The following is a 44,790-nucleotide window of genomic DNA, read 5'->3' as shown; positions in this document are numbered from 1 at the left end:
TAAAGGTGCTGACATGATTCATCCTTTCTGGGAGGATGAATCACAAGCAGACCCCTTTGGGAATCCCATGATTCCGGTTTTTGCAGAAACGCTTTAATTGCTCTTCTCTATAAGCAGCTCAAAGGAATCGCTTTCGTTGCGATGAGCAAGTGACGGGTTCTAGTAGATCATGATCATGCTGCTCGCCGAACGCGCCGATAAGGCATCACGCCATCAACGACTAGCGTTGCACGCCGTATGTTGATCTCAACGAGGAGACTCTCCGAGGTTCCGGACGCGCCTCTCCAAAGTGATCAGCGTCACCCCGCCGTCCGCAATCAAGCGGTCGTCGGACATTCATGCAGCCGAATTCAGATCGAATGAACTTCAGGAGACTCAGAAAGCGATCATCAGCGGCCCGCCTGCACTAGCAACGTCGTGCCAACTACCTTGGTGTCCCCAAAGTGTCCCCCGATTGCTATTCCGCAACGTGATCGAGCAGAGGCATAAGACTAATATATTGTTTTTACTTCATGAAAAGTGGTGCCCGGAGACGGATTTGAACCGCCGACACGCGGATTTTCAATCCGCTGCTCTACCAACTGAGCTATCCGGGCTCCGAACGGATACGATGCTCCGTGGATGCGCCGCTTTTACGAGGCGTCTTCAATGCTGTCCAGACCAAATCTTGAATTTTTGTGTCAGTTCCGCATTTTGACGGGCGCAGATGAAAGGCACGATCTGAGACGTCGCGATGCTGCCGCTTGTGCGAAAGGAACGCACAGGCAGGGCTGACTACGGAGGACTGCATGGGCTCGCCGGTCGCGATGGCGTGCGTCGATATCAGTAGGGGGCCAAGCCTCGCCTCAGGGACGGTCGGGGTCGTCGTCCGGCAGATCCTCCAACGGCGGGCCCGGGATCACGTAGGCGCCGCGCAGCCATTTCGCCAGATCGACATCCGCGCAGCGCTTGGAGCAGAACGGGCGATAGCGCGGGTCGCTGTCCTTGGAGCAGATCGGGCAGGCCATCAGGCCGCCCCGCTGGCTGCTGCCAGTCGCGCCAGCGGCACGCGGTCGCGCTTGCGCGTCAGCTCATAAAGGCCCATCGCGGTCCAGCCGACCAGCGTGGTCTCAGACCCGGCGCCGCGAAACGCGGCCTGCAGGACCTGATCCAGCGTGGCGCGATCCCGCTTGGGCATGGGGGCGAAATCGATCACGATCTGACCGCCCAGACCCCGCAGCGCCAGTTGGCGCGGCAGCTCGCGGGCCAACGCGATGTTCGCCTTGAGACCCGCAGCCAGAGAGGTGTCGTTGCCGGTGTTCACATCCACGGCCACCAGGGCGCGCGTCGCCTCGATGAAGGCATCCCCGCTGCCCGGCAGCGAAATCCGCGGCGACAGCAGCGCATCGACCGCCTCCAGCACACCGCAGCGATCGAAGCTGTCCTCGCCCTCCTCGACCGCGTCGGGGGCGGGGTCGGCCCAGTCCATCCAGGCCTGCTCCCAGGGCGTAGGCGCGTCCAGCAGCAGTTCGGGCGCGCCCGTCGTCTCGGCGCAGACGCGGTCGGTCAGCTGGATCAGCTCGGCCAGCTCATCGCGGATGTCGCCGTCCTCGGCGTCCAGCCCCGCGCTGCGCATGATCAGCCCATAGGGACGATCCTCCAGTAGGGCCCGGCCAAGGGACGCCAGTTCGTCGCGGCGATCCTCGTCGCGGATGCTGCGCGAGACGTTGACCCCCGGCGCCCCCGGCGTGACCAGCGCGTGGCGGCCGCGAAACAGCAGGCGCGTGGACAGGGGCAGCGCCTTGCCGTCCTCGGCCACGCCCGCGATCTGGACCAGCAAGGGCTTGCCCTCCGAGACGCCCTTGCGGTCGCGCAGATAGCCGGTCTGGCCCTCGGGCAGGCGCAGAAAGACGCCGCCCTGCCCCTTCATGAAACGGTCGGTCGCCGCGCGGCAGATCGCGCCCGGCGGCAGCGCGGTCAACGGATCGCTGGCGACCAGCAGATCGACCAGCTGGCCATCCTGCATCAGGGCGGCGGCTTCGAGGCCGAACAGATGCCCCAGAACGACTTGGCGACCCTTCATGGGGCGTTTCCTTTCGGGGTAGGGTGAATGCCGATCGCGGCCAGCATCGCCGCGGTCTCGGACAGCGGCAATCCGACCACGGCCGAGAACGACCCCTGCAACCAGGGGATGAAGGCGGCAGCAGACCCCTGAATGGCATAGCCGCCGGCCTTGCCCTGCCAGTCGCCCGCATCCAGAAACCGCTCCAGCGCGGCATCGTCGATCGAGCGCATGCGCACGCGCGTCTCGACCAGGCGCAGCGCGGTGCGCGGCCCGTGACGCAGCGCGATGGCGGTCAGCACGACATGGCGGCGGCCCGACATCAGCCGCATGAAGGACGCGGCCTCGGCCCGGTCGGCGGGCTTGCCCAGGATGCGGCGTCCGACGGCGACCGTCGTGTCCGCCGTCAGCAGCGCCTCATCCGGCGCCAGATCCAGCGCGGCGGCCTTTTCCGAGGCCATGCGGCGGACGTAATCGCGGGGCGGTTCGGCCTTGCGGGGGGTCTCGTCGATATCAGCGGGGCGCAGGGCGTCGGGCACGATCCCGATCTGGGCCAGCAGTTCCAGCCTCCGGGGGCTGGCCGAACCCAGGATCAGCCTGGGGCGTGTCTGGGCCATGATGCGGCCTCCGGTGGTGTCGGCCGTCCCGGGGGACGGCTTATTTGAAGCGGTAATTGATCCGCCCCTTGGTCAGGTCATAGGTGTTCATTTCCACCTGCACCTTGTCGCCAGCCAGAACACGGATGCGGTTCTTGCGCATCTTTCCTGCCATATGTGCGATGATCTCATGGCCGTTTTCAAGCTCGACCCGGAATGTCGCATTGGGCAGGAGTTCCTTCACGACGCCGGGGAATTCGAGCATTTCTTCCTTGGCCATGGTCACTCCGTCCTTAACATCCCGCAAGATTCGGGACCGCCGTTACATGCGACCAGAATGCCGGGAATTCAAGGAAAAAGCGTCCGCTCACCCGTTCAGCGCCGTCAGGTCACCGCCAAAGGCAAAGCCGCCGCCGGCATCCGTGTCCTGCGCAGTGCGAAACGGGTCGGGTTGCGACAGGTCGGCAGGCACCAGCGCCGCACCCAGGGCCATGCCCATCCCCATGACCGGCATGCCCATCGCGGGGGACGCGTCGTCGGTCGCGGCCTGCGCCGGATCGCGCAGGCGGATCGCGTGGCAGCCCTCGGCCTCTCCGAACTTGCCGGTGGCCAGGACCTGGCCGTCCTGCGTCTCCAGCGTGGCATTCGTCAGGCTGGTGCGCGGCAGGGTCAGCAGCCGCCCCTCCAGGAAACCGCGCAGTTCGGCCAGCGTCACGCGCTTGCGGCACAGCACCCCGGTGACGGCGATCGGCGCGTCCTGCATCGGCTCGGCCAGGCTGGGGCGCGGCAGGACCGGAGGCGGTGGCGGCGCCGGAACAGGCGCCGGGGCGGGTTCGGCACGCGGTTGCGACCCGGCCGCCGGTTGCGGCAGCGCCAGCAGAACGCGCCCCTCACGGGCCTCCGCACCGCCCATGGCCAGCTCAAAGGACAGGCTGCGGAAGGGCCTGTCGTCCAGCATCAGCGACAGCGGTCGCGGGTCGTCCAGATGGGTCAGGAAGCGGTATCCGCCGATGGCGTCGAACCCCTCGACGCCCGTCATCTCGACCGGCAGTTCGGTCAGCAGCGCATTGATGAAATCGGCACAAAGCAGCGCGTCGCTGCGCGTCGGGCGGCGGCGTTCCAGGCTGCGATTGGTCACCCGGCCCAGGGCCTGCCATTCCACCAGCGACGCGACCGCCTGCGGACACAGCGCGATGGCGCCCAGCAGGTCGCCCGGCCCCTGCAGCACCGCGACCAGCGGCAGCTCGGGCAGCATCTCGGGCAATTCGGCCAAGGTCAGCGCACCGGGGCGCACCGACAGGGCGCGCACCGGCAGCTGATACAGCCGGTCGGCGGCGCGCCCGATGGCGGTAGCGGCGGCCCGCGCGGGCGTGGGCGGCCCTGCCCCAACCGGACCTGCGCGCGCGCCTGCAGCATGCGGCGCAAAACGCCCGGTCCTTGGTTGTTGGGGTCTGCCTGGGTCATGTCACGTCCGAATCACGCTGTCGCTGCCCGTCCAAAATGACCCGTCTGGGTTGAGAAACCGTTAATCCGGCACAGAACCCGACGGCGGACGCGCCGGCAACTGGATGCGGAACGCGGCCCCGCCCTGGCCGGGCAGATAGCTGATCTCTCCGCCCAGGGTCAGCATGATCTCGCGGCAGATGGCCAGGCCCAGGCCCGCGCCGCCCGCCCGCGCAGGGTCGTTCAGCCGGGCAAACTTCTCGAAGATCAGTGACTGGCGGCCGCTGTCGATGCCGCTGCCATTGTCGACGATGTCGATCACCGCGCCGCCGGATTCGGGGCGGCGGACGCGGATGATCAGCACCGGATGGGCGGCATCGCAGTACTTGCGCGCATTGCTGATCACATTGATCAGCACCTGCAGCAGGCGGTCGGCATCGGTGATCACGCCCAGATGTTCCGCAGGCAGATCGCGGTCGATCAGGAACCCGCGTTCGGGCCGCGTGGCCGAGGCCGCCGTCAGCGCCCGCCCGATCAGGTCATGCAGGTTCGCCACTGTCACCGTCAGCTGCGCGCGCCCGCTTTCCAGCACCGACAGGTCCAGAAGGTCGTCCAGCAGGCGGGTCAGGCGCCCGGCCTCGTCATGGATGATGCCCGCGAAACGGCCGCGTTCCTCGGGCGTCAGGGACGGGTCCTTGAGGATCTCGGAAAACGCCCGGACCGAAGTCATGGGCGTGCGCAATTCGTGGCTGATCTGGCCCAGGAATGCGTCCTTTTGCACCGACAGCGCGGTCAGCTTGTCATTGGCCTGGCGCAGCTGGCGGGCGGTGCGGGTCAACTCGGCCTGGGCGGCCTCCAGGCGCTGCGTCTCCTCCTTGGCGCGCTGCGCCTCATCCGCGACCTGCAGAAGGTCGGCCACGGTCAGCGCGACGCCCCCCGCCACGCGGTCGATCATCGCATGCGCCGTGGCCGACCCGATGGAGCCCGCCAGCCGCCGTTCCAGCCGGGTCAGGAAACGCGGGGTCAGGTCGGGCAGATAGCCGGTCTTGCCCTGCGCCCGCGCCTCGGCCTGGAAATAGCGCAGGGCGGCGTCCGGCCCCCAGACCCGGCGCGCCATCGCCAGCAGCGGCTCGGCCCGGTCATCGGCGCGCAGCATGCGGCTGTGGCGGATGGGTTCGACCGCCGAGACGAAGGACAGGCCCTGCAACCGTTCAACGGGATCGGGAAAGCCAAAGATCGACATGCCGACAAAGGCCAGCGTGTTCAGCGACAGCGACAGCGCCACCGCCGCCGTCCAGGGGTCCACCCCCGCAGGCACCGGCAGATCGCCCCCCACGCCCACTGAGGGCAGAAAGATCAGCGCCATCCACAGGACCAGCCCCGACCCGATCCCGGCATAGGCGCCCTTGCGGTTCGCGCCCCGCCACAGCAGCCCGCCCAGCATCGCGGGCAGCACCTGCGCCATGCCGGTGAAGGCCACCAGGCCCATCGCCGCCAGCGCCGCCGCCCCGCCCGAGGCCTCGTGATAGACCCAGCCCGCGGCGACCACCGCCAGGATCGCCATGCGCCGCGCGTTGAGGACAAAGCCGCGCAGATCGTCGGTCTCATCGGGGGCGGGAATGCGGCGCAGGGCCAGCCAGGCGGGGACCAGCCAATGGTTCGACACCATCGTGGCGACCGCGATGGCGCACATCACCACCATCGACGTCGCCGCCGAGAACCCGCCCAGAAACACCAGCAGCGCCAGCATGTCCTGACCCGCCGCGGCAGGCAGGGTCAGCACGTAAAGGTCGGGGTCCGACCCTGCGGGCAGCAATTCGCGCCCCATCACCGCGATGGGCAGCACGAACAGCGACATGATGAACAGATAGGCCGGGAAGGCCCAGCCCGCGACATGCAGGCGTTCCTCGTCGGCGGCCTCGACCACCATCACCTGGAACATGCGCGGCAGGGTCAGGATGGCGGCCGCCGATACCAGGATCAGCGCCGTCCAGCGGTCAGGCCTAAGCAGCCAGCCCTCGGCCACAGTGGGGTCGGCGGCGGTGCGGGCGATGCGGTCCAGCATGTCGCCCGGCCCGTCGGCCAGCCCCCAGACCACAAAGACGCCCAGGGCGACAAAGGCCAGCAGCTTGACCACCGCCTCCAGCGCGATGGCGGTGACGACACCGTGGTGGCGCTCGTCCGCGGCCAGGTTGCGGGTGCCGAACAGGATGGTGAACAGCGCCAGCCCCGCCGCGACCCACAGCGCCGTGCCGCCCATCGCGCCCGTGTCGGGACCGTTCGGCGCGTTGGTCGCGAAGACCTCGAAGGACAGGCGCACCGATTGCAGCTGCAGCGCGATATAGGGGGTCGAGGCGATGACCGCGATCAGCGTCACGATGGCCGCCAGCCGGTTCGATTTGCCGAACCGGGCCGAGATCAGGTCCGCAACCGAGGTGACATGGTGCATCCGCGCCACCCGCACCAGCCGCCGCAGCCCCCACCAGGCGGCGGTAAAGACCAGCGTCGGCCCCAGATAAATCGTGGCGAATTCCAGCCCCGACCGCGACGCGTAGCCCACCGCGCCGTAAAACGTCCAGGCCGAGCAATAGACCGACAGCGACAGCGTATAGACCAGCGGGTGATCCAGCCAGCGCACATGCCCCCGCGCCGCCGCCCGGTCGGCGGCATAGGCCACCCCGAACATCAGCGCGACATAGGCCAGACAGGTCGCCAGCAGCGCCTCAAAGGGCATCGGGGTCCTCCGGCGGGGTGTCGGCGCGCAACGTCGCGGCCTCGGCCCGCAACAGGGCGCGGTGCAGCGCCCAGACCGCGACGATCAGCACCGCCCACAGCCCGAACAGCCAGACCGCCCCCCCCGCATAGGACAGCACGCCCGGCATCCACCAGATCGGCACCAGCAGCAGCAGCATGGTCACGACAGGCAGCACCCGCGCCGCGTCCCCCAACCGGCGACGGTGGAACGAGGCGCGCTCCAGGAACAGCGGGCGGTCGGGCATCAGGCCAGCATCCGGCGCACCATCGCGCGCAGATCGTCATTCTCGAACGGTTTGGCCAGCACGGCATCGGCCTGCGCGCCCAGATCGGGCACCTGGCCGCGCGCGGTCAGCATAAGCACCGGGGTCGCAGCCAGCGACGGGTCGCCCGCGCCGCGCAGATCCTCCAGGATCTCGGCGCCCGAGCGGTTGGGCAGCATCATGTCCAGGATCACCAGGCGCGGGCGGGCGGCCTGGATCGCCTCGATCCCACCCGCCCCGTCGGCATGCAGATCGACCTGCCATCCCTCGCGCGACAGGATAAAGCGCACCGCCTCGGCGATGTTGGGTTCGTCCTCGATCATCAGGATATCCAGTTGCATCCGCCGCCCCCCCCTTGCGGCCCGGCTAGGCGGGCCGGACAGTGGCGCGGATCATGGGCCAGATCACGGTGCCGTGTCAAAGCCCCGTTTCAGCCCACTGCCCTAGCCCGCGGGTCCGCCCTGCGGCACCAGGATCGACGGCTCGCGCCGCGCGGGACAGGCCGTGCGCGGACAGATCCGGCAGGCCGGCCCGATGGGCAGCGCATCGGCGGGCACCGGCCCGTCCGCCGGCAGGATCAGCATCAGCGCATCGGTCAAGAGCGGCCCGCCCACGCCCAGGGGCTGACGGCGCTGCGCATAGGACAGCGTGCGGAACAGCCGCCCGTCCGGCGTCACCACCAGACGCGCCAGCGCCACCTGCGGCACCGCCAGCGCATGATACAGCGGCCACAGCGCACAGCTGTCGCCCGGTCGCGGCAGCGCGAATCCCTGTGCCGCGCGGCGCATGGTCAGCGCCCCCGATCCGTCACAGACCAGCAGGCCCGCGCCCTCGAACCCGGTGGGGCGCAGATCGGCCAGACGACGCATCACCAGATCCAGCGGCAGCCCAAGCCGCGCTGACAGGCGCACGGGGTCGGGCGGGCTGCCCGCAGCGGGCAGCGCCTCGGTCAGGTGACGGTCCGGCAGGGCGGCGCGATCGGCCTGCATGTGGCGCAGCACATCCGCCGCCATCGCCCGCGCCGCATCCGAGGTCAGATCGCCCGGATCAGGCGCCTCGGCGCCCTGCGCGGCCATCCAGGCCTCGACCTCCTCCTGTGGGGTCGAGGCGTTGCCATCGGCCTCGAAGCTGTCCAGATAGGCGACCAAGGCCTGCGCGGTCAGCGACAGGCGCTGGCTGTCCTGATGCAGGTTCGCGTGAAAGCGCCGCCGCCAGTCGGGGGAAATCTCTCCGTCCTCGACCAGGATCGCCGCGGTGGAGCGCACCGAGGTCACCGCCGACAGCACCTCATGCAGGGTGGTCAGCAGATAGGGGTCCTGGGTCATGCGGTCGGACAGGTCGACCAGCTGACGTTCCAGCCCGCCGCCGCGCCGCGCATGCGCGATCAACAGCGCGGCCCAGCCCGGAAAGCGGGCCAGGAATTCGGTGATCTGATCCAGCTCTGCCACGGTGCCTGCAGCAACGGGATGGGCCGCGGCCTCCCGCAGGGCGGCGATGCGGATCTCTTCGCGGCCCTCGGCCAGCTCATCGGCGGGCACGTCCAGCTCATCGGCCAGGCGGGCGATCAGTTCCGGGCTGACAGGACGGCGGTTGTGTTCGATCAGGTTCAGATAGGCAGGCGAAATGCCCACCGCCCGCGCCACATCCGCCTGTCGCCGGGAAACCGCCAGACGGCGTTCCCTGATCCGCGTCCCCGTCAGGACATTCGCGCCCCCCGACACCGCCTCAGACCGCCAGGCCGTGCCGACCCGCAAGGTCGGTGAAGAACTGCCACGCCACCCGGCCCGAGCGCGCGCCCCGCGTCGCCTGCCATTCGATGGCCTCCGCGCGCAGCGTGTCGGGGTCGATGCGCAGCCCATGGGCCGCGCAATAGCTGTCGATCATCGCCAGGAACTGGTCCTGGTCGCAGGGGTGAAAGCCCAGCCACAGCCCGAAGCGGTCGGACAGCGACACCTTTTCCTCGACCGCCTCTCCGGGGTGGATGGCGGTGGCGCGCTCGTTGTCGATCATGTCGCGCGGCATCAGGTGGCGCCGGTTCGACGTGGCATACAGGATCACATTGGCGGGCCGCCCGCTGATGCCGCCATCCAGCACGGCCTTCAGCGACTTGTACTGCGTGTCGTCATGGCTGAAGGACAGATCGTCCGAGAACAGCAGAAAACGCCGGTCGGGGACCGCGCCCAGCATGGCCAGCAACCGCCCCACGCTGGCCAGATCGTCGCGGGCGATCTCGACCAGGGTCAGCGGCAGGCCCTGGGCCACGGCCTCGGCATGCACGGCCTTGACCAGTGACGACTTGCCCATGCCCCGCGCGCCCCACAGCAGCGCATTGTTGGCCGCATGGCCGCGCGCGAATTGCAGCGTGTTCTCCAGCAGGGTGCGGCGCGAGCGGTCGATGCCGATCAGCTGGTCCAGCGGCACGCCAGCCACCTGCGGCACTGGCACCAGACGGTCGGGATCGGGCTGCCAGACAAAGGCATCCGCCTGGTCAAAGCGCGGCGCAGGGTGTGGCGGAGGGGCCAGCCGGTCCAGCGCATCGGCGATCCTGTCGAGGGCTGCGGCACCGGTCATCGGGCCGGTTCCTCGTCGTCGTCATCCTCGACCCACAGACCCTGGGCGCGCAGCTCGGCCTCGCGGCGCCGCTCAATGCGGGCGACCAGCTGGATCGAGATCTCGTAGAGGCCATAGATCACCACGAACAGCACCACCTGAGAGATGACGTCGGGCGGGGTCGCGACCGCCGCCAGCACCAGGATCGCCAGCACCGCATAGCGCCGCACCGATCCCAGCCCCGCGGCCGAGACCAGCCCGGCCCGGCCCATCAGCGTCAGCAGCACCGGCAGCTGAAAGCTGATGCCAAAGGCCAGGATGAACTTGGTCGTCAGCTTCAGGTATTCGTCGACCGATCCCTGAAAGACGATCGCCGCCAGCGGGTTGTCCACCGGGGCCGTGGCCACGTCGTCGGGCAGTTGCAGCGGTCCCTGCTGAAAGCCCAGGAAAAAATCATAGGCCATCGGCAGGATGACGTAGAAGGCAAAGGACGCCCCGATGAAGAACATCACCGGAGAGGCGACCAGAAACGGCAGGAACGCCGCCTTTTCGTTGCGATAAAGGCCCGGCGCCACGAAACGCCACATCTGGTAGGCGATCACCGGAAAGGCCAGCACGAACCCGCCCAGGAACGAGATCCGCACCGCGACAAAGAACCCCTCCTGCAGCTTCAGCAGGATCAGGCCGCATTCCTGGCCCCGATCCTCCAATGCGGAACAGATGGGCTGGGTCAGGAAATTGTAGATCGGGTTCCAGACCGTATAGCACAGCACCATCGCCACGATGAAGGCCAGCAGCGACCAGATGATGCGCGTGCGCAGCTCGGCCAGATGCTCGATCAGCGGGGCAGAGCTGTCGTCTATGGGGTCGGGCTTGGGCGTGCTGGCCAACTCAGTCGTCTTTCATATCGCTGCGGCGCACCGCATGCAGGCGCCGGGCCGGGCCGTCGGCGGAGGCATCGGACGCCACCGCATCCGGGGCCACGACCGGGGTCGCCTGAGGTTCGGGTGCCGCAGGATCGGGGGTCGCGGCGGGCGCGGCCGCTTTGGGTTCGGGCCGCTTGGGGTCCCATTTCTCGAACTTCTGGGTGGCGCGGTCCAGCGCGTCCAGCCCAAGCGATTTCTTGGATGTCATGTTGCGCACGTCGCGCAGCGACTTGGCGGCGTCATCCAGACCGGAATCCTTGGCCGCATCCTCCATCGCGGATGAGAATTCGCGGGCCATGCCGCGGGCGCGTGCCGTGATCCGGCCTAGCGTGTGGAACAGATGCGGCAGGTCCTTGGGACCCACCACGATCAATGCCACGATGCCGATCAGCAGCAGTTCGGTCCAGCCGATGTCCAGCATGGGGACCCTGCCTTTCCGGGCTTACGTGCGGTCGCGGGTCTGGGGGCCGGGCACGGTGGAACCGGGCGCGGGCTGACTGGACACGGGCTGGCCGGGCGCCGTGTGGGGCGTGACGTCGCGCGCCGCCTCTCCGGGGACCTGGCGGGGATGGTCGCGGTTGACGTCTGCGGCGGTCTCGATGTCGTCCGAGCTGTCCTTGACGCCCCGCTTGAAGGCGGTGATGCCCTTGCCCACTTCGCCCATCAGCGACGAGATCTTGCCCCGTCCGAACAGGACCAGAACGACGACCGCGATCAGAAGAAGGCCGGGAAGGCCGATGTTGTTCAGCATGAGAAACTCCCTGGCGGGATGGTACGGCCCACCCGCACAAGATATTTAAGCCCTGACCGCCGGAATGCAAACCCCCATTCCCCTACCCGGCAGCACCCCGCCACCTCACGGACGGCTTGGCAGCGCCCGACGGGCGGGCGATAAGGGGGCATGGACATGGCCACCTACATCACCGCTTTCGTCACGCTGTTCGTGGTCATCGACCCGATCGGCCTTGCCCCCATCTTCATCGCGCTGACCCCCGATCAGACGGGCGCGCAGCGCCGCCGCATCGGTGCGCGGTCGCTGGTGATCGCCGCGATCCTGCTGACGCTGTTCGGGCTGACGGGCGACGCGATCCTGTCGGGCATCGGCATCTCGATCTCGGCCTTCCGCATCGCGGGGGGCCTGCTTTTGTTCCTGACCGCGCTGGACATGCTGTTCGAGCGCCGCACCGAACGCCGCGAGGGCCAGGCCGAGGGAGAGAACCCTGCCCACGACCCGTCGGTCTTTCCGCTGGCCATGCCGCTTCTGGCCGGGCCGGGCGCGCTGGCCACGATGATCCTGCTGGTCGGAGAGAATCAGGGCGCGGCCCATGTGGTGATGGTCCATGTGATGATGCTGGCCGTGCTGGCCATCTGCATGGTGCTGTTCGCGCTGGCCACGCCCCTGGCCCGCGCCCTGGGACGGACCGGCACGATGGTGGTCACGCGGCTTCTGGGGATGCTGCTGGCGGCGCTGTCGGTGCAGTTCGTGATCGACGGGCTGCGCGGATCGGGCCTGTTCGGATGAGCCCGGACCAGATCGCGCGACTGGCCTTTTACGTGCTGCTGCTGGTGGTGATCGGCGGCGCGATGCTGTTCGAATTGTCGGGCCGCGGTGGGCGGGCGCTCCGCGCGCTGCTTTTGTGGGCGGTGATCATCGCCGGGCTGGCCTTCGGCTATGACTGGTGGCAGCAGATCTATGCCCCGCGCCAGCAGGTGCTGGAGAACGGCGCCCGGATCGAGATCCCGGTGGGCCGCGGCGGCCATTTCCACCTGGAGGCCGTGCTGAACGGCACGCCGGTCGATTTCATCGTCGATACCGGTGCGACCAGCGTCGCCCTGTCGCGCCGCGACGCGCAGGCCATCGGGCTGGAGCTGGACGCGCTGCGCTTCAGCGGGCTGGCCGTGACGGCCAATGGTCGCGTGGCCACCGCGCCGGTGACCATCGCGGAATTCGCCATCGGCGATGCGGTCGACCGCGACGTGCGCGCGGTGGTGATCGACAGCGAATTGCAGGACAGCCTGCTGGGCATGTCCTATCTGCGCCGCTTTGCGCGCGTCAGCTTTGAGGGCGACCTGCTGATCCTGGAACGCTAGCCCGGCGTCGCGCCCGACATCTGTCGGATGGTGGCAAAGATCACGTCCGTTCCGCGCGCGATCTGGGCATAGTCGGTCCATTCCTCGGGGGCGTGCGACACTCCGCCTTTGCTGGGCACAAAGATCAGGCCCGTGGGCGCGAAATCCGCCATGATCATCGCGTCATGGCCCGCGCCGCTGACCATCACCCGATGCGACACGCCCAAGGCATCGGCCTGCGCCGACAGGGCCGCGCCGATCTGTCCCGACAGCGGCGTGGGCGCGGCATAAAGCTGACGTTCGACCGTGCAGGTCAGGCCGTTGCCCTGCGCATGGGCGACCGTGCCCTCGACCATCTGGATCAGGCGCAGCACGTCCTCCTCGGCCGGGGCGCGCAGATCGACGGTGAAGGTCACCAGATCGGGGATCACGTTGGCGCCGCCCGGCAGGACCTCGATCCGGCCCACGGTCAGCACCGCATCGCGCCCCGTCTGACGCGCCAGATCGGGCAGCTGCGACAGGATCGCCACCGCCCCGGTCAGCGCATCGCGGCGCTGATCCATGGGCGTCGTGCCCGCATGGCCCGCCCGCCCCCGCACCGTCACGCGCAGCTGCGCCAGACCCACGATGCGGTCGACGATGGCGATGTCGCGGCCCTCGGCCTCAAGGACCGGGCCCTGTTCGATATGCAGCTCCAGAAAGGCGTGGACCGATCCGGGGGCACGCGCCGCCTGCCCCGCCTGCGCGGGGTCGAGGCCATAGGCCGCCATCGCCTGCGCCGCCGACACGCCGTTATCGTCGCGCAGCTCGTCCAGCGTGGCAGGGTCCAGCTGCCCGGTCAGCAGGCGAGAGCCGAACAGACCGCCGCCGAAACGGGTGCCCTCCTCCTCGATCAGGGCTGCGACCTCGATCGGGCGGTCGGGGCGCAGGCCCAGTTCGCGGAACAGGAATGCCGTCTCGATCGCCGCCACCACGCCCGCCGGGCCGTCGAAGCGCCCGCCATGAGGCACCGAATCCAGATGCGAGCCGACCAGGATAGGGGCCAGATCGGGCTGCCGCCCTTCGATCCGACCAAAGATGTTGCCGACGGCATCCTCATGCACCGACAGGCCCGCCTCGCGCATCCGCGCGATGGTGAAATCGGCGGCGGCGCGGTATTCGGGGCTGTAGGTCAGCCGCGTGGTCCCCTGCCCCGGCGTGGCGTTGCACAGGTCCAGCCCCTCGATCATCGCCTCGATCCGGCGCGCATTCGCGTAACCCGTCATCTGCCTGTCCCCCTGTTTCGCGCGCACCATCCGGCGGGAATGCTGGGCGGTCAACGGGTTGCGGGACAGGCGGCGGTCCGGGTGTGGCCGCCGGGTGTCACCCCTTCAGGCCAGACGCACCGGAATGCCCTTGGCCGCAGGCGTGTCCGAGGCCAGATCCCCCCGCGACAGCGGCGACAGCGGGTTCAGCTCGGGGAAATACCCCGCCAGACAGCCCCGCGGCAGATCATAGGGGACAACGCGCAACCCCTCGACCCGGCGCGCGACGCCGTCATCCGCCGCACCGTCCAGCGCGATGCGCTGTTCGGGGTCCAGGCCCTCGGCGGCCATGTCCTCGGGGGACATCATGACCAGCATCCGGTCGCCCTCGATCCCTCGCAGGCGGTCGGACATGCCATAGACGGTGGTGTTGAACTGATCGTTCGACCGCAGCGTCATCAGGCGATAAACGCCCGCCCGTTCGCCCAGGCCCGTCGCGTCCAGATCGGCGGGGCAAGTGAACTGCGCCCGCCCGCTCTCGGTTTGCCAGTCGCGGTTGCGCGCCGGGTTGTCGCGATAGAACCCGCCGGGTTCGGTCATCCGCGCCTCGAAATCGCGGAAATCATCCGGATAGACGGCCTCGATCAGCGTCCGGATGCGGGCATAATCGCCCGCCCAGCTGTCCCAGGGCATCTTGGGGTTCGGGGACAGCGTCGCCTGCGCCAGCCGGGCCACGATGGCGGTCTCAGACATCAGATGCGGGCTGGCGGGCGTCCGCTTGCCGATCGAGCCGTGGATGTGGCTGAAGCTGTCCTCGACCGTCACCTGCTGGTTGGTGCCGGACTGGATGTCCTGCTCCGCGCGCACCAGACAGGGCAAGATCCAGGACGACCGCCCCGGCATCAGATGCGTGCGGTTCAAACGCGTGGCGACATGCACGGTCAGCGGCATCGCGCGCCAGGCGGCGGCAACGCGGTCGGTGTCGGGCACCGCGCGCGCCAGATTGCCGCCCAGGCCCAGGAAACCCTGCGCCCGCCCCTCCAGCAGCGCCTCGACAAAGGCGGTGGTGTTCCACCCCTCCTCCATCGGCGGCTCGATCCCGAACAGGTCGCGCAGGCGGTCGTTGGGGACCAGTTCGGGCTTTTCGGTGATGCCCACGGTGCGCTGGCCCTGGACGTTGGAATGGCCGCGCACCGGGCTGCAGCCGGCGCCCTTGCGGCCGATATTGCCGCGCAGCAGCAGCAGGTTGACCAGCGCGCCGATGGCGTCCGAGCCGTGGACATGCTGCGTCAGGCCCATGCCATAGACGCCGATCACCGCTTTGGACCGGGCATAGATCGCGCCGATCCCCTCCATCGCGTCGCGGGTCAGGCCGCTGACCCGCTCAAGGTCGGCCCAGTCCGTCGCGTCGACCCAGTCCATCCAGTCCTGCACCCCGTGGCAATGCGCCTCCAGAAAGGCGTAGTCCAGCACCCCGCCTTCCGCGCGCTCCAGCGCCAGCACGTGTTTCGCGATGCCGGTCAGGGCGGCGATGTCGCCGCCGGTGCGGACCTGCAGATAGCGGTCGGCGATCTCCGTCGGGGCGCCGACGGTCATCTGCCAGACGCTCTGGGGGCTGGCGAATTCGATCAGGCCTTTTTCGCGCAGCGGGTTGATCGCCACGATGCAGCAGCCGCGCTTGGCCGCCTCCTGCAGAGGGTGCAGCATGCGCGGGCTGTTGGTGCCGGGGTTCTGGCCGACACTGATGATCATGTCGCAATGCTCGAAATCCTCCAGCACGCAGGTGCCGACCGGAGAGCCTACGACCTCCTTGAGCCCGACCGAGGTCGTCTCATGGCACATGTTCGAGCTGTCGGGCAGGTTCACGTGACCATAGGCCCGCGCATACAGCGCATAGAGGAACGACGCCTCCAGCCCCGCCTTGCCCGATGCGTAGAACGTCACCGCCTTGGGGTCCAGCGCCTGCAATTCCTGGCCGATGGCGGCAAAGGCCTCGTCCCAGGTCGTCTCCAGATAGCGGTCGCTGGCCGCGTCATAGCGCAGCGGATGGGTCAGGCGGCCCGCCATCTCCAGATCGTATTCCGACCAAGTCGACAGCTCAGTGACCGTGCGGTCCAGGAAGAAATCCGGCCCGCAGCGTTCCGAAGTCAGGTCCCACAGCGTGGCCTTGGCCCCGTTCTCGCAGAACTCGACCACATGGGGTTTGAGCGGCTTGCCCCAGGCGCAGGACACGCACATCAGCCCGCCCGGCTTGTTCTGACGCCGCAGCGTCTCCAGCGCGCCGGGACCGGGGCGGGCGGCGCGGGCGACCTGGGCCATGCCCTTGGCCGAACCCCAGCCCCCCACCGGGCCGTCATATGTCATCGGATCGGGGGTCGTGGTCAGGTCGTCGGACATGGGGCAGGCTCCTGTCTGGGGCCGGGGGCGGTGCCGCCCCCGGCGGGGTGGGTCACGCCGCAGGGGCGAAGGGGTCCGGCAGATGCTCCAGCAGCCGGTCGGGGGTCATCGGGAAATCGCGCAGCCGGACACCGCAGGCGTTGTAGATCGCGTTGGCCACCGCCCCCGCCGCGCCGCAGATGCCCAGTTCGCCCACGCCCTTGGCCTGGATGGGAGAGGCATGGGGGTCACGCTCCTCCAGCAGGATCACCTCCATCGGAGGAATGTCGGCATGGACCGGGACGTGGTATTCGGCCAGATCGTGGTTCACCAGATGGCCATCGCGGCTGTCAAACGCCAACGCCTCGGTCAGGGCGCTGCCGATGCCCCATACCATGCCGCCCAAGCATTGCGACCGCGCCGTTTTGGCGTTCAGCACCCGGCCAAAGCCAAAGGCGCCGGTCATGCGGCGGATGCGCGTCTCTCCGGTAAAGGCGTTGACGGCGACCTCGCAAAAGAACGCGCCATAGGTGGACTGGTTGACCTTTTCCATCAGATCGCCCGGCTCGATCTTGCCGGTGCGGGTCAGGTCTTCGGTCAGAAGGTCGGTCACGGGGCGCGGGTCCACGCCCTCGGCCCAGGCCTTGCCGTCCTGCAGCAGAAGATCATCGGCGGAACAGCCGACCGCCTGCGCCAGCGTGGCCCGGATCGCCTCGCAGGCGCGGAACACCGCCGACCCGGTCGACGATGCGCCCCAGCTGCCGCCCGACCCTGCCCCGGAGGGCAGGCGACTGTCGCCCAGCTGCACGGTGGTGCGGTCGATCGGCTGGCCCAGCATCTCGGCCGCGATCTGGCCCAGCACGGCATAGCTGCCGGTGCCGATATCAGTGTGGTCGGTTTCCACGACCACATGGCCGTCGGCGGTCAGGGTCACGCGGGCCTCGGCCTTGGCCAGGATGTTCACGCGGGCGGCGGAGGCGACGCCATGGCCGATCCACCACTCCCCCTCGCGGCGCGCGCAAGGGGTGGCGCTGCGGTGGTCCCAGCCAAAGGCCGCGGCACCGGCATCCAGCGCCTCGACCAGACGGCGCGAGGAATAGGGCGTGCCCTCTCCGGGGACCTCCTCGGGCAGGTTCCGCTTGCGCAACTCGACCGGATCGATGCCCGCAGCCTCGGCCAGCTCGTCCATGGCGACCTCAAGGGCCTGCATGCCCACCGCCTCGCCGGGCGCGCGGACGGAACCGGCGGTCAGGCGGGTGATGTCGGATTTGCGCACCGCCAGCAGGCGGTTCTCTCCGGCATAAAGGAACTCGGACGCCTGCGTCACCGGTTCCGAGAAATCCTCTCCGGGCAGGTTCGACACCAGCGCCTCATGGGCAAAGGCGGTCAGACGACCATCAGGGCCACAACCCAGACGGATGCGCTGTTCGGTTTCGGAGCGGCGCATGATCGACTGGAACACCTGTTGGCGGCTCATGACGACGCGCACCGGGCGGCCCAGATCCTGCGCAGCCAGGGCGGCGGCGACCGCCTCGTGCGATATCCCCAGCTTGGAGCCGAAGCCCCCACCGACATAGGGCGACAGGATACGGACATGTTCGGGGTCGATGCCCAGGCTGTCCGCCAGTTCGGCCACGTTGAAGGACAGCATCTGCAGGCTGCCCCACAGGGTCAGGTCGCGGCCCTCCCATTCGGCGATGGCGGCATGCGGCTCCATCGCGGCGCTGGCATGGCCGGGGGTGGTGAACCACGCATCGACGACATGCGCCGCCTCGCGCAGGGCGCGGTCCAGATCGCCCGCCTCGACCGGGTCATCGGCGGGTTCGGCATTGTCGTCGGAGGGCATGAACCGCGCATCGCCTGACTGGTCCTCATAGTCGATGCGCAGCGCCTTGGCGGCCTCGGTCGCCTGCTCGAACGTCTCGGCCACGACCAGGGCCACCGGCTGCATCGGGAAATCGACGGTCGAGACGTCCTGCTCCGGCGCCTCTCCGGCGGTGCCCTGGGCCGCACGACGCAGCATGCGTTCGGACGAATAGACGCCCAGCACGCCAGGCATCGCCAGGACCGCATCGCGATGGATCGCGGTCACGCGGCCCTTGCTGATCGCGGCGCCGACCAGCACGCCCTCGGCGCAGCCGGGCCGCGCATATTCGGCCGCATAGGTGGCGGTGCCCGCGACCTTCAGCGGGCCTTCGGGCCGGTCCAGCCCCTTGCCGATCACGCCCTGGCGGGTGCGGTCCAGCATGTCGCGGGTGTCGGGGGTGTCATAGGTATCGCTCATGGTCATTCCCCCGTGGCTTCGGCCAGCGCGGCCGCAAGGGTGCGGCGGGTCAGCAGAATCTTGAAATCATTGTCGCCCTGGCCCTGTGCGTCTTCCAGCAGCAGATCCGCCGCCTTGTCGAACAGCGCGGCCGAGGGCCGTTCCCCGACCAGCAGTTTTTCCACCCGCTCATCGGTCCAGGGCTTGTGCGCGATGCTGCCAAAGGCCAACTGCGCCGCGTCAATGCGGCCCGCATCCATGCGGATGGCCGCCGCGACCGAGACCAGCGCAAAAGCATAGGACGACCGGTCGCGCACCTTGCGATACAGCTGCCGCCCTCCAAAGGGCGCGGGCAGGCGAATGGCGGTGATGACCTCTCCGGGCTTCAGCACGTTGTCGCGGGACGGATCGTCCTTGGGCAGGCGGTGGAAATCGCGCATCGCGATCTCTCGCGCGCCGTCCGGGCCTTCGGTCTCGACCGTGGCGCGCAGGGCCGAGAGGGCCACCGCCATGTCGCCGGGATAGGTGGCGATGCAGGCCTCGGACGCGCCCAGGATGGCATGGTTGCGGTTCACGCCCCCCTGCGCCGCGCAGCCGGTGCCCGGCTCGCGCTTGTTGCAGGGCGAATGGCCGTCCATGAAATAGCCGCATCGCGTGCGCTGGCACAGATTGCCGCCCATCGTCGCCTTGTTGCGCAGCTGCGGGCTGGCCCCGGCCAGAATGGCGCGCGACAGCAGGGGCCAGTCGGCCCGGATACGCGGATGCGCGGCACAGTCGGAATTGCTGACCAGCGCCCCGATGCGCAGCCCCGCCCCTTCGCGCGCGATGTCGCCCAGCCCGATGCGGTTGATGTCCAGCAGCGCGTCGGGGGTGGCGACCTCCAGCTTCATCAGGTCAAGCAGGTTCGTGCCGCCCGCGATCATCATGGCGGGGCTGCCCACGGCCTGCGACAGGTCATCGGCGCGGGTGTAATCGAACGCCTTCATTGCGCGGCCTCCGCATCCATCGCATCGCGGATCGCGGCCAGGATGTTGTCATAGGCCCCGCAGCGGCACAGGTTGCCGCTCATCCGTTCGCGGATCTCGGCATCGGCGATGGCGGGCTTGTCGGCGGGATCGGCGGTGACGGCACTAGGCCAGCCTGCGCGGATCTCCTCGATCATGGCGGTGGCGGAACAGATCTGGCCCGGCGTGCAATAGCCGCACTGAAACCCGTCATGCGCGACAAAGGCCGCCTGCAGCGCGGAAAGGGCGTCGGGCTGGCCCAGCCCCTCGATGGTGGTGACCTCGTCACCGTCATGCATGACGGCCAGGGTCAGGCAGGAATTGATGCGGCGGCCGTTGACGATGACCGTGCAGGCCCCGCACTGGCCGTGGTCGCAGCCCTTCTTGGTGCCGGTCAGGCGCAGGTCCAGACGCAGGACGTCCAGCAGGCTGCGGCGCGGATCGCCGCTGATGTCATGGGATTGGCCGTTGACGGTCAACCTGGCGGCGGGGCGTTGTGCCATTCGAGGGCTCCTTGGACCGCGTGCTTGGGTCCAAGGCAACGTGGCGCGGGCACGGCGGTTCCCTTGCCCTTTGTCAGTCCCCTTACGCGACCAGGGCGGTCGCGTTCCTGCGGGCATGGGCCTGCGCGATCATTGCGCAGATCAGCAGCTGCGCCATGTGATAGACCAGCACCGGCAGGACGGTGGCGCCGACCGTCTCGGGCGGGAACAGCGCCGCCGCGATGGGCAACCCCGAGGCCAGGCTCTTGGTCGAGCCGCAGAAGAACAGGACCGACCGATCCTCGGGCGGCAGGCGGAACAGGCGGCCCATCCCGGCCATCAGGCCAAAGACCACCGCCAGCATGACCAGCATCACCGCGATCAGCGCGATCAGCGCCACCGGCGGGATCGACGCCCACAGGCCGGACACGGTGCCCGCGCTGAAGGCCGAATAGACGATCAGCAGGATGGCGCCCCGGTCCACGACCAGGGTCAGCGTCTTGCGGGTCCGGACGAAATTGCCGACCCAGGGGCGCAGCAGCTGGCCCAGCACGAAGGGCAGCAGGATCTGGGTGCCGATGCGTATCACCGCGTCCAGGCTGATGCCCCCGTCGCCCGCCTGCATCAGCAGCGCGACCAGCACCGGCGTCAGCACGACCCCGATCAGGTTGGACAGCGACGCCGCGCAGATGGCCGCGGGCACGTTGCCCCCTGCCATCGACACGAAGGCGATCGAGCTTTGGATGGTCGAGGGCAGCACGGCCAGAAACACCAGCCCCAAGGTCACCTGCGGCCCCAGCAGCCCGCCGAACACGGCCGCGAACAGCAGCCCCACGGCCGGGATCAGCAGATAGGTCGACGCGAATGTCAGCCCCTGCAGCCGCCAGTTCAGCAGCCCCGCCTTGACCGAGGCCGGGTCCAGTTTCGCGCCATACAGAAAGAACAGCAGCGCCACCGCGCCATAGGTCACCTGCCCCATCCCGTCCGCCGCGATGCCCCGCGCAGGCAGCATCAGCCCCAGCAGCACCGTGCCCAGCAGCATCAGCATATAGGTGTCGATCCCGATGCGTCGCAGAAATCCCATGGCTTATCCTTTCACAGGCCGATGGCCATGCCGTCCTTGCGGCTGTCGGACCCGCCTTCCAGCACGCCCTTGGAAATGCGGATCGCCTGCGCGCCGCCCATCGGGCCGGTCAGGCGTTTGATGACATGGCCGCGCGCGGCCAGATCGTCGCAGATGTCCTGCGGCAGGGTCGGTTCGACCTGCAGCACGCCCTCGGTCGCAAAGCTGCGCGGCTCGTCCATGGCGGCCTGCAGGGACAGGCCCCGGTCGATCACCGCCGACAGGAAGGCCGCGTGGCCGGTGGCCTGATACTGCCCGCCCATCACGCCAAAGGGCATGACGGTGCGCCCGCCCTGCGTGACCATGCCGGGGATGATCGTGTGCATCGGACGCTTGCGCGGACCGATGGCGTTCGGATGGCCGGGGATCAGTCGGAAGGACGCGCCCCGGCTTTGGAACAGCACGCCGGTTGCCGGGTCCAGCCGCCCCGAGCCGAAGCCGTGAAAGATCGAATTGATGAAGGACACCGCGTTCCCCTGCGCGTCCACCACGCACAGATAGATGGTGTCCTTGTGTTCAGGCTCGTCCCACAGGACGGGGGCTTGGGCGCGGGTCATGTCGATGCGGGCGCGCAGGGCGGTGATGGCCGCGTCCGACAGCAGCGTCTCTGTCAGGCCCGCGCAATGGCCCGGATCGCCCAGCAGGGCGTCGCGGTGGTGATAGGCCAGCTTGGTCGCCTCGGCCTGGATATGGTGGCGGTCGGCGAGGGACAGCGCGGCCATGTCGAACCCCTCGATGATCCGCAGGATCAGCAGCGCCGCCAGCCCCTGCCCGTTCGGCGGGCATTCGTGGATGTCGAAGCCGCGATAGCGCGCGCTGATCGGATCGACCCATTCGGCGCCGTCCGTCGCCTCGGCGAAATCCTGTTCCGTATGCAGCCCGCCCAGGGACCGCAGATGCGCGACCATGCGCGCGGCGGTGTCGCCCTGATAAAAGGCCGCCGGACCGTGGGACGCGATCTCCTCCAGCCGGTCGGCCAGCAGGGGTTGCGCATGGCGCGCCCCCGCCTGCGGGACCGGCAGGAAATGCGCGGCCGCATGGGGGTCCGCCGCCACCGTCGCCTGCGATTCCGCCCAGTCCTGCGCCACGCGGGGCGTGACCGGATAGCCGTCGCGGGCATAACCAACCGCGTCGCGGAACAGCCGCGTCAGCGGCAGAGAGCCCAGATCCGCATGCAGCCGGCACCAAGCGGAAATCGCGCCCGGCACGGTCACCGCATGGGCGCTGTTCTGCGGAATCGCATCGGTCAGACCGGCGGCCTGCAGGGCCTCAACCGTCGCGGCGGCGGGCGCGCGCCCCGACCCGTTCAGCGCCCGCACCGGGCCACCGGCGGGGGCATAGAGCGCAAAGCAGTCGCCGCCGATGCCCGTCATCAGCGGATCGATCACCGCCTGCACCGCGCTGGCGGCGATGGCCGCGTCGACGGCATTGCCGCCCTCGGCCAGGACCGACAGGCCCGCGGCGCTGGCCAGCGGATGCGAGGTCGCCACCATCGCGCGGCCCGCATAGGTCGCCGGGCGACGGCCCGAGAGGAAATCGAATGCGCTCATGGGCTGGGTCTCCGGTTGCGGAATCACATGGTCAAGGCGGTCGCATATGTATACATGTCATGGTGACAGAAATACAATTGACGGAATGGCCTATGTCCGCAACCCGCTCGGCCGATCAGGTTCATGCCGCATTGTCGGCGCAGATCGTGGCGGGCACGCTGCGGCCCGGCGATCCGCTGGCCGAAACCGCGCTGGCCGCGCAGTTCGGGCTGTCGCGCACCCCGGTCCGCGAGGCTTTGCAAAGGCTGGCGGGCGAGGGTCTGGTGGAACGCGGGCCGCGCCGCGCCTTTGTCGTCCGCGATATGACCACCGACGCCCTGCGCCACCTGTTCGAGGCCCTGGCCGAGCTGGAGGCGCTGTGCGCCAGCCTGTCGGCACTGCGCATGACGCCCACCGATCACGCGCTGCTGGCGGGCATTCTGGACCGGGACGATCTGCCCGGCGCGGATTACGCGCAGGCCAACATCCGCTTTCACGGCGCGCTGCGGCAGGGGGCGGGGAACGCGGTTCTGGCCGATCTGCTGGCCGATCTGGACCGGCGCAGCCTGCCCTGGCGGAATGCGCAGTTCCAGAAACACGCGGCGCGCATCGCCACGTCGCGGGCCGAACACCGGGCGATCCTGGCCGCGATCACCGCGCGCGACGCAGACGGCGCGGCCGACCGGATGCGGGCGCATATGGGCGCGTCCCTGGGGGTGATCCTGGAGATGCTGGCCGCGCGGCCCTATTCGGCGGGCTGAGGCGCGGGTTGAGGCGGGGGGGCCGTATCGCGCCGCCCGATCCGTTCGATCAGCACATAGATCACCGGCGTCAGGAACAGCGTCAGCACGAAGGCCAGCGACAGCCCGCCCACGATGACCGCGCCGATGGCCCGGCGGCTTTCGGCGCCCGCCCCGGTCGCGGTGGCCAGCGGCACGGCGCCCAGGATCGTGGCGATGGTGGTCATCATCACCGGGCGCAGGCGGGTCACGGCCCCTTCTCGTGCGGCGGTGACCAGATCGCGGCCCTCCTCGCGCAGCTGATTGGCGAATTCCACGATCAGGATGCCGTTCTTGGCCATGATCCCGATCAGCAGGATCATCCCCACCTGGGAAAAGATGTTGACCGACGCCCCCGTCAGCAGCAGCGTCGCCACCGCCCCGGCCAGCCCCAGGGGCACGGTCAGCATGATCGTCAGGGGGGTGCGGAAACTCTCGAACTGGGCGGCAAGCACCAGGAACACGATGACCAGCGCCATGGCAAAGACGGTGGCCACGCCGCCCTGGTTCTCCTGGTAATCGGCAGCCTGTCCGCGCCAGACCAGCAGAGCGCCTGCGGGCAGTTCGCGGGCCGCAGCCTCGACCAGGGCCATGGCGCGGGCCAGATCGGTGCCCTCGACCAGGTCGGCCTCGGAATTGACCGAGATCAGGCGGTCGTTGCGCGCGATGGACGGGACCGTCGCCCCCGTCGTGACATCGGCAAAGGCGGACAGTGGGATCAGGTCGCCCCGCGTGTTGCGGATCAGCACGGACAGCATGTCCTGCACGCTGTCGCGATCCTCGGGGGCGGCCTGCAGGATCACCGGATATTGCCGCCCGCCGCTGGTATATTCGCCGACATTGCGCGAGGCGAACAGCACCTGCAGGGTCTGGGCCACGGTCTCGCTGTCCAGGCCCAGGTCCTGGGCGCGGGTGCGGTCGATCTCCAGCGAGGCGCCGGGCTGGTTGGCGGCGAAATCGACATCGACACCCGACAGGCCGGGCGCGTCCGACAGCCGGTCTGCGACCTCCTCGGCCCACAGGGCCGCGCGCTCCAGGTCGGGGCCGCCGATGGACCAGCTGATGCTGCCGCTGCCGCCGCCAAGGCCCAAGCCCCCCGACGGCCGGATCGACGTCGCCACATCGGTCATCGCGGTCAGCTGCGGGCGCAGTTCGGCCATCACGTCATCGACCGACAGGTCGCGATCGTCCCAGGGCGCCAGGTTCACGAACAGCAACGAGCGGCGCGCATTGCCGCCCAGGCCCACGATGGCGGTGACGGTATCGACCACGCCCTGTTCGCGCAGCGGCGCGATCATCGCCTCGACCCGGCGGGTGGCCGCGTCGGTGTATTCCAGGTTCGAGCCCTGCGGCGCGTTCAGGATGATGCGGAACCCGCCCCGATCCTCATCCGGGGTCAGCTGACGTGGCAGCGCCTGATAGACCGACACCGCCCCCGCCACCAGGAACGCCGTTCCCGCCAGGATCGCCACGGGCCGCGCGATCATATGCGCCAGGATGCGGTCATAGCCGCGTTCGGCCCATCCGATCACCCGGTTCATGCTGCGCGTCAGCAGGTTCGGCCGGTCCTCGCGCGGCATCACGCGGGCGGCCAGCACCGGCGACAGGGTCAGCGCGACCACCCCCGACACGGCGACCGCGATGGCCAGCACGATGCCGAATTCCGCGAACAGCTGGCCCAGTTCGCCGTCCATGAAGCTGACCGGCACAAAGACCGAGATCAGCACCGCCGTCGTCGCGATCACCGCAAAGCTGACCTGCCCCGCGCCCTGCCGCGCGGCCTCGGCCCGGGACTTGCCCATGGCGCGGTGGCGCTGGATGTTCTCCAGCACGACGATGGCGTCGTCCACCACCAGGCCGATGGCCAGGATCAGCGCGAACAGCGTCAGGATGTTGATGGTGAAGCCCAAAGCCAGCATGCCCAGGGCCGCCCCCAAGGCGGATACCGGGATGGTGACGATCGGCACCAGCGACAGCCGGGCCGAGCCCAGGAACAGGAAGATGACGGCCGTGACCAGCCCCACCGCCTCGACAAAGACCCGGATGACCTGCGCGATCGAGCTTTCGATGAACACGGCCTCGTCGGTGGTCACGCGCAGGCTCATGCCATCGGGCAGGGTGGGGGCGATGCGGTCCAGCTCTGCCTTGACGGCGGACGATATGGCGACGGTGTTCGACTGCGCCTGCGGCTGCACGCCCAGACCCAGGGCGACAGTGCCGTTGGCGCGATAGATGGTGGTGGTCTGCTCGGCCCCCTCCTCGATGCGGGCCACGTCGCCAAGGCGCAGCGGACGCCCACCTTCGTCGCGCAGGACCACCTGGGCGAACACGTCGGCGGTGGTGAACCGTGTCTGCGCCAGCACCTGCAGCTGGCGGGCGCCGGTCTCGATCTGGCCTGCGGGCAGTTCGACATTGTTGGCCTGCAGGGCGCCAATGATGTCGCTGGTGGTGATGCCATAGGCGGCCATGCGCGCCTGATCCAGCCAGATGCGCATCGACGGCGCGCGTTCGCCAAAGATCTGCGCATTGGCCACGCCGGGCAGCCGCGCCAGCCGGTCGGTGATAAAGCGGCTGGCGTAATCGGACAGCTCCAGCGGGGTCATGTTAGGGCTGGACAGCGACAGGCGCACCACGGGGTCGCCCTCGTCATCGTTCTTTTCCACGCGGGGCGTGCCCGCGCCGTCAGGCAGGTTGTTCAGCACCCGGTCGACCGCCGCGCGCACGTCGTTGGCGGCGGCGTCGATGTCGCGGCCCGTGTCAAAGGTCAGCACCGTCCGCATCCGCCCCCGGTCCGAGGTGGTGCGCATGGCGGTGACGCCGCTGACGCCGGCCAGCGCACCCTCGATCACGGTGGCCAGCTGGTTGTCGACGACGTCGGGGGCGGCGCCGGTGTAATCGACGCGCACGCTGACCTCGGCCGCCTCGACCGAGGGCAGCTCGCGGACCGGCAGGCGGGTGATGGCCACCGCCCCGATCAGCACGATCAGCAGGTTGATGACGGTCGCGAAGACGGGGCGGCGCAGGGCGAAATCGGGGACGCTCATCCGTCCGCCCCAAGGGGTGCGGCGGTGGCGGTGCGGTCTGGGCGCGGAGTGGCCGCGACGGCCGTGCCCGGCTGGACGCGGTGCAGGTTCGACACGATGATCTGGGTGCCCAGCTCGACCCCCTCCAGAACCTCGACCAGGCCGTCGGCCTCCTGGCCCACGCGGATCTCGGCCCATTCGGCGCGGTCGTCCCGCACGACCAGGACGCGCTGGACATTGCCCTCGACGCTCAGGGCGGTTTCGGGGACGGCGGGGCGGTCACGCTCGTCCAGGACCAGCTCGACCTGCAGGAACATCCCCCCGGCCAGCGCGCGGTCCGGGTTGGGCATCTGGGCGCGCAGCGCGATGGAGCGTGTGGCCGCATCGACGCGCGTGTCGACCAGCGTGATCTGCGCCTGAAACACCCGGTCGGGCCAGGCCGAGGATCGCAGCTGGACCCCCTGCCCCACCGCCAGGCGCGGCAGCAGCGTTTCGGGAACGGCGAAATCGACCTCGATCACCTCAAGGTCGTCCAGCGTGGCGATGGGGGTGCCGCTGTCCAGCATCTGCCCCTCGACCAGATCGGTCAGGCCGACGATACCGGAAAACGGCGCGCGCAGCTGGCGGTCGTCCAGCGCGACCTGGGCGCGATCGCGTTCGGCACGGGCACGCAGCTGGGCCGCGCGCGCCGTCTGGAACGCCGCGTCAGAGGCGCTGCCGCTGCGGTTCAGCTGTTCCTGGCGGGCAAAGGCCGCGTCGGCCTCGGCCAGGGTCGCCTCGGCCGCGGCCAGGTCGGCCTGTTCGGCGCGGTCGTCCAGCTCCAGCAGGATGTCTCCCTGTTCAACTTCGGCGCCCGGGCGAAAGGCGATGCGGGTGATGCGGCCGCTGGCCTCGGGCATCAGGTCGACGGCGCTGCGGGCGCGGGCGGTGCCCACCGCGCGCACGCTGTCGGTGAAACGCGCGCGGCTGACCGGGACGGTATCGACCGCGACGGGCTGGCCACCGCCGCCGCCCCGCGCGACCTGCGGATCGGGCGCGGCCAGCAGGCGGTCCGCCAGGTTCAGGCCCAGCACGCCTGCCGCGACGATCACGATCGCACCGATGGTCGCCTTGACGAAGCGCATGGTCAGTTCTTCTCCGCTGCAGGGTCCGGCAGCCTCCCCGGGGGGGACGGCCTTGGAACCGGGCGTGGCTGGGGGCAGATTGCCGCTTGTTTCACGTCATGCAACTGATAATCCCGTGTGTCCAAGGGAAACCGGCATGCCTGCCGCCCATCGGGGCAGCCTGCACGCCCCGCCTGACCGCCCCTGCCGAAAGGATTGGCCGATGACCACGACCGACGATCTGACCCTTGCGCTGGAGGCCGCGACGGCGGCGGGCGCGCTGCTGCGCGACCACTGGAACGACCGGGGCGCGCTGATGATCGACGCCAAGCGGCAGGGTGACTTTGTGTCGCAGGCCGATCACCGGGCCGAGGCGCTGCTGCGCGACCGCCTGCTTGGCGCGAACCCCGAAGACGGCTGGCTGGGCGAGGAGACCGAAGGCCGCGCGGGTCGCCGCCGCTGGATCGTGGACCCGCTGGACGGGACGACGAACTTTCTGCGCGGCATCGCGCATTGGGCGGTGTCCATCGCGCTGGAACAGGACGGGCAGCTGGTCCTGGGCGTCGTCCACGACCCGCTGAAGGATGAGACCTTCAGCGCGGTGACGGGCGGCGGCCTGCGGCTGAACGGCACGGCGCTGGTGCCTGCCGCGCCGGCGGGCTTTGATGCGGCGCTGTTCGGGACGGGGCTGCCCTTTGGCACCATGCCGCATATCGACGATCACGCCGCCGATCTGGCGCGGGTGCTGCCGGGTACGGCGGGGGTGCGCCGCATGGGGGCCGCCGCGCTGGATCTGGCCTATGTCGCCGCCGGGCGGCTGGACGGGTTCTGGGAACGCCGCCTGCGGCCCTGGGACATCGCCGCGGGCCTGGTCCTGATGCGCGAGGCGGGCATCCGCACCGAGGGCTGGACCCCTGATGAACGCCCCGAGGATACGGGCACCGTCATCGCCGCCCCGCCCGCGCTGTTCGACCGCCTGGCCGCGACGCTGCGCGCCTAGGCAAGCCGCGCGTAAAGGTCGCCCGACCCGCCCTCGGGCGGCAGGGCGGCCAGCCAGGCGCGCACCGCATCCGCATCGCGCCACTCGTCCCACAGGAACCCCCCCGCCTCTCCGGTCACGGGGTTGAACCGATAGCGGCCCAGACCCTCCAGCCGGTCGATCACCGCCAGCGTGCGGTCGCGGAACGCGGGCAGGTATTCGACCGACAGCATCGGCAGCGGCTGGCCAAGGCCGGACAGCACGTCCAGCTCGAACCCCTCGACGTCGATCTTGACGAAATCGGGCAGGCCGTGGGCGGCGATCAGCGCATCCATCGTGGTCATCTGGACCTGCTGGCTGCGATCCCACCGGACATGGCCGAACCCCGGCGCATCGGCCGCCTCGGCCGCGAAGCTGGTGCTGAGGGACGACACCGTGGGGTGCAGCGATGACACCGCCATCTGCGCCACCGCCTCGGACGGGCCGATGGCCTTTTGCACCAGCACGATGTCGCGCGGCAGGCTGCGACGCAGGAACCCGGCAAAGGGCTCCTGCGGCTCGCAGGCGACGACCCGCGCGCCCGCCGCCCGCATGGCCCGCGACCGGCTGCCCACATGCGCGCCGATGTCGAAGGCCAGATCGCCCGGTTGCAGCAGATCGCCATAGAACGAACGCAACTGCCGGCGGCGCAGCGGATTGTAATAGATGGCAAGCGACCGGATCAGGCCCAGATAGGCGCGCAGAGGCATCGGATTCCCTCGGTTTGGTGCGGTCAGCCTAGGGCCTGCGGCGGGCCGCGTCCAGAAAGCCGGGGGCGGTTCCGTGGCGCGCACGGCAGCGTGATACCGCTGCGCGACGTTGTGCCACAAGGTTGCAACCATCGCGGAACTGCTACGTGTTTCAAGGCGTTGCGACAGACGTGACACCCTGTTTCCTGGGCCGAAAGTTGAAAAATGCGCGTATTTCCCCCGATTTCCACCGCATTGCCTGCCGTTCCGGGGGCCGATGATCCGCTGACCCTGCGCCGGTCCGAACGCGTGGCGCGGATGGTGTCGGACCTCAGGCTGGGCCTTCCGGTGGTGCTGATCGGCGACCCGGCCCCCGCGCTGATCTATCCGGTCGAGACCCTGTCGCGCGAACGCTTTGCCGCCTTGGGCGCCGGAGGAGAGCTTGTCCTGACCGCGCGCCGCGCCGAGGCCCTGCGCCACCGCCCGCATGAGGGCGAGGTCGCCCTGGTTCCCGTGCCCGCTGGCGCGCGTCTGGACTGGGTCCAGGCCCTGGCCGACCCGTCGCGCCGCATGCCCGCGAACGCCGCCCTGCCGCAGGCCCCCCAGCATCAGCCGACGATCCTGCACCGCGCCGCCATCCGCCTGGTCAAGACGGCAGAGCTGCTGCCCGCCGCGCTGGTCGTGACCGGCCCCGACGTGATCGACACTGCGCTGCGCCACGGCTTGGGCATCTTGTCGGCGGACGAGGTTCTGGACCAGGTCCTGCTGCCGCGCGACCCGCGCCCGGTGTCGGATGCCCGCGTGCCGATGCTGGCCGCGCGCAACGGTCGCCTGCACGTGTTCCGCGCACCCGATGGCGGCCCCGAGCATTACGCGGTCGAGGTCGGCACCCCCGACCGGGACCAGCCCGTGCTGGTGCGCCTGCATTCGGCATGCTTCACCGGCGACGTGCTGGGCAGCCTGAAATGCGACTGCGGCCCGCAGCTGCAGGCCGCCCTGCGCGCGATGGAGGCCAATGGCACCGGCGTGCTGCTGTATCTGAACCAGGAGGGGCGCGGCATCGGCCTGGCCAACAAGATGCGCGCCTACAGCCTGCAGGATCAGGGGCTGGACACGGTCGAGGCGAACCACCGCCTTGGGTTCGAGGATGACGAGCGTGATTTCCGCACCGGCGCCGCCCTGCTGCGCCAGATGGGGATCGGGCGCGTGCGTCTGATGACCAACAACCCTGCCAAGATCGCCCGTCTGGACAGCGAGGGCATCGAGGTCGTCGAACGGGTCGAGCTTAAGGTCGGTCGCGGCCCCGAAAACACCCGCTATCTGGACACCAAGGCCCGCAAGTCCGGGCATCTGCTGGCATGACCGCCGACGCGCTTTGGTGCACCGCCCCCGGTCAGGCCGCGCTGCGCCCCGGCCGGATGGGCGATGGCACCCACGTCCGCACGCTGTTTTCCGGCATCAGCCGCGGGACCGAGCGGTTGGTCCTGTCCGGCCAGGTGCCCGACAGCGAACAGGACCGGATGCGCGCCCCCTTTCAGGAGGGTGATTTTCCGTTTCCGGTCAAATACGGCTATGCCGCCGTGGGCGTGGCAGACGATGGCGCGCTGGTGGGACGCCCTGTCTTTGCGCTGTTCCCACACCAGACCGAATTCCGCCTGCCTCAGGACGCGCTGATCCCCCTGCCCGACGCGCTGCCCCCAGAACGTGCGATCATGGCCGCGAATATGGAAACCGCGCTGAACATCCTTTGGGACAGCGGCGCGGGTGCGGGCGATCGGATCGCCGTCGTGGGCGGCGGGCTGGTCGGCCTTCTGACCGCCTATTTGGCCGCGCGGCTGCCGGGGGCGGAGGTGACGGTCATAGACCCCCTGCCCGACCGCGCCGCCATCGCCCGCGATCTGGGCTGCGCCTTTGCCACGCCCGATGCCGCACCCGGCGATCAGGACGTGGTGATCCACACCAGCGCGTCGCAGGCTGGGTTGGTCCTGGCCCTGTCGCTGGCCGGGCCCCAGGCCACCATCGCCGAGGCCAGCTGGCATGGCGCGGCGCAAGTGGCGCTGCCCCTGGGCGGCGCGTTCCACAGCCGCCGCCTGCGCATCGTCAGCACGCAGGTGGGCAGCATCCCGCCCGACCGCACCCCGCGCTGGACCTATCGCCGCCGCCTGACCAAGGCGCTGGACCTGCTGTGCGACGCGCGGCTGGACGCGCTGATCTCGGGGCAGACGGCATTCGCCGATCTGCCCGACGCCTATCCCGGCATCCTGGCGGACCCCGCCACCCTGTGCCACCGCATCGCCTATTGACCCTGGAGACACCATGTTCGCCGTCGAAGTCCGAGACCACATCATGATCGCCCATTCCTTCCCCTCGCCGACCTTCGGTCCGGCGCAGGGCATGCATGGCGCGACCTTCACCGTCGACACCGCCTTTTTCGCCGAAGAGATGGACCACGAGAGCCTGGTCGTCGATATCGGTCTGGCGACCGAGGCCCTGGCCGAGACGCTGTCCCCCCTGCGCTACAAGAACCTGGACGAGATCCCTGAATTCGCAGGAAAAATGACCACCACCGAGTTCCTGTGCAAGCATATCTTCGACCAGATGGCCGCCAAGGTCCGCGCCGGTGACCTGAAGGACGGGGGCCGCGTCAAAAAGCTGCGCGTGCTGCTGCACGAAAGCCACATGGCCCGCGCCTGGTTCGAAGGGGACATCTGAACATGGGCTTTTCGGCGGAATGGCTGACCCTGCGCGAACCCGCCGACATGGCCGCCCGCGACGCGACGCTGCTGGCGCAGGCGGCGATTGTCGCGGGGCCTGATGCGGTGGTGCTGGATCTGGGCTGCGGCACCGGATCGACGCTGCGCACGCTGGCGCCGCTTCTGCCCGACCACGCGCGCTGGCATCTGGTCGACAACGACCCCGCCCTGCTGGAACGTGCCGCGACCGAGGCGCCGGGCCGCGCCACCGTCCACACGCTGGATCTGCGCGATCTGGAGGCATTGCCGCTGGAGGGCGTCACCTTGGTGACGGCATCCGCGCTGCTGGACCTGATGCCCGCCGACTGGATCGCGGCGCTGGCCGCGCGGCTGGCGACGGCGGGCCTGCCCTTCTATGCCGCGCTGTCCTATGACGGGATCATGACCTGGGACCCCGCCCTGCCGCGCGACGCGGACGTGACGCGCGCGTTCAACGACCACCAGCGGACCGACAAGGGGCTTGGCCCCGCGCTTGGCCCCGATGCGGCGGTGCAGGCGGCACAGATCTTTCGCGATGCAGGCTTTGACGTGCATGACGGCAACAGCCCCTGGCGCATCGACGCAGACAGCGCCCCCCTGCACCGCGCCCTGGTCGAGGGGATCGCGCAGGCGGCCTCTGAAACCGGCCTGGCCGTCGCAACCGATTGGGGCCGCACCCGCGCCGCGATGGCCGGCGACAGCCGCTGCCTGATCGGGCATCATGACCTGCTGGCCCTGCCCCCCGGCAAGGCCTGACACACCCAGAGGAGGACCGCCCATGCACGCCGTCGACGTCACCCCTCGGGTCTGGGATCGGCTTCTGTCGGTCCGCACCGGCCAGGCCTGCGCCTGCTGCGGGCGGTTCACGGCGGGCGAACGCGCCGCGCTGGACCTCTACGGTCCCGTCGCGCGGCGCGATCTGGGTCCGGTCACCATTGCCCAGATCGGCCAGTCGTTGGACGGGCGCGTGGCCACCGCCACGGGCGATGCGCGCGACGTGTCCGGCCCCGAGGGGCTGGCCCATCTGCACCGCCTGCGCGCGCTGGTCGATGGCGTGGTGATCGGCGTCAAGACCGCCCTGCACGATCAGCCCCGCCTGACCGTGCGCCTGTGCAGCGGCCACAACCCGGCGCGCATCGTCATCGACCCGCGCGGGCGGCTGCCCGACGACGCGCCTGTTTTGGCCGCTGACGGCGCGCGGCGGATCATCGTCACCGGCACCGACCGCCCCCGCGCCCCGGGGATCGAGGTCATGCGCCTGCCCGCCCCGGACGGTCGCCTGGACCCCGCGCAGGTGCTGGAGGGACTGCGTAGCATCGGCCTCGGGTCGCTGCTGATCGAGGGGGGCGGCATCACCATCACCGGTTTCCTGGAGGCCGGGCTGCTGGACCGGCTTCAGGTCTCGATCGCGCCGCTGATCATCGGGGCCGGGCCGCAGGGGCTGACCAGCCTGTCGCCGGTGGACAAGCTGAAGGACGCACTGCGCCCCGACACGCGTGTCTTTGGCATGGGCAGCGATATCGTGTTCGACTGTGCCTTTGGCGATCTGGCCGCGCGCGCGGTCCTGCCGCTGCATGTCGCGCAGCCGCTGGCTACTGCCGCCAGTTGAACGCGCCCTCTCCCAAGGCCGGGGCCGCGCCCGGGGCTACTGTCGTGCTGCGCGACAGGGTGATGGGGGTGCGCAGGCCCGCAATCCCTTCGGGCGAAACGACCATGCCGCGCGCCTGAACCTGCGGATCGGACAGCGCCTCGGACACGCGATTGATCGGCCCCGCAGGCACCCCCGCCGCCGTCAGCGCCGCGATCAGGTCGGCGCGGTCATGCCCCGCCATCGCCTGTGCCAGAACCGCGCATAGGGCATCCCGCCCAGCCACCCGCTGCGCATTCGTGGCCAGTGCAGGGTCATCCGCCAGCGCGGGCAGGTCCAGCGCCAGGCACAGCGACCGGAACTGGCGGTCATTGCCGCAGGCGACGATCAGATGCCCGTCTTGCGCCGGAAACACCTGATAAGGCACGATGTTCGGATGCGCATTGCCCAGACGCGCGGGTTCCACGCCCCCCAGCAGGTGGTTCGCGGCCTGATTGGCCAGCACCCCCACAGCGCAATCGAACAGCGCCAGATCGACCTGCTGCCCCTGCCCCGAGCGCGCCCGTTCCGCCAGCGCCGCTTGAATACCGATGACGCCGTAAAGCCCGGTGAAGATGTCGATCCAGGCGACGCCGACCTTTTGCGGATCGCCTGACGGGTCGCCGGTCAGCTCCATGATGCCGCCCATGCCCTGGATCATGAAATCATATCCCGGCTGGCTTGCCCGCGGCCCCGTCTGCCCGAAGCCAGTGACCGAGGCATAGACCAGCCCCGGATTGCGCGCCGACAGCGTCGCGTAATCCAGCCCGAACCGCGCCAGACCGCCCGCCTTGAAATTCTCGATCACCACATCGGCGCCGTCGATCAGCGCCCGCAGGCGGTCCAGATCGCCCGCGTCATTGAAATCGCAGGTGACGCTGGTCTTGCCGCGATTGGTGGCGTGGAAATAGGCGGCGACCGTCTCCACCGTGCCATCGGCACGGGGGCGGTCGATGAAGGGCGGGCCCCAGCGCCGGGTGTCGTCGCCTTCGGGGGATTCGACCTTGATGACCTCGGCCCCCAGATCGGCCAGGGTCTGACCGATCCAGGGACCGGCCAGGATGCGCGCCAGTTCGACGACGCGCAGGCCAGTCAGCGGGCCTTCAGGCAAAGGCCTGCAGCCCCGTCTGCGCGCGGCCCAGGATCAGGGCATGGACGTCATGCGTGCCCTCATAGGTGTTCACGGTCTCCAGGTTCTGGGCGTGGCGCATGACGTGGTATTCGGCCTGGATGCCGTTGCCGCCATGCATGTCGCGTGACATGCGCGCGATATCCAGCGCCTTGCCACAATTGTTGCGCTTGATGATCGAGATCATCTCGGGCGCGAAGCGGCCCTGATCCATCAGGCGACCGACGCGCAAGGACGCCTGCAGGCCCAGGGCGATCTCGGTCTGCATGTCGGCCAGCTTTTTCTGGAACAGCTGCGTCGCGGCCAGGGGGCGGTTGAACTGCTTGCGGTCCATGCCATAGCGATGTGCGCGGAACCAGCAATCTTCGGCAGCGCCCATCACGCCCCAGCTGATGCCATAGCGCGCGCGGTTCAGACAGCCGAACGGTCCGCTCATGCCGCTGACATTGGGCAGCAGCGCGTCCTCCCCGACCTCAACGTTCTCCATCACGATCTCGCCGGTGATCGATGCGCGCAAGCTCAGCTTGCCGCCGATCTTCGGCGCGCTGAGGCCCTTCATGCCCTTTTCCAGGATGAACCCGCGGATCTTCCCGCCATGGGAGTCGGACTTGGCCCAGACCACGAACACATCCGCGATCGGGCTGTTCGAGATCCACATCTTGGCGCCGTTCAGGACGTATCCACCCTCGGTCTTGACCGCGCGGGTCTTCATGCCTGCGGGGTCAGAACCCGCATCGGGTTCGGTCAGGCCGAAACAGCCGATCCATTCGCCGGATGCCAGCTTGGGCAGGTATTTCATCCGCTGTTCTTCCGACCCATAGGCATGGATCGGAAACATCACCAGGCTGCTTTGCACCGACATCATCGACCGATAGCCGCTGTCGGTCCGCTCGACCTCACGCGCGATCAGGCCATAGGCGACATATCCCGCGCCGACCCCGCCATATTCCTCGGGGATGGTCACGCCCAGCAAACCGCTGGCGCCCATCTCGCGGAAGATCTCGGGGTCGGTCTGCTCGTTCAGATAGGCGTCGGTGACCCGCGGGGCCAGCTTGTCGGCGGCAAAGGACGCCGCCGTCTCGCGGATCATGCGCTCGTCCTCGTCCAGCTGATCGTCCAGCAGAAAGGGGTCTTCCCAGGCAAAGGCCGTGCCTTTGTGATCGACGGTGGTCTTGTCCAGCATGGCATCATTCCTGCATCGGGTGACTGTTGTCGTCAGACTAGCGCAGCAAAGCCCATACGAAAAACACTATTTCCTCATGGGTTCATGCATTCTATGAATGACCCCATGCGCCAACGCCGTTTTCTGCCCAGCCTGTCCCAACTGATCGCCTTCGAGGCGGTGATGCGGCACGCCTCGGTCACCGCCGCCGCGGACGAGCTGCACCTGACCCAAAGCACCGTCAGCCGCCTGGTCGCCTCGCTGGAGCGTCAGCTGGGCAAGCCGCTGTTCACCCGCGACCGCAAGCGCCTGACCCCCACCCCCGAGGCGCAGGTCTATGCCGCCTCGGTCACGCAGGGGTTGGACGTGATCCAGCGCGCCAGCATGGGGCTGATCGCCAATCCGGGCGGGGGCGTGCTGTCGCTGTCGGTCCTGCCGACCTTTGCGACGCGCTGGCTGGCCCCGCGCATCGGGCAGTTCCTGGCCGACAATCCGGGCATATCGATCAACCTGTCGACCAAGATCCAGCGCTTCAGCTTTGCCAGCGAGGCCTTTGATGCGGTGATCTTTTTCGGCCAGCCAGACTGGCCCGACGCGCATCACCTGCGGCTGTTCGACGAGCGGCTGACGGCCTGCGCCTCGGCTGATTTCCTGGCGCGCCATCCGATCGCCACGCCCTCGGACATGGCCGGCCTGCCGATGCTGCAGCTGGAGACGCGGCCCTCGGGCTGGGCCGCGTGGTTCAGAGCGCAGGGCGCGGCGGGCAGTCCGGCATCGGGAATGGTGATGGACCAGTTCTCGATGATGATCCAGGCGGCCATCGCGGGACTGGGGGTGGCGCTGCTGCCCAGCTATCTGGCCCAGCCAGAGATCGACGAGGGGCGCCTGCACCCCATCCTGCGCGCGGGCGTTCCGGGCGAAGGCGCCTATTGGCTGGCCTGGCCCGACCGGCGCCAGGGCGATCCGGCCTTCGCACGCTTTCGCGCCTGGATCGCGGATCAGGTCGCCGCGGGCTGACCTGACGCGCCCTTTCCGCGCGGATCATGGTCGCCGGTCACGGCACCGTCCGCGATGCGGATCGCCCCCGCGCAGCCAAAGATCGGCGACAGGGCGGGCAGTTCCGCGACCTCGTGCCCGCGGGCGCGCAGACTGGCGATGGCGTCTGCGCCAAGCGACCCCTCGACCTTCAGACTGTCGCGGCTGTCGGAAAACGTCCGCCCCAGCAGGAACCGCGGCTGCGCCAGCGCCTGCGCAGGCTCCAGCCCCCGGTCTATCAGTTCGGTCAGCAGCACGGCCAGCGTCTGCGGCTGCCCGTCCGCGCCTTGCGTGCCATAGAGCAGATGCGGCACCCCGTCCCGCAGCGCGATGCCGGGGTTCAGCGTATAGAACGGCCGCTTGCCCGGCGCGATGGCATTCACATGGCCTGGACCCGTCGCGAAACCCGCGCCGCGATTGTGCCAGATGATGCCGGTATCGCCCACCACCACGCCGCTGCCCCAGTCCCAGAAGGTGCTTTGGAGCACCGAGGCACAGCGCCCCTGCGCATCCGTCGCGGCAAAAAACACCGTATCGCCGGGCCGGGCGCGATGCGGCCAGTCCAGCGCCCGGTCGGGGTCGATGGCCTGCGCGCGCGCGTCCAGATGCGCCGGGTCCAGCAGGTCGCGCGGATCGGCGCTACCCTGGTCCGGGTCGGCGATGCGGGGGCGGTCCAGAAAGGCTTGCTTGACCGCCTCGACCAGCAGATGGGTGCGTGCGGCGGGGTCGTCGAGGATGGTGTGACGGTCCAGGATGCCCATGATCGCCAGGGTCGAGGCGCCTTGCGTCGGCGGCGGCGGCGCCAGCAGCACCTGGTCGCGATAGGGCTGGGCCAGCACATCGGCCTGCCGCGCGCGGGTGGTGGCCAGATCGGCGGCGGTCAGGGGCGCCCCGGCATCGGCCAGCCCCTGCGCCAGACGCCGCGCGGCCGGGCCGTCATGAAAGCTGCGCAGCCCGTCGCGGGACAGCAGGTCCAGCATCTCGGCCAGTTGCGGCTGGCGCAGCGGGTCGTGGCCCGCGCCGAACAGCGCCGCGAAACCGGGCCAGGCGGGCCAGTCGGCGGCGCGGAACTCCAGCCAGAAACGCTGGCTGTCGCCGGGGCGGAACCCTTCGCGGGCGAGGCGGCGCGCGGGCGATAGCAGGTCGGGCACCGCCATGGTGCCGCCCCACCGCTCCGCCGTCAGGGCCAGCGCCCGGTCCCAGCCGTCCACCGCGCAGGCCGTGGTCAGCATCGACCCCGGCCCCCGCATCGGCAGCGCGTCAGGCAGATCGGGCAGCACCTGCGGCGCCTGCCCGATGCCCAGGATCGACGTGGTCCAGCCATCGCGGTCGGCCAGCATCCAGACCGCATCGCCGCCCAAGCCATTGAAATGCGGCATGACCACGGCCAGGGTCGCGGCCATGGCGACCGCAGCCTCGGCCGCGGTACCGCCTTGGGCCAGCACGTCGGTGCCGGCCTGGGTGGCCAGCGGATGCGGGCTGACGGCCAGGCTCACGGCAGCTGGCGATCGGTCAGCGGCGGCAGGAAGTCGCGGCTGAAGACCTGGGCCGCGTCGGGGGTGACGGCCAGCTGATAGCCCTCGGCCACGATATCGATGGCGCGCGACAGGCGGTCATCATCGACATCGCCCAGTCCGATCCGCGACGCCTCGTCCGAGGTGATCAGGTTGTCATAGGAATAGGTCATTCGCGCCATCTCAAGGTCGCGATTGGCCAGGCTGTCATAGGCCATGACGGCATCGGCCCCCGCATCGGCATCCGACGCAATTTCGACCGCGGCGCGGTTGATGGCGCGCACCAGCCCGGTGACCGCGTCGGGATTCTCGGCGATCATCGCCTGCGACACCATCACGCCGTTGCCGTAAAGGTCCAGCCCGTGATCGCCAAAGCTCATCCAGTCGTAATCGGCCTCGGGGTCCTGGCGGTTGTTGATCAGGTTGAACCAGGCGGTGATGTTGAAGACCAGCGATCCGTCGATATCGCCGCGGATCAGCATCGGCTCGGTCAGGTTCGGGGCCAGGCTTTCGACGGTGATCGTGTCGGGGTCCAGACCGTTCATGCGCGCAAACACCGGCAGCAGGCGCGTGGTCGGCGTGCCGGGCGACCCGCCCAGGGTCTTGCCCGCCAGATCGGCAGGGGTGGCGATGCCGTCGGCCTTGCGGGTGACGATGGTGAAGGGCGGGTTGTTCCACAGCTGATAGACCATCACCGGCGTCACCTCGGGGCGTTCGGCGGCGTTCTGGATGATGGCGTTGATGTCGCCGAACCCCGCATCATAGGTGCCCGACATGATCCGCGTCACGGTCGCGGCAGAGCCTTCGCCCTGGTCGATGGTGACGCGCAGCCCCTCTTCCTCGAAATAGCCGCGCTCCTGCGCCAGCAGGATGGGCGCGTCGGACCCTTGGGTCTTCCAGCCCAGGGTAAAGCGGATGTCGGTCTGGGCCAGCGCGGGGCCGGCCAGCGCGATAAGCGACACGGTCGCGGTCAGGAATTTCAGCATCGGGGACACCTTTTCGGTCAGGAGGGGGAAAGATCGGTGCGGCGGTTCGCCCAGCCCACGACCCGGCCCTCGATGACCGAGAACACGACGTAGAGGGCGACCCCCAGAAAGGCCAGGATGAACAGCCCGGCAAAGACCAGCGGCACGTCGAAGTTCGACGAGGCGCTCATCATGACATTGCCGATGCCCTTGTTCGAGGCGACCGTCTCGGCCAGCACGGTGCCGACAAAGGCGAAGGTCGCGGCGATCTTCAGCGAGGCGAAAAAGAACGGCATGGTCCGCGGCAGGCCCACATTCAGCAGCAGGTCCATCTTGCTGGCGCCAAGCGATTTCAGCACATCCTCCATCTCGGGCTCGGTGGTCGCCAGGCCGGTGGCGATGTTCACCACGATGGGGAAAAAGCACATGGCCAGCGCAGTCAGCACCGCAGGCACCGGCCCCGCCCCGAACCACAGCACAAAGATCGGGACCACCGCGACCTTGGGGATGGACGAGAACCCGATCAGCAGCGGATAGGCCGTGTCATAGGCGACCCGCGACGTGCCGATCAGCGCGCCGATCACCACGCCCACGATCACCCCCAGGGCAAAGCCGATCATCGTCGTCCACAGCGTCTGCAGGATATGCGGCCACAGGACCGGCATACGCACCCACAGCGTGGCGATCACCTGGGAGGGGCGCGGCACGATCAGGTCGGACACGTCCAGGGCCAGGCAAAGCACCTCCCAGGTGACGAAGAACGCCAGGATCAGGGCGGCGGCCCACAGGCGGCGGCGCAGCGCATAGGTCATGCCGTCACCTCCTGCCGGGCGCTGATGATGCGTTCACGCAACCGCTGGTTCAGTGCGGTGAATTCGGGTTGGAAGGTCATCTCGATGCTGCGCGGGCGGGGAAAGGTCACGGGGCTGTCGTCGATGATGCGGCCGGGGCGTGCGCTCATCACGCAGATGCGGGTGCCCAGGAACCCGGCCTCCTTGAGGTCATGGGTGACCAGGATCACGGTGGGGCGGCGCTTGATCCACAGATCCTGCATGGTGCCCCACAGCTCCTCCCGGGTGAACTGGTCCAGCGCGCCGAAGGGCTCATCCAGCAGCAGCAGGCTGGGGTCGTGGATCAGCGCGCGGCACAGGTTGGCGCGTTGCAGCATGCCGCCCGACAGCTGCCAGGGGTAATGGTTCGCAAAGCCCTGCAGCCCGACATCGGCCAGCGCGGCATGCACCCGGTCGCGATATTCGCCGCGTTTCTTGCGGGCGAAATCGTGGCGAAAGGGGCGCACGATCTTCAGCGGCAGCATCACGTTCTTTTCGATGGTCAGCCATGGCAGCAGGGTCGGGTTCTGGAAGGCCATGCCGATGCGCAGCGCCTTGGCCGCGACCTCGCGTCCGCCGACGATCACCGCGCCCTCGGACGGGCGGGTCAGCCCGCTGACCAGCTTGAGGATCGTGGACTTGCCGCAGCCCGATGGGCCGACCAGGGCCAGGAACTCGCCCTCGTCGATGCGCAGGTCGGTGGGTTGCAGCGCCTGGACGCGCGCGCCCGCCTGGCCAAAGGTGACGCCCGCGCGCGACAGCTCGACCGCGGCGCGCTTTCGTTCGGGCTGAATCTGTGCAAGATCGGGGGTCATGAGCATTCCTTACCGAAGGTGCATGACCAAAGTGCATACACTTCATGCCACAGGGTTAACCGCCGAATCGCCGCCGCTGCAAAGGCTGATGCGGTCGGGCACCGTCCCGACCCGCGCATTGCCCGTGATTTGCGCAGCAGGCCGCGAACTGCCCGCGCAGCAGGCGCAGCCGTGACCGCGCGCCGCAACAGCGCCGAGGGCGACCGCATGACCGCGATCTGCCAGGGCATCCGCCGCGCCATCATCGAGGGCGCGCTGCTGCCCGGCGACCGCCTGCCCGAGGACGCCCTGGGCGAGAGCTTCGGCGTCAGCCGCACCATCGCGCGCCACGCCCTGGGCCAGTTGGCGGCCGAGGGGCTGGTCGATCTGCGCCGCAACCGCATCGCCACCGTGGCTGCCCCCACCCCCGCCGATGCGCGCGACATCTTTGACATCCGCGTCGCGCTGGAGCGGCAGGTGGTGCAGCATCTGGCGGGCCACCTGACCCCAGATCAGGTGGCCGAGTTGAAGGATATCGTGGCCCAGGAACATGCCGCGCGGCACGGGCCGGACGGCGCCTCGATTCGCCTCGCGACCGAGTTCCACATCCGCCTGGCCCAGATGACCGGCAAGCCGATCCTGGTGCGCTATGTCACGGAAATCTGCTATCGCGCGGGGCTGTCGCTGTCATCGCTGGCCCGCCCGCATTCGTCTGAATGCGCCATCAGCGAGCATCTGGCCCTGATCGAGCTGATCGCCCGCGGCCCCGCAGACAAGGCCGCGCAGATGATGTCCGACCATCTGGAGGCCGTCGCCGCCCGCGCCCTGCTGTCGGGCGATCGCGGCCGCAGCCGCGATCTGGTGAACATCCTGCAGCCCTATGCCAAGGGCTGATCAGCCCTTCGCGATCGACGGGTCCAGCAGCCATTCGGCGCTGTCGTTCCAGACATCCGTGTCCAGGATCAGACCGTCGCGTACCGTGAAGCGGTCGATATAGCGGTTGCCGTCAAAGGGCGTCCCGTCCGGCCATTCGCCATAAAGATAGCCCAGGCTATAGACGATGGTGCAGTCGCCATCAGGCACGACGTCATAGCGCTCGATCCGCTTCTTGACCCATTTATAGCGCGCGGCGTTGAAGCCGGTCGGCCCCGACGGCGTGTCGAACACCCGCCCGCCGGTGAAGCGGCAGACAAAGCCCGGCGCCACGAATGTCGCCGCCCGCACCGGGTCCGGCGCCATGGAGGCTGCCAGATAATCCTGCACCGCGGTCAGATCGGCCTGTGTCCTGTCGCTCATGGGGCGGTCCTTTCTTGCCAGCGCGCGGCATAACTGCATACACTTAAAGAATACAGAAACGACCCATGGATACAAGACAGATGCTGGACCTGATCCTGACCGATGCCCGCCTGCCCCGGCCCGCCGATATCGGCATCGCGGATGGGCGCATCGTCGCGGTGGGCGGGGACCTAGGCCCCGCGCGCCAGATCCGCGACCTGGGCGGGCGCGCGGTCCTGCCCGGCCTGGTCGAGGCGCATATCCACCTGGACAAGGCGGGCATCCTTTGCCGCTGCGGGCAGTCGGGCAGCCTGGCGCAGGCGGTGGCGACGGTCAGCGCGCTGAAACGCGACTTTACCACCGCCGATGTCCGCTCCCGCGGCGCCCGCGTGCTGGAGGCCGCCATCACCCAGGGCACCTTGCACATGCGCAGCCATGTGGAGGTCGATCCCCGTGCGGGCCTGCGCAGCCTGACCGCCCTGCTGGCGCTGCGCGAGGACTATGCCTTTGCGCTGGACCTGCAGATCTGCGCCTTTGCGCAGGAGGGGCTGACCAACGATCCGGGCACCGAGGCGCTTCTGGAACAGGCGCTGGATCTGGGCGCGGACCTGCTGGGCGGCTGTCCCTATACCGACACGGACCCGCTGGCGCAGATCGACATCCTGTTCGCGATGGCGGTCCGGCGCGGGGTCGATCTGGATTTCCATGTCGATTTTGATCTGGACCCCGAAGGCTCGCACATCCGGGCGATCTGCGAGCGCACGATCCGCCATGGCTGGCAGGGTCGCGTGACCCTGGGCCACGCGACCAAGCTGGCGGTGATGGATGACGCGCGGTTGGCGGAGCATGCGGCGCTGCTGGCCCGCGCCGGGGTGGCGGTCGTGGCGCTGCCCGCGACGGACCTTTATCTGAACGGCATGGATCAGGGCCACCGCGCGCCGCGCGGCGTCGCGCCCCTGCATCTGCTGGAGGGCGTCACGGTTGCGGTGGCCACGAACAACGTGATGAACCCCTTCACGCCCTATGGCGATTGCGCGCTGCTGCGGATGGCCAATCTCTATGCCAATGTCATGCATCTGGGCGCGGATCATTTCGATACCTGCCTGGAGATGGTGACTCACGGCCCGGCGCGCCTGATGGGGCTGCAGGGCTATGGGCTGGCGCCGGGCGACCGGGCCGATCTGATCGTGCTGGACGCGGCAAGCCCGGCGGAGGCGCTGGCGATGATCGCGCCGCCACTGATGGGGTTCAAGGCCGGACGGCAGAGCTTTGACCGCCCCGCCGCCCGGCTGCTGCGGCCCTAGCGCAGTTCGACCACCGCGTCGATCTCGACCAGCGCGTTGGCGGGCAGGGACGAGACATTGACGACGGTCCGCGCGTGCCGCCCCGCGTCGCCCCACAGGTCGATGAACAGCTGCGACGCCCCGTTCACCACGAAGGGCCCCTGCCCGTAATCGGGGGGTGCCCCGACAAAGCCGCCCAAGCGGATCACCTGCGCCACCCGCGACAGCGACCCCGCCACCGCCCTGATCGAGAACAGCAGGTTCAGCGCGCACATCCGCGCGGCGGCCTGGCCCTCCTCCAGGTCGAAACCGGGGCCGATGGGGCCGAAATATTGGGGCTCCCCCTCCCATTCGCAGATCTGGCCGGACAGGAACAGCAGGTTGCCGCTGATCTTGCCCGGCAGGAACAGCGCCCGCGACGGGGCGGAGGGCGGCAGCGTGTGGCCCAGTTCGGCCAGACGTGCCTCTATGGGACAGGTCATGCGACCTCCTGCGGCTGGCGGGCCAGCTGGCAGGCCAGCGCGATCAGCGACAGGTCCGATCCGCGCGGACCGATCAGCGACAGGCCGAAGGGCGCGCCGTCGACCGTTCCGGCGGGAAAGACCACCTGCGGCAGCCGCGCCATGCCCGCCACGCACAGCAGCCGCTGCGCATCATGGCGGAAACTGTCGAACACCGCGACCGGCGCGTCCAGCCGGAAGGGCGCGTCATGCACCACCGGGGCCAACAGCACGCCATTCGCGCCCAGCAGCGCGTCCATATGCCGCGCGAATGCCGCGCGCGCGGCGCGGCCTGCGGTGATCTGGTCAGGGGTCAGCGCCTCGGCCGCGTCGGCGCGGGCGTCGATGCCGCGCACCAGCGGCATGCGGGAGCGGCGGATGAAGGGCAGGATCGTCTCCTTCGCATCGGCCATCACGGCGGTCAGGAAGGTCGCATAGGCGGCCTCCACTCCATCGGGATAGACCGACACGGGCCGTGCCGACAGATGGCCGAACCCCGCCTGCCAGACCGCCCGCGCATCGCACACCAGCAGGGCCAGCATGTCGGTGGGCACCATCAGATCGGGCGCGTTAAAGCGTTTCTGCAAAAACCGGAATCATGGGATTCCCAAAGGGGTCTGCTTGTGATTCATCCTCCCAGAAAGGATGAATCATGTCAGCACCTTTAC

At 69.1% G+C, this 44,790-nt stretch carries 44 protein-coding genes and 1 tRNA gene; 12 read left to right on the top strand and 33 right to left on the bottom strand.

Annotated elements, in window-relative coordinates:
* Positions 1-520: 520 nt before the first annotated feature.
* From ABS73_RS15110 to ABS73_RS15045, 14 genes are all read right to left on the bottom strand, one after another.
* A tRNA-Phe gene (locus ABS73_RS15110) sits at positions 521-596 on the bottom strand.
* A 249-nt stretch (positions 597-845) separates the two neighbouring features.
* Complete coding sequence (locus ABS73_RS15105; protein WP_136858302.1) at positions 846-1,007, bottom strand: DNA gyrase inhibitor YacG; 162 nt, start codon at positions 1,005-1,007, stop codon at positions 846-848.
* Complete coding sequence (locus ABS73_RS15100) at positions 1,007-2,062, bottom strand: ribonuclease E/G (RefSeq protein WP_277018210.1); 1,056 nt, start codon at positions 2,060-2,062, stop codon at positions 1,007-1,009. The genes ABS73_RS15105 and ABS73_RS15100 overlap by 1 nt, the downstream gene beginning before the upstream one ends.
* On the bottom strand, positions 2,059-2,658 hold the full coding sequence (locus ABS73_RS15095; protein WP_277018209.1) for a Maf family protein: 600 nt from the start codon (positions 2,656-2,658) through the stop codon (positions 2,059-2,061). The genes ABS73_RS15100 and ABS73_RS15095 overlap by 4 nt, the downstream gene beginning before the upstream one ends.
* Positions 2,659-2,698: 40 nt before the next feature.
* Positions 2,699-2,917 carry a translation initiation factor IF-1 gene (gene infA, locus ABS73_RS15090; protein WP_010397442.1) on the bottom strand — a complete coding sequence of 73 codons (219 nt, stop codon included), beginning with the start codon at positions 2,915-2,917 and terminating at the stop codon, positions 2,699-2,701.
* A gap of 87 nt (positions 2,918-3,004) precedes the next feature.
* Positions 3,005-3,946, bottom strand: coding sequence for a FliM/FliN family flagellar motor switch protein (locus ABS73_RS15085; RefSeq protein ID WP_286693538.1), 942 nt, complete (start codon positions 3,944-3,946; stop codon positions 3,005-3,007).
* A gap of 216 nt (positions 3,947-4,162) precedes the next feature.
* The gene (locus ABS73_RS15080) at positions 4,163-6,814 is read right to left on the bottom strand and encodes a sensor histidine kinase (RefSeq protein WP_277020505.1); all 2,652 of its coding nucleotides are present in this window, start codon (positions 6,812-6,814) and stop codon (positions 4,163-4,165) included.
* A complete protein-coding gene (locus ABS73_RS15075; protein WP_277020503.1) occupies positions 6,804-7,079 on the bottom strand; it encodes a hypothetical protein in 276 nt (91 codons plus the stop codon). Before ABS73_RS15075 ends, ABS73_RS15080 begins: the two co-directional genes overlap by 11 nt.
* On the bottom strand, positions 7,079-7,438 hold the full coding sequence (locus ABS73_RS15070) for a response regulator transcription factor (protein WP_277020500.1): 360 nt from the start codon (positions 7,436-7,438) through the stop codon (positions 7,079-7,081). The genes ABS73_RS15075 and ABS73_RS15070 overlap by 1 nt, the downstream gene beginning before the upstream one ends.
* Before the next feature lie 102 nt (positions 7,439-7,540).
* Complete coding sequence (locus ABS73_RS15065; protein WP_286693537.1) at positions 7,541-8,851, bottom strand: helix-turn-helix transcriptional regulator; 1,311 nt, start codon at positions 8,849-8,851, stop codon at positions 7,541-7,543.
* Positions 8,823-9,668, bottom strand: coding sequence for an ATP-binding protein (locus tag ABS73_RS15060; protein ID WP_277020498.1), 846 nt, complete (start codon positions 9,666-9,668; stop codon positions 8,823-8,825). Before ABS73_RS15060 ends, ABS73_RS15065 begins: the two co-directional genes overlap by 29 nt.
* Entirely contained in the window at positions 9,665-10,537 is an 873-nt protein-coding gene (gene tatC, locus ABS73_RS15055; RefSeq protein ID WP_277020496.1) for a twin-arginine translocase subunit TatC, read from the bottom strand. The genes ABS73_RS15060 and tatC overlap by 4 nt, the downstream gene beginning before the upstream one ends.
* A gap of 1 nt (position 10,538) precedes the next feature.
* Positions 10,539-10,994, bottom strand: coding sequence for a Sec-independent protein translocase protein TatB (gene tatB / locus ABS73_RS15050; RefSeq protein ID WP_136857480.1), 456 nt, complete (start codon positions 10,992-10,994; stop codon positions 10,539-10,541).
* 21 nt (positions 10,995-11,015) lie between these two features.
* On the bottom strand, positions 11,016-11,324 hold the full coding sequence (locus ABS73_RS15045) for a twin-arginine translocase TatA/TatE family subunit (protein ID WP_277020491.1): 309 nt from the start codon (positions 11,322-11,324) through the stop codon (positions 11,016-11,018).
* Positions 11,325-11,474: 150 nt separating this feature from the next.
* Between ABS73_RS15045 and ABS73_RS15040 the strand changes: the two genes are divergently transcribed.
* A complete protein-coding gene (locus ABS73_RS15040) occupies positions 11,475-12,095 on the top strand; it encodes a MarC family protein (protein ID WP_136857481.1) in 621 nt (206 codons plus the stop codon).
* Positions 12,092-12,664 carry a retropepsin-like aspartic protease family protein gene (locus ABS73_RS15035; RefSeq protein ID WP_277020487.1) on the top strand — a complete coding sequence of 191 codons (573 nt, stop codon included), beginning with the start codon at positions 12,092-12,094 and terminating at the stop codon, positions 12,662-12,664. Before ABS73_RS15040 ends, ABS73_RS15035 begins: the two co-directional genes overlap by 4 nt.
* Here ABS73_RS15035 and ABS73_RS15030 read toward each other — a convergent pair.
* The 7 genes from ABS73_RS15030 to ABS73_RS15000 form a co-directional block, all read right to left on the bottom strand.
* A complete protein-coding gene (locus tag ABS73_RS15030; RefSeq protein WP_277020485.1) occupies positions 12,661-13,908 on the bottom strand; it encodes a Zn-dependent hydrolase in 1,248 nt (415 codons plus the stop codon). The two genes, ABS73_RS15035 and ABS73_RS15030, sit on opposite strands and share 4 nt — an antisense overlap.
* Before the next feature lie 105 nt (positions 13,909-14,013).
* On the bottom strand, positions 14,014-16,284 hold the full coding sequence (locus ABS73_RS15025) for an FdhF/YdeP family oxidoreductase (RefSeq protein ID WP_277020481.1): 2,271 nt from the start codon (positions 16,282-16,284) through the stop codon (positions 14,014-14,016).
* A gap of 52 nt (positions 16,285-16,336) precedes the next feature.
* A complete protein-coding gene (locus ABS73_RS15020) occupies positions 16,337-18,553 on the bottom strand; it encodes a xanthine dehydrogenase family protein molybdopterin-binding subunit (protein ID WP_277020478.1) in 2,217 nt (738 codons plus the stop codon).
* A complete protein-coding gene (locus ABS73_RS15015; RefSeq protein WP_277020475.1) occupies positions 18,550-19,512 on the bottom strand; it encodes an FAD binding domain-containing protein in 963 nt (320 codons plus the stop codon). Before ABS73_RS15015 ends, ABS73_RS15020 begins: the two co-directional genes overlap by 4 nt.
* On the bottom strand, positions 19,509-20,033 hold the full coding sequence (locus tag ABS73_RS15010; RefSeq protein ID WP_277020472.1) for a 2Fe-2S iron-sulfur cluster-binding protein: 525 nt from the start codon (positions 20,031-20,033) through the stop codon (positions 19,509-19,511). The genes ABS73_RS15015 and ABS73_RS15010 overlap by 4 nt, the downstream gene beginning before the upstream one ends.
* A gap of 82 nt (positions 20,034-20,115) precedes the next feature.
* Entirely contained in the window at positions 20,116-21,096 is a 981-nt protein-coding gene (locus tag ABS73_RS15005) for a bile acid:sodium symporter family protein (protein ID WP_277020470.1), read from the bottom strand.
* Positions 21,097-21,107: 11 nt separating this feature from the next.
* Positions 21,108-22,685, bottom strand: a complete 1,578-nt coding sequence (locus ABS73_RS15000) for a gamma-glutamyltransferase family protein (protein WP_277020467.1) — start codon at positions 22,683-22,685, stop codon at positions 21,108-21,110.
* A 92-nt stretch (positions 22,686-22,777) separates the two neighbouring features.
* Here ABS73_RS15000 and ABS73_RS14995 point away from each other — a divergent pair, with 92 nt between their 5' ends.
* Positions 22,778-23,425 (top strand): GntR family transcriptional regulator, encoded by a 648-nt coding sequence (locus ABS73_RS14995; RefSeq protein ID WP_277020464.1) that lies wholly within the window; start codon positions 22,778-22,780, stop codon positions 23,423-23,425.
* On the opposite strand, the gene ABS73_RS14990 is transcribed toward ABS73_RS14995, so the two are convergent.
* Together ABS73_RS14990 and ABS73_RS14985 are read right to left on the bottom strand one after the other, a co-directional pair.
* On the bottom strand, positions 23,410-26,487 hold the full coding sequence (locus ABS73_RS14990) for an efflux RND transporter permease subunit (protein WP_277020462.1): 3,078 nt from the start codon (positions 26,485-26,487) through the stop codon (positions 23,410-23,412). The genes ABS73_RS14995 and ABS73_RS14990 overlap by 16 nt on opposite strands.
* On the bottom strand, positions 26,484-27,590 hold the full coding sequence (locus tag ABS73_RS14985) for an efflux RND transporter periplasmic adaptor subunit (protein WP_277020460.1): 1,107 nt from the start codon (positions 27,588-27,590) through the stop codon (positions 26,484-26,486). Before ABS73_RS14985 ends, ABS73_RS14990 begins: the two co-directional genes overlap by 4 nt.
* 202 nt (positions 27,591-27,792) lie before the next feature.
* On the opposite strand from ABS73_RS14985, the gene ABS73_RS14980 reads away from it, so the two are divergent.
* Positions 27,793-28,569, top strand: a complete 777-nt coding sequence (locus ABS73_RS14980) for an inositol monophosphatase family protein (RefSeq protein ID WP_277020457.1) — start codon at positions 27,793-27,795, stop codon at positions 28,567-28,569.
* Here the strand turns inward: ABS73_RS14980 and ABS73_RS14975 are convergent.
* Positions 28,566-29,297, bottom strand: coding sequence for an FkbM family methyltransferase (locus ABS73_RS14975; RefSeq protein WP_277020454.1), 732 nt, complete (start codon positions 29,295-29,297; stop codon positions 28,566-28,568). The two genes, ABS73_RS14980 and ABS73_RS14975, sit on opposite strands and share 4 nt — an antisense overlap.
* A gap of 297 nt (positions 29,298-29,594) precedes the next feature.
* Here ABS73_RS14975 and ribA point away from each other — a divergent pair, with 297 nt between their 5' ends.
* The 5 genes from ribA to ABS73_RS14950 are packed head-to-tail and all read left to right on the top strand — an operon-like array spanning position 29,595 to position 33,617.
* Positions 29,595-30,638, top strand: a complete 1,044-nt coding sequence (gene ribA / locus ABS73_RS14970; RefSeq protein WP_423805171.1) for a GTP cyclohydrolase II — start codon at positions 29,595-29,597, stop codon at positions 30,636-30,638.
* Positions 30,635-31,579 carry a zinc-dependent alcohol dehydrogenase gene (locus ABS73_RS14965; RefSeq protein ID WP_277020448.1) on the top strand — a complete coding sequence of 315 codons (945 nt, stop codon included), beginning with the start codon at positions 30,635-30,637 and terminating at the stop codon, positions 31,577-31,579. The genes ribA and ABS73_RS14965 overlap by 4 nt, the downstream gene beginning before the upstream one ends.
* A 13-nt stretch (positions 31,580-31,592) precedes the next feature.
* Positions 31,593-31,988 (top strand): 6-pyruvoyl trahydropterin synthase family protein, encoded by a 396-nt coding sequence (locus ABS73_RS14960; RefSeq protein ID WP_136857496.1) that lies wholly within the window; start codon positions 31,593-31,595, stop codon positions 31,986-31,988.
* 2 nt (positions 31,989-31,990) lie between these two features.
* The gene (locus ABS73_RS14955; RefSeq protein ID WP_277020444.1) at positions 31,991-32,764 is read left to right on the top strand and encodes a class I SAM-dependent methyltransferase; all 774 of its coding nucleotides are present in this window, start codon (positions 31,991-31,993) and stop codon (positions 32,762-32,764) included.
* 22 nt (positions 32,765-32,786) lie between these two features.
* Positions 32,787-33,617, top strand: coding sequence for a RibD family protein (locus ABS73_RS14950; RefSeq protein WP_277020443.1), 831 nt, complete (start codon positions 32,787-32,789; stop codon positions 33,615-33,617).
* Here ABS73_RS14950 and ABS73_RS14945 read toward each other — a convergent pair.
* Both ABS73_RS14945 and ABS73_RS14940 read right to left on the bottom strand, forming a co-directional pair.
* A complete protein-coding gene (locus tag ABS73_RS14945; RefSeq protein ID WP_277020440.1) occupies positions 33,601-34,746 on the bottom strand; it encodes a CaiB/BaiF CoA transferase family protein in 1,146 nt (381 codons plus the stop codon). The genes ABS73_RS14950 and ABS73_RS14945 overlap by 17 nt on opposite strands.
* Positions 34,739-35,947, bottom strand: a complete 1,209-nt coding sequence (locus ABS73_RS14940) for an acyl-CoA dehydrogenase (protein WP_277020437.1) — start codon at positions 35,945-35,947, stop codon at positions 34,739-34,741. Before ABS73_RS14940 ends, ABS73_RS14945 begins: the two co-directional genes overlap by 8 nt.
* Positions 35,948-36,052: 105 nt before the next feature.
* Here ABS73_RS14940 and ABS73_RS14935 point away from each other — a divergent pair, with 105 nt between their 5' ends.
* The gene (locus tag ABS73_RS14935) at positions 36,053-36,943 is read left to right on the top strand and encodes a LysR substrate-binding domain-containing protein (RefSeq protein ID WP_277020434.1); all 891 of its coding nucleotides are present in this window, start codon (positions 36,053-36,055) and stop codon (positions 36,941-36,943) included.
* On the opposite strand, the gene ABS73_RS14930 is transcribed toward ABS73_RS14935, so the two are convergent.
* From ABS73_RS14930 to ABS73_RS14915, 4 genes are read right to left on the bottom strand one after another with little or no spacing between them, the layout of a single operon-like run.
* Positions 36,925-38,457 (bottom strand): gamma-glutamyltransferase family protein, encoded by a 1,533-nt coding sequence (locus ABS73_RS14930; protein WP_277020431.1) that lies wholly within the window; start codon positions 38,455-38,457, stop codon positions 36,925-36,927. The two genes, ABS73_RS14935 and ABS73_RS14930, sit on opposite strands and share 19 nt — an antisense overlap.
* Complete coding sequence (locus tag ABS73_RS14925; protein ID WP_277020428.1) at positions 38,454-39,461, bottom strand: ABC transporter substrate-binding protein; 1,008 nt, start codon at positions 39,459-39,461, stop codon at positions 38,454-38,456. Before ABS73_RS14925 ends, ABS73_RS14930 begins: the two co-directional genes overlap by 4 nt.
* Positions 39,462-39,478: 17 nt before the next feature.
* Complete coding sequence (locus tag ABS73_RS14920) at positions 39,479-40,252, bottom strand: ABC transporter permease (RefSeq protein WP_277020425.1); 774 nt, start codon at positions 40,250-40,252, stop codon at positions 39,479-39,481.
* Positions 40,249-41,085 (bottom strand): ABC transporter ATP-binding protein, encoded by an 837-nt coding sequence (locus ABS73_RS14915; protein WP_136857505.1) that lies wholly within the window; start codon positions 41,083-41,085, stop codon positions 40,249-40,251. The genes ABS73_RS14920 and ABS73_RS14915 overlap by 4 nt, the downstream gene beginning before the upstream one ends.
* 171 nt (positions 41,086-41,256) lie before the next feature.
* Between ABS73_RS14915 and ABS73_RS14910 the strand changes: the two genes are divergently transcribed.
* A complete protein-coding gene (locus ABS73_RS14910; RefSeq protein ID WP_277020420.1) occupies positions 41,257-41,958 on the top strand; it encodes a GntR family transcriptional regulator in 702 nt (233 codons plus the stop codon).
* Here ABS73_RS14910 and ABS73_RS14905 read toward each other — a convergent pair whose 3' ends face one another.
* A complete protein-coding gene (locus tag ABS73_RS14905; RefSeq protein WP_277020418.1) occupies positions 41,959-42,360 on the bottom strand; it encodes a nuclear transport factor 2-like protein in 402 nt (133 codons plus the stop codon).
* A 65-nt stretch (positions 42,361-42,425) separates the two neighbouring features.
* Between ABS73_RS14905 and ABS73_RS14900 the strand changes: the two genes are divergently transcribed.
* A complete protein-coding gene (locus ABS73_RS14900) occupies positions 42,426-43,643 on the top strand; it encodes an amidohydrolase family protein (protein WP_277020415.1) in 1,218 nt (405 codons plus the stop codon).
* On the opposite strand, the gene ABS73_RS14895 is transcribed toward ABS73_RS14900, so the two are convergent.
* The gene (locus tag ABS73_RS14895; RefSeq protein ID WP_277020413.1) at positions 43,640-44,104 is read right to left on the bottom strand and encodes a RidA family protein; all 465 of its coding nucleotides are present in this window, start codon (positions 44,102-44,104) and stop codon (positions 43,640-43,642) included. The two genes, ABS73_RS14900 and ABS73_RS14895, sit on opposite strands and share 4 nt — an antisense overlap.
* On the bottom strand, positions 44,101-44,679 hold the full coding sequence (locus ABS73_RS14890) for an amidase (RefSeq protein ID WP_277020411.1): 579 nt from the start codon (positions 44,677-44,679) through the stop codon (positions 44,101-44,103). Before ABS73_RS14890 ends, ABS73_RS14895 begins: the two co-directional genes overlap by 4 nt.
* Between the last annotated feature and the right edge of the window lie 111 nt (positions 44,680-44,790).

This window comes from Paracoccus sp. SCN 68-21, assembly GCF_001724535.1.
GTDB classification, from domain to species: domain Bacteria; phylum Pseudomonadota; class Alphaproteobacteria; order Rhodobacterales; family Rhodobacteraceae; genus Paracoccus; species Paracoccus hibiscisoli.
The sequence above is the reverse complement of the archived record's forward strand: the minus strand, read 5'-3'. Positions and strand labels throughout refer to the sequence as shown.

Bases quoted from the DNA above. Each gene is read 5' to 3' on its own strand.
- ABS73_RS15105 (WP_136858302.1), bottom strand. From the start codon at position 1,007: ATGGCCTGCCCGATCTGCTCCAAGGACAGCGACCCGCGCTATCGCCCG.
- ABS73_RS15100 (WP_277018210.1), bottom strand. From the start codon at position 2,062: ATGAAGGGTCGCCAAGTCGTTCTGGGGCATCTGTTCGGCCTCGAAGCC.
- ABS73_RS15095 (WP_277018209.1), bottom strand. From the start codon at position 2,658: ATGGCCCAGACACGCCCCAGGCTGATCCTGGGTTCGGCCAGCCCCCGG.
- infA (WP_010397442.1), bottom strand. From the start codon at position 2,917: ATGGCCAAGGAAGAAATGCTCGAATTCCCCGGCGTCGTGAAGGAACTC.
- ABS73_RS15080 (WP_277020505.1), bottom strand. From the start codon at position 6,814: ATGCCCTTTGAGGCGCTGCTGGCGACCTGTCTGGCCTATGTCGCGCTG.
- ABS73_RS15075 (WP_277020503.1), bottom strand. From the start codon at position 7,079: ATGCCCGACCGCCCGCTGTTCCTGGAGCGCGCCTCGTTCCACCGTCGC.
- ABS73_RS15070 (WP_277020500.1), bottom strand. From the start codon at position 7,438: ATGCAACTGGATATCCTGATGATCGAGGACGAACCCAACATCGCCGAG.
- ABS73_RS15060 (WP_277020498.1), bottom strand. From the start codon at position 9,668: ATGACCGGTGCCGCAGCCCTCGACAGGATCGCCGATGCGCTGGACCGG.
- tatB (WP_136857480.1), bottom strand. From the start codon at position 10,994: ATGCTGGACATCGGCTGGACCGAACTGCTGCTGATCGGCATCGTGGCA.
- ABS73_RS15045 (WP_277020491.1), bottom strand. From the start codon at position 11,324: ATGCTGAACAACATCGGCCTTCCCGGCCTTCTTCTGATCGCGGTCGTC.
- ABS73_RS15040 (WP_136857481.1), top strand. From the start codon at position 11,475: ATGGACATGGCCACCTACATCACCGCTTTCGTCACGCTGTTCGTGGTC.
- ABS73_RS15035 (WP_277020487.1), top strand. From the start codon at position 12,092: ATGAGCCCGGACCAGATCGCGCGACTGGCCTTTTACGTGCTGCTGCTG.
- ABS73_RS15030 (WP_277020485.1), bottom strand. From the start codon at position 13,908: ATGACGGGTTACGCGAATGCGCGCCGGATCGAGGCGATGATCGAGGGG.
- ABS73_RS15025 (WP_277020481.1), bottom strand. From the start codon at position 16,284: ATGTCCGACGACCTGACCACGACCCCCGATCCGATGACATATGACGGC.
- ABS73_RS15020 (WP_277020478.1), bottom strand. From the start codon at position 18,553: ATGACCATGAGCGATACCTATGACACCCCCGACACCCGCGACATGCTG.
- ABS73_RS15015 (WP_277020475.1), bottom strand. From the start codon at position 19,512: ATGAAGGCGTTCGATTACACCCGCGCCGATGACCTGTCGCAGGCCGTG.
- ABS73_RS15010 (WP_277020472.1), bottom strand. From the start codon at position 20,033: ATGGCACAACGCCCCGCCGCCAGGTTGACCGTCAACGGCCAATCCCAT.
- ABS73_RS15005 (WP_277020470.1), bottom strand. From the start codon at position 21,096: ATGGGATTTCTGCGACGCATCGGGATCGACACCTATATGCTGATGCTG.
- ABS73_RS15000 (WP_277020467.1), bottom strand. From the start codon at position 22,685: ATGAGCGCATTCGATTTCCTCTCGGGCCGTCGCCCGGCGACCTATGCG.
- ABS73_RS14995 (WP_277020464.1), top strand. From the start codon at position 22,778: ATGTCCGCAACCCGCTCGGCCGATCAGGTTCATGCCGCATTGTCGGCG.
- ABS73_RS14990 (WP_277020462.1), bottom strand. From the start codon at position 26,487: ATGAGCGTCCCCGATTTCGCCCTGCGCCGCCCCGTCTTCGCGACCGTC.
- ABS73_RS14985 (WP_277020460.1), bottom strand. From the start codon at position 27,590: ATGCGCTTCGTCAAGGCGACCATCGGTGCGATCGTGATCGTCGCGGCA.
- ABS73_RS14980 (WP_277020457.1), top strand. From the start codon at position 27,793: ATGACCACGACCGACGATCTGACCCTTGCGCTGGAGGCCGCGACGGCG.
- ABS73_RS14975 (WP_277020454.1), bottom strand. From the start codon at position 29,297: ATGCCTCTGCGCGCCTATCTGGGCCTGATCCGGTCGCTTGCCATCTAT.
- ribA (WP_423805171.1), top strand. From the start codon at position 29,595: ATGGTGTCGGACCTCAGGCTGGGCCTTCCGGTGGTGCTGATCGGCGAC.
- ABS73_RS14965 (WP_277020448.1), top strand. From the start codon at position 30,635: ATGACCGCCGACGCGCTTTGGTGCACCGCCCCCGGTCAGGCCGCGCTG.
- ABS73_RS14960 (WP_136857496.1), top strand. From the start codon at position 31,593: ATGTTCGCCGTCGAAGTCCGAGACCACATCATGATCGCCCATTCCTTC.
- ABS73_RS14955 (WP_277020444.1), top strand. From the start codon at position 31,991: ATGGGCTTTTCGGCGGAATGGCTGACCCTGCGCGAACCCGCCGACATG.
- ABS73_RS14950 (WP_277020443.1), top strand. From the start codon at position 32,787: ATGCACGCCGTCGACGTCACCCCTCGGGTCTGGGATCGGCTTCTGTCG.
- ABS73_RS14940 (WP_277020437.1), bottom strand. From the start codon at position 35,947: ATGCTGGACAAGACCACCGTCGATCACAAAGGCACGGCCTTTGCCTGG.
- ABS73_RS14935 (WP_277020434.1), top strand. From the start codon at position 36,053: ATGCGCCAACGCCGTTTTCTGCCCAGCCTGTCCCAACTGATCGCCTTC.
- ABS73_RS14925 (WP_277020428.1), bottom strand. From the start codon at position 39,461: ATGCTGAAATTCCTGACCGCGACCGTGTCGCTTATCGCGCTGGCCGGC.
- ABS73_RS14920 (WP_277020425.1), bottom strand. From the start codon at position 40,252: ATGACCTATGCGCTGCGCCGCCGCCTGTGGGCCGCCGCCCTGATCCTG.
- ABS73_RS14915 (WP_136857505.1), bottom strand. From the start codon at position 41,085: ATGACCCCCGATCTTGCACAGATTCAGCCCGAACGAAAGCGCGCCGCG.
- ABS73_RS14905 (WP_277020418.1), bottom strand. From the start codon at position 42,360: ATGAGCGACAGGACACAGGCCGATCTGACCGCGGTGCAGGATTATCTG.
- ABS73_RS14900 (WP_277020415.1), top strand. From the start codon at position 42,426: ATGGATACAAGACAGATGCTGGACCTGATCCTGACCGATGCCCGCCTG.
- ABS73_RS14895 (WP_277020413.1), bottom strand. From the start codon at position 44,104: ATGACCTGTCCCATAGAGGCACGTCTGGCCGAACTGGGCCACACGCTG.
- ABS73_RS14890 (WP_277020411.1), bottom strand. From the start codon at position 44,679: ATGGTGCCCACCGACATGCTGGCCCTGCTGGTGTGCGATGCGCGGGCG.